General features: G+C 50.6%; 52 protein-coding genes and 3 tRNA genes. 28 read left to right on the top strand and 27 right to left on the bottom strand.

From position 1 onward, the window contains the following. Positions 1-18 precede the first annotated feature (18 nt). The 4 genes from ACMHXE_RS03355 to ACMHXE_RS03340 all read left to right on the top strand — a co-directional run bounded on the left by ACMHXE_RS03355 (position 19) and on the right by ACMHXE_RS03340 (position 2,191). A complete protein-coding gene (locus ACMHXE_RS03355) occupies positions 19-1,461 on the top strand; it encodes a glyceraldehyde-3-phosphate dehydrogenase (protein ID WP_039032918.1) in 1,443 nt (480 codons plus the stop codon). Between the two features lie 432 nt (positions 1,462-1,893). Next, a tRNA-Gly gene (locus ACMHXE_RS03350) sits at positions 1,894-1,969 on the top strand. 20 nt (positions 1,970-1,989) lie between these two features. Further along, positions 1,990-2,063: transfer RNA gene (locus tag ACMHXE_RS03345), tRNA-Cys, on the top strand. Positions 2,064-2,104: 41 nt separating this feature from the next. Then, positions 2,105-2,191 (top strand) — tRNA-Leu (locus ACMHXE_RS03340). A 408-nt stretch (positions 2,192-2,599) separates the two neighbouring features. On the opposite strand, the gene ACMHXE_RS03335 is transcribed toward ACMHXE_RS03340, so the two are convergent. The 3 genes from ACMHXE_RS03335 to ACMHXE_RS03325 form a co-directional block, all read right to left on the bottom strand. Further along, positions 2,600-3,934 (bottom strand): anti-phage deoxyguanosine triphosphatase, encoded by a 1,335-nt coding sequence (locus ACMHXE_RS03335; RefSeq protein ID WP_165565051.1) that lies wholly within the window; start codon positions 3,932-3,934, stop codon positions 2,600-2,602. Between the two features lie 11 nt (positions 3,935-3,945). Then, positions 3,946-4,533 (bottom strand): 5'-deoxynucleotidase, encoded by a 588-nt coding sequence (yfbR, locus tag ACMHXE_RS03330; protein WP_144167300.1) that lies wholly within the window; start codon positions 4,531-4,533, stop codon positions 3,946-3,948. Between the two features lie 110 nt (positions 4,534-4,643). Beyond that, positions 4,644-5,858 (bottom strand): pyridoxal phosphate-dependent aminotransferase, encoded by a 1,215-nt coding sequence (locus tag ACMHXE_RS03325; RefSeq protein ID WP_413731377.1) that lies wholly within the window; start codon positions 5,856-5,858, stop codon positions 4,644-4,646. 573 nt (positions 5,859-6,431) lie between these two features. Between ACMHXE_RS03325 and ACMHXE_RS03320 the strand changes: the two genes are divergently transcribed. After that, on the top strand, positions 6,432-7,814 hold the full coding sequence (locus ACMHXE_RS03320) for a Na+/H+ antiporter NhaC family protein (RefSeq protein ID WP_101056552.1): 1,383 nt from the start codon (positions 6,432-6,434) through the stop codon (positions 7,812-7,814). A gap of 203 nt (positions 7,815-8,017) precedes the next feature. Here ACMHXE_RS03320 and ACMHXE_RS03315 read toward each other — a convergent pair whose 3' ends face one another. Continuing rightward, positions 8,018-9,271, bottom strand: a complete 1,254-nt coding sequence (locus tag ACMHXE_RS03315) for a uracil-xanthine permease family protein (RefSeq protein WP_101056313.1) — start codon at positions 9,269-9,271, stop codon at positions 8,018-8,020. A 211-nt stretch (positions 9,272-9,482) separates the two neighbouring features. Here ACMHXE_RS03315 and ACMHXE_RS03310 point away from each other — a divergent pair, with 211 nt between their 5' ends. Beyond that, positions 9,483-10,628, top strand: a complete 1,146-nt coding sequence (locus ACMHXE_RS03310) for a DUF2066 domain-containing protein (protein WP_101056314.1) — start codon at positions 9,483-9,485, stop codon at positions 10,626-10,628. 77 nt (positions 10,629-10,705) lie between these two features. Next, positions 10,706-11,416 carry a DnaA inactivator Hda gene (gene hda, locus ACMHXE_RS03305; RefSeq protein ID WP_039032924.1) on the top strand — a complete coding sequence of 237 codons (711 nt, stop codon included), beginning with the start codon at positions 10,706-10,708 and terminating at the stop codon, positions 11,414-11,416. 79 nt (positions 11,417-11,495) lie between these two features. Here hda and ACMHXE_RS03300 read toward each other — a convergent pair whose 3' ends face one another. Further along, on the bottom strand, positions 11,496-13,445 hold the full coding sequence (locus tag ACMHXE_RS03300; protein ID WP_226563950.1) for a hypothetical protein: 1,950 nt from the start codon (positions 13,443-13,445) through the stop codon (positions 11,496-11,498). Between the two features lie 326 nt (positions 13,446-13,771). Here ACMHXE_RS03300 and ACMHXE_RS03295 point away from each other — a divergent pair, with 326 nt between their 5' ends. Continuing rightward, positions 13,772-14,050, top strand: a complete 279-nt coding sequence (locus ACMHXE_RS03295; protein ID WP_025010268.1) for a peptidylprolyl isomerase — start codon at positions 13,772-13,774, stop codon at positions 14,048-14,050. Here the strand turns inward: ACMHXE_RS03295 and ACMHXE_RS03290 are convergent. From ACMHXE_RS03290 to ACMHXE_RS03280, 3 genes are read right to left on the bottom strand one after another with little or no spacing between them, the layout of a single operon-like run. Next, entirely contained in the window at positions 14,047-14,328 is a 282-nt protein-coding gene (locus ACMHXE_RS03290; protein WP_412496124.1) for a hypothetical protein, read from the bottom strand. The genes ACMHXE_RS03295 and ACMHXE_RS03290 overlap by 4 nt on opposite strands. After that, positions 14,318-14,473 (bottom strand): hypothetical protein, encoded by a 156-nt coding sequence (locus tag ACMHXE_RS03285; protein ID WP_412496121.1) that lies wholly within the window; start codon positions 14,471-14,473, stop codon positions 14,318-14,320. Before ACMHXE_RS03285 ends, ACMHXE_RS03290 begins: the two co-directional genes overlap by 11 nt. Next, entirely contained in the window at positions 14,470-14,943 is a 474-nt protein-coding gene (locus tag ACMHXE_RS03280; RefSeq protein WP_093982769.1) for a mechanosensitive ion channel family protein, read from the bottom strand. Before ACMHXE_RS03280 ends, ACMHXE_RS03285 begins: the two co-directional genes overlap by 4 nt. Before the next feature lie 391 nt (positions 14,944-15,334). Here ACMHXE_RS03280 and ACMHXE_RS03275 point away from each other — a divergent pair, with 391 nt between their 5' ends. From ACMHXE_RS03275 to ACMHXE_RS03255, 5 genes are all read left to right on the top strand, one after another. Further along, positions 15,335-16,714, top strand: coding sequence for an EAL domain-containing protein (locus ACMHXE_RS03275; protein WP_412496120.1), 1,380 nt, complete (start codon positions 15,335-15,337; stop codon positions 16,712-16,714). Then, entirely contained in the window at positions 16,714-18,582 is a 1,869-nt protein-coding gene (locus tag ACMHXE_RS03270) for a VRR-NUC domain-containing protein (protein WP_412496119.1), read from the top strand. Before ACMHXE_RS03275 ends, ACMHXE_RS03270 begins: the two co-directional genes overlap by 1 nt. 165 nt (positions 18,583-18,747) lie before the next feature. Then, positions 18,748-19,281: a PepSY-associated TM helix domain-containing protein gene (locus tag ACMHXE_RS03265; RefSeq protein WP_373296827.1), complete on the top strand. Its 534-nt coding sequence runs from the start codon at positions 18,748-18,750 to the stop codon at positions 19,279-19,281. Between the two features lie 67 nt (positions 19,282-19,348). Continuing rightward, a complete protein-coding gene (locus tag ACMHXE_RS03260; RefSeq protein WP_413731373.1) occupies positions 19,349-19,882 on the top strand; it encodes a DUF2271 domain-containing protein in 534 nt (177 codons plus the stop codon). A gap of 3 nt (positions 19,883-19,885) precedes the next feature. Continuing rightward, on the top strand, positions 19,886-20,710 hold the full coding sequence (locus ACMHXE_RS03255; protein ID WP_412523045.1) for a DUF4198 domain-containing protein: 825 nt from the start codon (positions 19,886-19,888) through the stop codon (positions 20,708-20,710). A gap of 291 nt (positions 20,711-21,001) precedes the next feature. On the opposite strand, the gene ACMHXE_RS03250 is transcribed toward ACMHXE_RS03255, so the two are convergent. The 3 genes from ACMHXE_RS03250 to ACMHXE_RS03240 form a co-directional block, all read right to left on the bottom strand. Beyond that, positions 21,002-21,379 (bottom strand): DUF2069 domain-containing protein, encoded by a 378-nt coding sequence (locus ACMHXE_RS03250; RefSeq protein WP_101056321.1) that lies wholly within the window; start codon positions 21,377-21,379, stop codon positions 21,002-21,004. Next, positions 21,380-21,730, bottom strand: coding sequence for an arsenate reductase (glutaredoxin) (arsC, locus tag ACMHXE_RS03245; RefSeq protein WP_101056322.1), 351 nt, complete (start codon positions 21,728-21,730; stop codon positions 21,380-21,382). 122 nt (positions 21,731-21,852) lie between these two features. Continuing rightward, positions 21,853-23,322 carry a M48 family metalloprotease gene (locus tag ACMHXE_RS03240; protein WP_101056323.1) on the bottom strand — a complete coding sequence of 490 codons (1,470 nt, stop codon included), beginning with the start codon at positions 23,320-23,322 and terminating at the stop codon, positions 21,853-21,855. A gap of 84 nt (positions 23,323-23,406) precedes the next feature. Here ACMHXE_RS03240 and ACMHXE_RS03235 point away from each other — a divergent pair, with 84 nt between their 5' ends. Beyond that, positions 23,407-23,670: a sulfurtransferase TusA family protein gene (locus ACMHXE_RS03235; RefSeq protein WP_308427927.1), complete on the top strand. Its 264-nt coding sequence runs from the start codon at positions 23,407-23,409 to the stop codon at positions 23,668-23,670. Positions 23,671-23,731: 61 nt separating this feature from the next. Beyond that, on the top strand, positions 23,732-24,826 hold the full coding sequence (locus ACMHXE_RS03230) for an AI-2E family transporter (protein WP_101056324.1): 1,095 nt from the start codon (positions 23,732-23,734) through the stop codon (positions 24,824-24,826). 86 nt (positions 24,827-24,912) lie between these two features. Here the strand turns inward: ACMHXE_RS03230 and ACMHXE_RS03225 are convergent, their stop codons facing one another. Next, positions 24,913-25,806: a LysR family transcriptional regulator ArgP gene (locus tag ACMHXE_RS03225; protein WP_101056325.1), complete on the bottom strand. Its 894-nt coding sequence runs from the start codon at positions 25,804-25,806 to the stop codon at positions 24,913-24,915. Positions 25,807-25,962: 156 nt separating this feature from the next. On the opposite strand from ACMHXE_RS03225, the gene ACMHXE_RS03220 reads away from it, so the two are divergent. Beyond that, a complete protein-coding gene (locus ACMHXE_RS03220) occupies positions 25,963-26,589 on the top strand; it encodes a LysE/ArgO family amino acid transporter (RefSeq protein WP_101056326.1) in 627 nt (208 codons plus the stop codon). 130 nt (positions 26,590-26,719) lie between these two features. On the opposite strand, the gene bcp is transcribed toward ACMHXE_RS03220, so the two are convergent. Both bcp and ACMHXE_RS03210 read right to left on the bottom strand, forming a co-directional pair. Then, complete coding sequence (gene bcp, locus ACMHXE_RS03215) at positions 26,720-27,187, bottom strand: thioredoxin-dependent thiol peroxidase (protein WP_101056327.1); 468 nt, start codon at positions 27,185-27,187, stop codon at positions 26,720-26,722. A gap of 40 nt (positions 27,188-27,227) precedes the next feature. After that, a complete protein-coding gene (locus ACMHXE_RS03210; protein ID WP_101056328.1) occupies positions 27,228-27,776 on the bottom strand; it encodes a glycine cleavage system protein R in 549 nt (182 codons plus the stop codon). Between the two features lie 174 nt (positions 27,777-27,950). Here ACMHXE_RS03210 and dapA point away from each other — a divergent pair, with 174 nt between their 5' ends. The 6 genes from dapA to ACMHXE_RS03180 all read left to right on the top strand — a co-directional run bounded on the left by dapA (position 27,951) and on the right by ACMHXE_RS03180 (position 36,842). After that, positions 27,951-28,835, top strand: a complete 885-nt coding sequence (dapA, locus tag ACMHXE_RS03205; protein ID WP_165565059.1) for a 4-hydroxy-tetrahydrodipicolinate synthase — start codon at positions 27,951-27,953, stop codon at positions 28,833-28,835. 4 nt (positions 28,836-28,839) lie between these two features. Continuing rightward, positions 28,840-29,940: an outer membrane protein assembly factor BamC gene (gene bamC / locus ACMHXE_RS03200; protein ID WP_165565060.1), complete on the top strand. Its 1,101-nt coding sequence runs from the start codon at positions 28,840-28,842 to the stop codon at positions 29,938-29,940. A 414-nt stretch (positions 29,941-30,354) separates the two neighbouring features. Beyond that, positions 30,355-31,440 (top strand): efflux RND transporter periplasmic adaptor subunit, encoded by a 1,086-nt coding sequence (locus tag ACMHXE_RS03195; protein WP_248952382.1) that lies wholly within the window; start codon positions 30,355-30,357, stop codon positions 31,438-31,440. After that, on the top strand, positions 31,437-34,529 hold the full coding sequence (locus ACMHXE_RS03190; RefSeq protein ID WP_413731367.1) for an efflux RND transporter permease subunit: 3,093 nt from the start codon (positions 31,437-31,439) through the stop codon (positions 34,527-34,529). Before ACMHXE_RS03195 ends, ACMHXE_RS03190 begins: the two co-directional genes overlap by 4 nt. A 448-nt stretch (positions 34,530-34,977) precedes the next feature. Next, entirely contained in the window at positions 34,978-35,250 is a 273-nt protein-coding gene (locus ACMHXE_RS03185; protein WP_052247918.1) for a hypothetical protein, read from the top strand. 233 nt (positions 35,251-35,483) lie between these two features. Next, complete coding sequence (locus ACMHXE_RS03180; RefSeq protein ID WP_412501202.1) at positions 35,484-36,842, top strand: diguanylate cyclase domain-containing protein; 1,359 nt, start codon at positions 35,484-35,486, stop codon at positions 36,840-36,842. A 71-nt stretch (positions 36,843-36,913) separates the two neighbouring features. Here ACMHXE_RS03180 and dgt read toward each other — a convergent pair whose 3' ends face one another. Continuing rightward, the gene (gene dgt, locus ACMHXE_RS03175; RefSeq protein WP_413731365.1) at positions 36,914-38,371 is read right to left on the bottom strand and encodes a dGTPase; all 1,458 of its coding nucleotides are present in this window, start codon (positions 38,369-38,371) and stop codon (positions 36,914-36,916) included. 189 nt (positions 38,372-38,560) lie between these two features. Between dgt and ACMHXE_RS03170 the strand changes: the two genes are divergently transcribed. Then, positions 38,561-39,022, top strand: coding sequence for a hypothetical protein (locus ACMHXE_RS03170; RefSeq protein ID WP_165565064.1), 462 nt, complete (start codon positions 38,561-38,563; stop codon positions 39,020-39,022). A 175-nt stretch (positions 39,023-39,197) separates the two neighbouring features. Here the strand turns inward: ACMHXE_RS03170 and ttcA are convergent, their stop codons facing one another. The 11 genes from ttcA to ccoN form a co-directional block, all read right to left on the bottom strand. Beyond that, positions 39,198-40,160, bottom strand: coding sequence for a tRNA 2-thiocytidine(32) synthetase TtcA (gene ttcA / locus ACMHXE_RS03165; protein ID WP_101056336.1), 963 nt, complete (start codon positions 40,158-40,160; stop codon positions 39,198-39,200). Between the two features lie 77 nt (positions 40,161-40,237). Next, complete coding sequence (uspE, locus tag ACMHXE_RS03160; protein ID WP_039032955.1) at positions 40,238-41,164, bottom strand: universal stress protein UspE; 927 nt, start codon at positions 41,162-41,164, stop codon at positions 40,238-40,240. Positions 41,165-41,253: 89 nt separating this feature from the next. Beyond that, positions 41,254-42,006: an electron transport transcriptional regulator EtrA gene (gene etrA, locus ACMHXE_RS03155; protein WP_025010389.1), complete on the bottom strand. Its 753-nt coding sequence runs from the start codon at positions 42,004-42,006 to the stop codon at positions 41,254-41,256. 55 nt (positions 42,007-42,061) lie between these two features. Beyond that, a complete protein-coding gene (locus ACMHXE_RS03150; protein ID WP_101056337.1) occupies positions 42,062-42,754 on the bottom strand; it encodes a sulfite exporter TauE/SafE family protein in 693 nt (230 codons plus the stop codon). Continuing rightward, a complete protein-coding gene (gene ccoS / locus ACMHXE_RS03145) occupies positions 42,744-42,971 on the bottom strand; it encodes a cbb3-type cytochrome oxidase assembly protein CcoS (RefSeq protein ID WP_101056338.1) in 228 nt (75 codons plus the stop codon). Before ccoS ends, ACMHXE_RS03150 begins: the two co-directional genes overlap by 11 nt. Beyond that, complete coding sequence (locus ACMHXE_RS03140) at positions 42,968-45,364, bottom strand: heavy metal translocating P-type ATPase (protein WP_413731362.1); 2,397 nt, start codon at positions 45,362-45,364, stop codon at positions 42,968-42,970. Before ACMHXE_RS03140 ends, ccoS begins: the two co-directional genes overlap by 4 nt. An 8-nt stretch (positions 45,365-45,372) precedes the next feature. After that, positions 45,373-45,852: a FixH family protein gene (locus ACMHXE_RS03135; RefSeq protein ID WP_101056340.1), complete on the bottom strand. Its 480-nt coding sequence runs from the start codon at positions 45,850-45,852 to the stop codon at positions 45,373-45,375. Between the two features lie 104 nt (positions 45,853-45,956). Then, positions 45,957-46,937, bottom strand: coding sequence for a cytochrome-c oxidase, cbb3-type subunit III (ccoP, locus tag ACMHXE_RS03130; RefSeq protein WP_101056347.1), 981 nt, complete (start codon positions 46,935-46,937; stop codon positions 45,957-45,959). A gap of 5 nt (positions 46,938-46,942) precedes the next feature. Beyond that, positions 46,943-47,119 carry a CcoQ/FixQ family Cbb3-type cytochrome c oxidase assembly chaperone gene (locus tag ACMHXE_RS03125; protein WP_039032950.1) on the bottom strand — a complete coding sequence of 59 codons (177 nt, stop codon included), beginning with the start codon at positions 47,117-47,119 and terminating at the stop codon, positions 46,943-46,945. A gap of 10 nt (positions 47,120-47,129) precedes the next feature. Next, positions 47,130-47,735 carry a cytochrome-c oxidase, cbb3-type subunit II gene (gene ccoO, locus ACMHXE_RS03120; protein ID WP_025010382.1) on the bottom strand — a complete coding sequence of 202 codons (606 nt, stop codon included), beginning with the start codon at positions 47,733-47,735 and terminating at the stop codon, positions 47,130-47,132. Between the two features lie 12 nt (positions 47,736-47,747). Beyond that, entirely contained in the window at positions 47,748-49,184 is a 1,437-nt protein-coding gene (gene ccoN / locus ACMHXE_RS03115; RefSeq protein ID WP_028779894.1) for a cytochrome-c oxidase, cbb3-type subunit I, read from the bottom strand. A 439-nt stretch (positions 49,185-49,623) separates the two neighbouring features. On the opposite strand from ccoN, the gene ACMHXE_RS03110 reads away from it, so the two are divergent. Continuing rightward, positions 49,624-49,911: a hypothetical protein gene (locus ACMHXE_RS03110; protein ID WP_413731360.1), complete on the top strand. Its 288-nt coding sequence runs from the start codon at positions 49,624-49,626 to the stop codon at positions 49,909-49,911. A gap of 36 nt (positions 49,912-49,947) precedes the next feature. On the opposite strand, the gene ACMHXE_RS03105 is transcribed toward ACMHXE_RS03110, so the two are convergent. After that, complete coding sequence (locus ACMHXE_RS03105; RefSeq protein WP_165565067.1) at positions 49,948-51,525, bottom strand: DUF3369 domain-containing protein; 1,578 nt, start codon at positions 51,523-51,525, stop codon at positions 49,948-49,950. A 506-nt stretch (positions 51,526-52,031) separates the two neighbouring features. On the opposite strand from ACMHXE_RS03105, the gene ACMHXE_RS03100 reads away from it, so the two are divergent. From ACMHXE_RS03100 to ACMHXE_RS03085, 4 genes are all read left to right on the top strand, one after another. Continuing rightward, entirely contained in the window at positions 52,032-53,309 is a 1,278-nt protein-coding gene (locus tag ACMHXE_RS03100) for a tyrosine-type recombinase/integrase (RefSeq protein WP_101056343.1), read from the top strand. A 955-nt stretch (positions 53,310-54,264) separates the two neighbouring features. Beyond that, positions 54,265-54,522, top strand: a complete 258-nt coding sequence (locus ACMHXE_RS03095) for a hypothetical protein (protein ID WP_224867494.1) — start codon at positions 54,265-54,267, stop codon at positions 54,520-54,522. Then, positions 54,519-54,806, top strand: coding sequence for a hypothetical protein (locus tag ACMHXE_RS03090; protein WP_028779881.1), 288 nt, complete (start codon positions 54,519-54,521; stop codon positions 54,804-54,806). The genes ACMHXE_RS03095 and ACMHXE_RS03090 overlap by 4 nt, the downstream gene beginning before the upstream one ends. Continuing rightward, entirely contained in the window at positions 54,807-56,444 is a 1,638-nt protein-coding gene (locus tag ACMHXE_RS03085; protein WP_412486128.1) for a PepSY-associated TM helix domain-containing protein, read from the top strand. The last annotated feature ends 260 nt before the right edge of the window (positions 56,445-56,704 follow it).

Raw genomic sequence — 56,704 nt, 5'->3', positions numbered from 1 at the left:
GAGATAAAGGATCTGTAAATGAGCGCTGATAAACACCTACAAAGTTGGCAAGAACGCTTCGAACTGGCAGAGGCCATGCAGCCCCTGTTGGGCAAGTTGTATCGCAATCAGGGCGTAGAAGTGGTGGTTTATGGTAAACCCCTGCTGATCGCCTCCACCATCGATATTATCAAGGCCCATCGTCTGGTTCGTCGCCATGTGGGCGACAAGCTGCGCCTGCGTGAGAGCTTCCCCTTCGTAGAAGCCCTGAGCAAACTGGATGTCAAACAGTGCAAAGTGGATATAGGTAAACTGGCCGTTAAGTACTGGCGTAACCATACCGATGGCAGCGAAATTGAGGCTTATATGAGCCGCGAGCTGGCCAGTGCCATTGAAAGCAAAGATGAAGTTGAGCCACGCAACGTCGTTCTCTACGGTTTTGGTCGTATCGGTCGTCTGCTGGCCCGTTTGTTGATTGAAAAAACCGGCCGCAGCAACAAGCTACGCCTGCGCGCTATTGTTCTGCGCGGTGGCCGTAAGGGTGACCTGGAAAAACGTGCCAGCCTGCTGCGCCGTGATTCAGTACACGGACCTTTTAACGGCTCTGTCGAGGTGGATGAAGAGAACAATGCCATCATCGCCAACGGTACTTATATTCAGGTGATTTACGCCAACTCACCCGATGAAGTGGATTACACCAAGTACGGTATTACCGATGCCTTGGTGGTCGATAACACAGGTATCTGGAAAGATGAAGACGGTTTGGGTCTGCACCTTAAGAGCCCAGGTGCGTCAAAAGTTCTGCTCACTGCACCTGCCAAAGGCAGTATCAAGAACATAGTCTTTGGTGTTAATGACAGCGATATTCTGCCGGAAGATGTTATTGTTTCTGCCGCCAGCTGTACCACCAACGCCATTACGCCTGTACTGAAGGCCGTTAATGACAAGTACGGTATCGAAAATGGTCACGTGGAAACCATCCACTCTTATACCAATGACCAGAACCTGATTGACAACTACCACAAAGCCGATCGTCGCGGCCGCAGTGCACCGCTGAACATGGTGATCACTGAAACCGGAGCCGCCAAAGCGGTTGCCAAGGCGCTGCCGGTACTTTCCGGTAAGCTGACAGGTAACGCAATTCGGGTACCGACTCCGAATGTGTCCATGGCCATCATCAGTCTGAACCTGAATGCTGAAACCAGCAAAGAAGATATGAACGCTTATCTGCGTGATATCGCGCTGCATTCAGAGCTGCAAAACCAGGTGGACTTCACCGAGTCTACGGAAATCGTTTCTTGTGACCTGGTCGGCTCACGCTACGCTGGTGTGGTCGACTCTCAAGCCACCATCGCCGATGGCAAACGTGCCATCCTCTATGTATGGTATGACAACGAGTTTGGTTACAGCTGCCAGGTGGTGGGTGTAATGCAGAAGATGTTAGGTCTTAACTACTTGTCTCTGCCGCTGTCTGAAGATTAATTCCGACTCTTAATAGCCAAGGCCCGGTCTGAGTACCGGGCCTTGTTATATCCAGGCCTGGATATTATTGGATTCACCAGGGGCCGTTTGGGAAGTGTTTTTATAGCGGCGTTGTACAACGACTTTTAAGATGCCATTTGATAGGGAAGGGAGTCGACAAGCTACTGAATCGGATTGCATTTTAATCATTTTGATTGGAAACTGCTCCCGGTTGAGTAAATTGCCAGCATTCAAGCGGTTTTGACATAAAAATGCCTATTTGCCGATTGACTCCCGCCCTTAAATCGGTAGAATGCCATTCCGCAGTCAGGGGATAAGGCTCTGGCTTCCGCTTGAATAGCGGAACTGGTATGTGACATTAACTCAGTTGATAAAACAGAAGGTCGGTACCTTTGTTGAACGTCAGCTTGGATGATGAAGCAAACAAGTGATGCGACATTAGCTCAGTTGGTAGAGCGGTACCTTGCCAAGGTACAGGTCATCGGTTCGAACCCGATATGTCGCTCCAATCCCAGCCTTACGGCTTGGGGCGCGATGGCAGAATGGCTATGCTGCGGATTGCAAATCCGTCGATCTCGGTTCGACTCCGGGTCGCGCCTCCACTCTTCAGCGACGATGAGATATACTCCTTGTCGCACAATTTGCCCGAGTGGTGGAATCGGTAGACACAAGGGATTTAAAATCCCTCGCTGGTAACAGCGTGACGGTTCAAGTCCGTCCTCGGGTACCATATTAAAAAAGAGGCCAAGCAATTTTGCGGCCTCTTTTTTATTTTCACAGCTAGCATTCCGAATATTTTCTAAGATGGCTACCCAACAAAAGTAACCTCTTTTTTCATACATCAAGGTAAAAGGCAGCAGCGCAGCTATACAGCCATCTATAGTGGTTGGTCATGGTCAATCATGTAGTGATTCATGATGGTAAAACTATCGCCATGTTCCCCTTGGTATAAATCATCAAAAAATAACAGCTATTATATACCTGCCTTGATGAGCTCGGGTTATTGGCGCCCCTTTACAACGATATGGCAAAGCCTGTGTAAATAGCATTTCACTCATGTGAAATAAATGAATGGGGTCCCTTTAACAGTTTAACTTTTTTGGCCCCTTATTAACTGATCGGCACTTGTATGCTGAGGTCAATAATTCTGGCTCAAGTCTATGATGGCACCGCCCTTTGGGCTAAACAGTTGTTGATGTAACCTGGCGGCAAACTCATCAGTCATACCTGAGATATAATCTGCTATTACTCTGTGACTGTTTTCGCCTTTATTGTTGGCCTGTTGCCAGCGTGATTGGGTATTGTGGGGCAGGAGTCTCAGAGGATCCGAGGCAAAGGCTTCAAACAGCTCCATCACTATCTGCTGCCCCTTGTACTCCAGCATCTGGATCTCGGGCTTACGCACCACATATTTAAGGACAAACTGCTTCAGTAGCTCCAATAGCTCAGCAAACGCCGGTTCCAACTTGGCGTTAAACCTGAGCAAGGGTTCGGCAAAGTCCGGGGTCTGGTCGATTCTGATGGCGGTGACCAGCGCATTTACCAGAGTCCCAATGGCATCCTTGCGCAAGTGATGTTTGCGGGAAAACAGCTTGAGCTCAATATTTCCGAGTTGGCTTTGGATCCACTCATCTTCAATGGCTTGCAGCGGGGCATGCATATCCTCTTGCCAATTGGAGCCGGTGACAATTCCCATCACTATGGCATCTTCGAGATCGTGCACCGCATAGGCGATATCATCAGCCAGCTCCATAATAGTGCAGTCGAATGACTTGTAACGGGTACGGCGGTGCAGCCCATCGCCCGGACTATAATGGCTGAGAAAGCTTTGCTTGTCTTTACTGTCCAGCGGCTCAAGTACCCAATCGAGGATAGCTTCATCGTCATCGAAAACCCCTTTGACAGGTGGCCATTGGCTCGGCCTTAGCTGACGATAGTGACTCAATTCTGGCTGGGGTCTATCCACTTTCAGTGTGCGTACCGGCGCCGGGTATTTGAGTACACCGAGTAGGGTGCGGCGGGTCAGGTTCATGCCAAAGTGTTCGGTATAGGGTTCAAGCCGGGTAAGGATTCTGAAGGTCTGGCCATTGCCTTCAAAGCCGCCGTGCTCACGCATCATGTAGTTGAGTGCCACCTCGCCACCATGGCCGTAGGGTGGGTGGCCGATATCATGGGCCAGGCACAGGGCTTCGAGCAGACTCATGGAGTCGAGCAAAAAGGCCATTTCGGGATAGCGCTGCTTCAACTGGGCGGCTATGCCCGTACCTATTTGTGAGACTTCCAGAGAGTGGGTCAGGCGGGTGCGGTAAAAGTCGTTCATGCCCACTCCAAGCACCTGAGTCTTGGCCTGTAAGCGCCGAAAGGCGGCGGAGTGCAGAATTCTGGCTCTGTCTCTCTGATAGGGACTGCGATTATCGTCGCGGCGCTGACTGTTGTTGGGCTCGCGCCTGGCTTGCCAGTGGGCTTGGCTCATAATCTCTCCTGCTAGAGCAGTTGATTGATTTCATCCAGATCCAGGGTGAAACTGGGAATAAAATGCTCGCGAAAATACGTCACTGCCGGGTCTGGGTTGGCATCCAGCATGGTTTCGAGTCGCTTGCGGGCACTGTTGAACTCGTTGTTGCCGGCACGCTTTTCTTCGAGACACTTAAGATAAGCGCACAGAGTATCGGCGGACTTGACCAACTTGCGATGGCTGAGCTCGGCGCTATCACTGATAAACAGCGCTCGGTAGTCGTCACGAAACTCTTCAGGCACCATCTCCAGCAGTCTGGCTTCGGCTATAGCTTCAATCTTCTTGTATTCGGCCTCTATCTCGGCATTGAAGTATTTGACCGGGGTGGGCAGATCGCCGGTAAGTATTTCGCCGGCATCGTGAAAGATAGCCAGGGTGGCGGCGCGATCGGGCGAATATTGGCCATTGAACTTACGGTTACTGATGATGGCCAGCGCATGGGCCACCATGGCAACCTGCAATGAGTGTTCCTGCACATTCTCGGTGCGGACGTTATACATTAAAGGCCAACGCTGAATTAACTTCATCCTGGCCAGGTGGGCAAAAAGGTGACTCATACAACTTCCCAAAGTTTTTTGCGCGTTTCTCTTACTTTACCTCAGTGGTTAAAGGCTGTCAGTGCCGGGCGAGGATAAAAAAGCCGCCTCGACGGGCGGCTGGCATTGTGTTATTGACGGTAGTACTCGAGGAAGTCACCGAAGGCGAGCAGGGCCCGCTGTAAGTCTTCCTTATGAGGCAGGAACACCACTCGCAGGTGATCCGGCTCCGGCCAGTTAAAAGCCGTGCCCTGTACCAAGAGAATTTTCTTCTCTTTCAGTAGATCCAGCACCAGGCGCTCATCGTCCCTGAGGCCGAAACGCTTGCTGTCGAGACGGGGAAATGCATACATGGCGCCCTTGGGTTTCACCACACTCACGCCGGGAATTTGATTGAGCAGCTCATAACAGATATCCCGCTGCTGGGTCAGGCGACCATCGATGGCGGTAAGCTCATTGATACTTTGATAACCGCCCAACGCGGTTTGAATCGCATGCTGATTGGGCACATTGGCGCAAAGGCGCATAGAGGAGAGCATCTCCAGCCCCTCAATATAGCTGTGCGCTGCTTTGAGATTACCGGACAGCATCATCCAACCGACCCGGAAACCGGCGGCTCTATAGGCTTTGGAAAGGCCATTAAACGTCACGGTGAGAATATCATCCGACAGACTACAGGCCGGGATATGCACAGCGCCATCGTAAAGAATTTTGTCATAGATCTCATCGGCAAACAGTATGATGGAGTGTTGCCGGCACAGTTCAACAATCTCCAACAACAGCTCACGGCTGTATACGGCACCGGTTGGATTGTTGGGGTTGATGATCACTATACTTCGGGTTCTTGGGCCAATCTTGCTCTTGATATCCTCAAGATCGGGAAACCAGTCGGCTGATTCATCGCAGCGATAATGGCGTGCCTTGCCGCCGGCCAGGTTAACCGCCGCGGTCCACAGTGGATAGTCAGGGGAGGGAACCAACACCTCATCATCGGTATTGAGTAGCCCCTGCATGGCCATCACAATCAATTCGGAAACGCCATTACCTATATAGATATCTTCGATATCGACACCGAAGATCCCCTGGGACTGGTAATGCTGCACAATCGCCTTGCGGGCAGAGAACAAACCTTTGGACTCACAATACCCTTGGGCCGATGGCAGGTTGAGGATCACGTCACGAACTATCTCTTCCGGGGCTTCAAAGCCAAAGGGGGCCGGGTTACCTATATTGAGCTTAAGAATACGATGGCCTTCATCTTCCAATCGACGTGCTTCTTTATGTACCGGTCCTCGAATATCGTAACAAACACTGTCGAGCTTATTGGATTTGATGATTGGCCGCATTACTACCTCGAAACTGGCTGATATGAAAGAGTTTAACCTTCGGCACGATACCTAATTTAAAGCATCTTAGAAAGGGGGGGGAGTCATATTTTTTCGCTTTTAACAGAATCTTTATCTTTTAACGGCAAATAACACACCAAATAATAGATGATATAGCCATATTTTGGTTATGAATCAGCATTTAAAACTGCACAATCATCAAGAAACTGGTGATTAACACAAAACTGATTCGATATTATTTAAAATAAAAAGGCAGTTTAACTGAATGCTTATATGTCAATAACGCTAAAAGCGCTTAAAATGTGCATGTAAAAGCTATTGAATCATATAGAAATTTTTCGATAATTGCCTGTAAGGTCAAAATTTGCGCTGACTGACTCAGATTATGGTTGACTCATAAGCAGTTGAGCATTATTTTCTGCGCGATGTTTTTAGCAAGGCTCCAACAAAAGCGACCAGTTGTTACTGTCCGTCTGGCGGAAAGCCGTAAATAAAGCAGTTGTTTTGGCGGTGTCTCAACACCCCACATGACTTTATAGGGCCGTAAGGCCATCTTTTTGAGGACCTAAGTGCATGTCTGAGCCGACAGCGTTAAGTCTTGTTCCCCCCATTGTTGTATTGGTGCTGGCCATTTGGCTGCGTCGTCCCATCCTGGCATTGATCATAGGCGCTGTCAGTGGTCTGCTACTTTTGGATCCCAGCCAGGTACTGAATAACTTCGCTGATATTTCACTCAAAGTGATGGCCGATGAGACCATAGGTTGGTTAATCCTGGTGTGTGGCAGTTTCGGTGCCCTGATTGCCTTATTGGTGCGCACCGGCGGCGCCTTGGCCTTTGGCCGTAAAGCGCTCAAACTCGCCAAGGGGCCACGCTCATCTCTGCTGATGACCTTTGTACTCGGCCTGGTTATCTTCATTGATGATTACCTGAATGCACTCACGGTCGGCGAAACCATGAAGCGGGTCACCGACAGGTTCAAGATCTCCCGTGAGATGCTTGCCTATGTGGTCGACTCTACCGCTGCGCCAGTGTGCGTGTTGGTGCCGCTATCCACTTGGGCAGTATTTTTTGGCGGGCTCTTGGTCAACAACGGTGTGGCCGCCGAAGGTGAGGGGATCCAAATCTATATGCAGGCGATCCCTTATATGTTTTACGCCTGGTTGGCGGTTGCCATGGTGCTGTTGGTTATTCTCGGCATAGTTCCGGCTATAGGGCCAATGAAAAAAGCACAGCTTGCTGCGGCTGCCGGTAGTCCGGCTAAAGAGCAAACAAATTTTGATGAAGTCCAGACCTTGGATGAATATGCCGTGCGTGCGATGGAGGAGGAGTTTGAGCAGGCCGATAAACAAGGACAATTACACAATTTCCTGATACCTATTTTGCTGTTGGTTGGCTTTACCGTCTACTTCGATATCGATGTATGGAAAGGCTTGTTGGCAACCTTGGTAATTACCTTGCCATATTACGCGGTGCAGCGTTTGATGCCCTTGTCCGAGATGATGGATCAGATGATCGATGGTTTCAAGAGCATGCTACCGGCCATAGGCACTGTTATCGCCGCCTTTGTATTCAAGGATGTTTGCGACCAACTGCTGCTGCCCCAGTATGTCATTGACTCCCTGAGTCCCTTTATGACACCTAAGCTCTTGCCAGCAGTGGTGTTTGTAGCCATGGCGATTCTGGCCTTTGCCACAGGTTCCAGTTGGGGAATCTTTGCGGTAACCATTCCTATTGTAATGCCGCTGGCGCAATCTGTTGGTGCTGATATCCCCTTGGTGATAGGTGCCTTGTTGTCTGCTTCATCCTTTGGTAGTCAGGCGTGTTTCTACTCAGATTCCACCGTCCTTGCGGCGCAAGGCTCCGGCTGTAACCTGGTAAGTCACGCAGTCACTCAACTGCCTTATGCTTTAATCGCAGCGGCACTGACTTTTGTTGGTTTTATCATAGTGGCTTGAGCCTTAACTAGGGATCTAAAATCCCCGGGTATGTCCTGGGGATTTTTGTTTGCTGAACATCCCAGACGGTTTTTATTCGAGTCTGTGAGGCTCGTTAGGTGTTCTTATGCTCCCCATTGGGAAATGACAGATTAGAAGTAAAAAACCGATGACAATGGCATCGGTTTTTTACTTAATATGTTTTAACGCAGCAAGTACTCAGTTTAGGTTTCATCTGCTACAGAGTTAACGGTTTTGCTCGTGTGAGGCTTGCTGTTTGGCAGCAACAGGTTCATCAATATGGCTACGATACCACAAAGGCTGATGCCGGTGAGGCTGAATGAACCTATACCGAAAGCCATACCTCCGATACCGAATACCAGTGTCACTCCAACGATAGAAAGGTTGCGAGGCTCACTGAGATCCACCTGGTGTTTGATTAGTGAGTTGAGGCCCACTGCAGCGATAGAGCCGAACAACAGACACATGATACCTCCCATTACAGGTACCGGAATGGTCTGCATCAGAGCACCCAGCTTGCCGACGAAGGCCAGCAAAATAGCAGTAATGGCTGTCCAGGTCATAATTCTAGGATCGAAGTTGCGCGTCAGGGTTACTGCGCCAGTGACCTCAGAATAAGTGGTGTTGGGTGGGCCGCCAAAGGCGGTAGCTGCTATAGTGGCAACACCGTCACCTGCTAGAGTGCGATGTAAGCCGGGCTTTTTCAGGTAATCTTTACCGGTAACATTGGAGATAGCCAGAATATCCCCTATGTGCTCCACCGCAGGGGCGATGGCAACCGGGATCATGAAGGCTATGGCGTGCCAGTTAAATTCGGGAGCGACGAAGTTAGGCATGGCCAGCCAGGCGGCTTCGTGTACAACATTGAAGTCCACTATGCCGTAATACAGACTCAAGCTGTAACCGACGACAATGCCGGCCAGGATTGGCATCAGCCTCAGCAGTCCCTTGGCAAAGATGGCCACGGCTATGGTAGTCAGGAGTGATGCCAAAGAAACAAACAGCGCGGTATCTTGGGCAACAATTACTTGGCTGCCATCTCCGCTTTTACCAAGCGCCATATTCACCGCAACTGGTGCCAGGCCGAGACCTATGATGATAATAACCGGCCCCACCACTACAGGGGGCAGAAGCCTCATTATAATGCCGCTACCACGCAGCTTTACCACAGAGGCCAATATTAGGTAAACACAGCCGGCTGCCATCAATCCGCCCATGGTGGCTGGGATGCCCCAAGTTTGGACGCCATACATAACAGGTGGAATAAAAGCAAAAGACGACGCGAGGAAAACAGGGATTTGACGTTTGGTGATCAGTTGGAATAACAGGGTGCCGAATCCGGCGGTAAACAGGGCTACGCTGGTATCGAGGCCGGTGAGCAACGGCATCAGCACCAGGGCTCCGAAAGCGACAAACAACATTTGTGCGCCTTGCAGAGGACGGGCAAGGTATTTCATTTTTTTATCCGTATTGTGGTTAAACCGGCCAATATTACCAGATGGCCACAATGTGTGGGGGGCTATTTGCCGTTTCAGATCAAATTTTTCACAATTTCCGCAGCTGAACCCGAGATGAACCAAGAGGCAGGTTTTTCATCTCCATCGGCTCGCCAAGTGGGGCATATATGATACACTTTTGCCATTCCGACCATTTTTTACCGTCGCAAAGATGCTGAATTCATTTGTAAAGCCAGTTGTTTTTCTTTCCCTGTTCTGCGCCACAACTTTGGTTCAGGCTGTAGAGGTTAAACAGCTGGATGAAGCTACTGTAGCCGTTGGGTCTAGATCCAGTGCCGAGAAGAGCAAGGGGCTCAAGAAGGCATTGGAAGATGTTATTTTAAAAAATTCCGGCTCACGCAGCGCTCTCGAAAGTCCTGAGATCCAAGCCAAACTTGCCAATGCCAATGCCCTGGTCAGTCAATTTGGTTATCTTGATACCGATGAAGGGCTCAAGCTAAAAGCCAATTTCGATCACCGTAAGATAGTCGACATGTTGCGTAACGCAGGCTTGCCTGTATGGGGCAAACAGCGCCCTTTAACTCTGTTTTGGCTTAGTACGGATATCAACAATGAAAGGGTTATCCTAAGTGATGACTCAAGCGCTGAAGAGCGCAAGGCGTTTGCCGATGCCTCAATGGAACGTGGTGTGCCGCTGATGTTTCCTTTGATGGATCTTGATGATTTGATGCGTATCAATGTCAATGACGTGCGCGGTTTGTTTGCCGATACTGTTGCTACGGCCTCCGCTCGCTATCAGGCTGACTTCTTTGCGATGGGCGCACTTGAGGCAAATGGCAGTGAATTCAACTATCAGCTAGTACTTTATCCCAAGACAGATATCAGTCAGTCCTTTGGCCAACCTCTGCTCAATCGTCAGGGACAAGCTGCCAGTAAAGACGAGGCTGTGGCCGAGATGATGTTGTCACTGTCCGATTACTTTGTTTCCCGTTACGCCATAGCCGACTCGGGGGATGGTTTACTGAGCAAGGTACGTTTTACCGGCATCAGCCAGATGAAGCAGTTGGTGGAAATTGAGGCATTTCTCAATCAACTCAGCGCGGTGCGTGAAGCAAGCCTTAGCACTCTGCAGGGGGATAGCGCTACTTTTAAGGTGCAACTCTTTGGCTCGGAAGATGACTTGAAAAACCTGTTGCGTTTGGAGCCTCGCTTATCTGCGGCACAGAGCGGTTTTCAAGATGTCGCCGACGGCCAGGGCTACGATGGTTTTAACTCATTGCCTCAAGCAACCGAGAACACAGAATTCAACGAGAATGTGAGCCAGCCCCTAGGTCCTTACCAGTGGCACAGCCGTTGAGGTTTTAACCGCGGCGCCAGTCATGCTAGACTTGGCGCCCGCATTTTTTGATTGACCGCGATTGGGAACGACCCTGAGTGACACAAAACTCACCCTTGCAACTTTCACTGCCCGTTCACTTGCCGGACGATGAGACTTTTAACAGTTACTATCCTGCGGCAGGAAACGATGAACTTATCCAGACCCTGAGGGCCTGTGCTGAAGGCCACAGCCAGGGGGCTGTTTATTTATGGGGACCGGTAAAATCGGGAAGAACCCATTTGATGCACGCCGCCTGTGCCCACGCTAATGAATTGGAACGCAGCAGTTTTTACATTCCTCTGGGTATTCATGCTAGTATCTCCACCGCTTTACTCGAAGGGTTGGAGCAACTCGATCTGGTTTGTATCGATGATGTCGATGCCATAGCCGGTCATCCTTTATGGGAAGAGGCGATATTCGATCTTTATAACCGGGTAGCCGAACAGAAACATTGCGCTCTGGTGGTCAGTGGCAGTGCTGCGCCCATAGATGCCGGTTTTGCCTTACCGGATCTGGTCTCAAGGATGCAGTGGGGACTCAATTATCAACTCCAGCCCATGGCCGATGAAGAAAAGTTGGTGGCATTGCAGCGCCGAGCTGCAATGCGTGGCCTGCAGTTACCAGAAGATGTAGGCCGCTTTCTGCTGAATCGTTTGGCCAGAGACTTACGAACCTTGTTCGATGTGCTGGACAGGCTGGACAAGGCTTCTATGGTTCATCAACGTAAGTTGACCATTCCCTTTATCAAAGAGATGCTACGGCTTTAGTCCTTAGTTCGCTAAAGATAGTAAAAGCAGCGCTGCCCTAGAGCAGCGCTTTTTTTACAATGACAAACCAAAATAACAGTCAGGGTCTGTTTATCCCCACAGGAGTTCTGTGACGATCGCCACTCAAACGCAGCGGCACTTGAGTCTGTTCACTCTGTTGCTGATGCTGGATATTGCTCTTCGGCGCCATTGGCGTGGCTGATATGCCGAGGTTGGCGGCCCAGCTCAGGCCTGGCTGCATCTGCAGCGGCGCCGGCAAACTATCCAGCAGCAGCTGATTATTAAGCTCAGGCATCATCTCATTCAGCACCAAGCTTGTGCGGTTTCTAAGTTCAATGGCGCCGATACGTCCCCGTTGGCCCCAGTCAACAATGATGCTGTTTGCGGTCACGGTTACGGGTTTATCTGTGACTGCCACATCCCGCTGTACCCCAAGGCGATAGCTCATCATGGCTTCTTCAAACAGCATGGCGGCGTCTTCTCTAGAGGTGCTGTAGTTGTAAAAATCATTGGCTCTGTCGGCAGAGAAGAAGCTGCTGACATCCCCGGGCGAGTATGCCTTTTGGGTGGCTGTGGCGGTTTCACCCATAAAGCTTACGCTGGCCAGGGCACTCATTTCTGTGCTATTCAGCGGATAGGCGTTGCTGAGTTGATCCGATATCAAGGCTTTTTGCGTCGTGCGCCGGTAAAAGTCGTCCAACAAAGTCGGCCCCTCAAGGCTTGAATGAACACTGCGCGGGAAAAAGTCATTGGCATGGGCCAACTCGTGGTATAGAAGCGAGGAGAGATCGGTTGTCAACTCGCTGATAGGGCGGTTGCTGCGCTGGCTGCGATCACGGTAGATAGAGGCATAATCGTTGTCTTTGACATAACGCCAGGGGATCAGGAACTGCAGCTCATTACCGAAACCGGCACGATAGTCCGGCGCTTCATTGATACTATCGCGCTCGGTTGCCGTCAGCCAAAGGTCTTCCGGATCCAGGTAAATGGCGCCGGTAACCACCCAGTAAAAGGAAGGACGGATATCGTAGCTTATCACCACGGCGGTGACAGATTGCAATAAAGTGGCAAAGTCACCATGAGTGTCCATCTGTTCGATAAAGGCTTCAAAATTACGCCCCATCCAGTCGTGGGATACCAGTACCCGGTCCATTATCGCTTCTTTATCACTGATACCGCCGGCGCCTTGTCCAATCAAAGGTAAGGTGTTGAGCTGGCAAGCGCTTAACTGATTGGAATAAGTGCAGCGTTTTAGTACATCGGCATAAGGTGAGTTACGCCTGTAGGCATGAGTGCGAGCAACTGGCGCATCAAAGTACTCTGAGGTAATTTGCGCTTCATCCGTTATCAGTATGCTGACTTCATCGCTTAAGATCTCGCCATTAACATTGGCGCTGGCTCTCAAGATCACCCCCGTATCCTGGCTAACCCCGGGGGCGACAAATAAAGGACGTTCAAGGTTGGACAAGTCCAGATTAAGTTCAGGCCCGGCAGCAATACACCAGTTGATGTTGTTTGCCGCAGCGCCATTGACTCTATCCAGTCGTACGCTGACATTGTTGCCCTCTACCACCTGATGATCCTGGCGAATGTTAAGGCCATTTCCCACTGCCACTGTCAGGCTGACAGTCTCTTGCAAGCTGAGATCATTGCCGCTGACATTCAACTGAAAGCGGTAGTCACCGCTTTCTGGCGGCACAAACGCCAGCACTGGGCTGTCATTAATGGCTATATCGACACTGGGCCCTGACAATTGCTGCCATTGGAACAGCATATTTCGGCTGTTAAGCGTGCCCAGAGTGGCAATAACACTACTTTGCTGGCCGGCTAAGTAGTGGCTTTGCAACTTAAAAACCAGACCCGATGCCGTTGTTTGATTGTTGAATTCACTTTGTTGCTCACAGCGCGACAAGGCCGGAGGTGGAGTAACGACAGGAGGGATAAGGTCACCACTATCATCGTTGCCACCACCGCCACAGGCGGTGAGTAAGAGGGTACAGCTTAAAGGGAGGTAAGACAGTATCTTCATGGCACGACTCCACTTGGTTGACTGCTTGTTATTGTTTGTTGTTGTTTTATATAAAAATGGTTGTAACTATTGGGTACTATAGCACGGGCCAGTAGGGTCACCAATAGTCCGGGAGAATGGGAATTTTGTTGCAAACTATGTAGTAGGAGAGTGGTGGCAGAACCTATTTGAAGCTCTGACATAGGTTTGGTTAAAGTTTGCCCCAAGGCAAATAAGGTCAAAATTGCGCAGCTTGTTTCATGTCGAATGGGGGGGAGGATTCAAGATTATGGTAAAATCGCCTGTTATTGGTTAGCGAACGAAGATGACTCAGGAGAAACAACAACATGGCCCGAGCTTGTGCCCGACACATTTTGGTTAAAACCCGTGAAGAAGCGGAAAAACTCAAGGCCCGGATCGCCAAAGGGGAAGACTTTGGCAAGCTGGCGAAACAATATTCTCAGTGCCCCTCAAAAAAACGCGGTGGCGATCTCGGGGAGTTTGGTCCGGGGCAGATGGTCAAGGCCTTCGATCAAGTGGTGTTCAAAAAGCCGGTGCTGGAAGTACATGGTCCGGTCAAAACCCAGTTCGGTTTTCATCTGATCCAGACTATTTATCGTAATTAAGCTAAAGCCTGCGGCGGTTTTCTGGCAAAGGCTCGATAGCTCTGAGCCGTATCGTCGGCCAAAGTTCTACAGGCTGTGACTTCATCTTTCAGGTCGACAAAGTCTTCCAGCAGCTCCTGCAATTGCATGGGCGTGTGGTAACACATAGGCGTGCCCAGCCCTGAGGTGAAACATTTCGCCATGGGGGCGCAAAACTCAGTCAGGTGGAACAAACCACCCGGCTTAAGCACGCGTTTAAGCTCCAATATGGCGGCTTTTTGTGCCATTTCAGATGGCATGCAGGTCAAAACGGCGCAGCTCAACACCGCATCCAAACTCCAGTATTCTGGCATCGGGTTTCACCAAGTGGCAGAAGCGCTGCACATCGATTTCCAGATTGAGATTGACCTGGTTGGCAACCTTATCCCAAAGCTGCGCCGTCATTGCTTATCCTCATCAATAATGGAAACTTTATTGTTGAGGAACAAAGAGTTGGGAACCAGATGCGTCACGCCTTCATCCTTTACCGTGATATAACGCAGATTGAGATCCACCACAGTCCCCTTGGAGCCGGTAATATCGATTTTATTGCCAAGTTTTATCGGCTTATAAAGCACTATCATAATGCCGGCAATCAGGTTGGATATGGCATCTTTGAGAGCAAAACCCAGAGCAAAACCCGTGAGCCCGAGCCCGGCAACCAAGGCGCCAACATCAAAGCCCAACTTGGATAAGGCCAAGACGGCACCGATAAATATCAGTACCACGCGCTGGGAGTTGGAGATCAAGCGAAACGATTCGCTGGCTGCCGAGTCAAAGCGGGCGGCCACTTGTTTCAGGAAACGGTCGATAACCAGGCTGACCACCACAAATGCAGCAAACACCAGGATTGCCTGGATGACATTTTCATTCATTCTTCTGCTCCGAATAATTAAATCTTAATCGTTGAAATTTTCAGTTTTCCGCCCCAAATAACCAAAGGTTGAGATAGAAGCAAGAGTCAATCTTTAAGTTTCAGTCACTTACGAAAACTAGGCTCGACGTTTTATCGAGCAATTCCCCTGGTTCTGACTGCAAACGGTTTTATACTGCAGAATAGAGTATTTGCTACCTGCGTTATTGTATCTGGCACTCTGGCTGGGTATAAGTGGATAACATTTTGCGAGGACGATAATCATGAAGGCCGTATCCGAGAACAAACGGGTTTTGTTACTGTTGCTGTTACCTGTTGTTCTCTTGCTGCTATCAGCGGAGTTATTACTAAGGCCAGTGACCTCTATAATAGTCAAAAATCAGTTCAAGCTCATGGAAGAGTACCTTAGCCAGAGACAGCACTCTATCAATGACATTATTCTCCACCAAGTACCAGAGTTTCATTTTGATTGTGGCCCGCAAGACGCCAAACTATTGCGATCACCGGAAAATTACAATCGCTATTTTCGGGTGATGGGGATAAAAACCAAAACCGGCATGGGCTGCAGTTCGCTCGGCTCGGATTTACTATTGCCGGATCTTCCCGATGAGGCCTTCATAGGGCGGGGCTTTGGCCTTACCACTACAGGCGCCATGTTCGACACCGAGCAGGAACTCTTGATTTATTTCAGAAGCAATGGCAATACCGCTTACTGGATTTTGGACAGCAGTTGGATCCGTGAAATTATCAATCTTCCCTGCCGCGATTGTTTTTACATAGAGTTTCTACATCATGCCCCAGGTTCCGAAGGGCTGGTATTTGAGCGCGGCAATCGCTCGGTACCCAAAGAATCTCATGTGCATTTTCTCAGTGTGATGGACAAGCGGCATCAAGTGGAACAAAAACTCTGGTTTGGAAAGAAACTCGATGATTATGCCAGAGAAAAGATCTTTGTTTATGGTTTACCCTTGAGCGTGTTACTCGGAATGCTGCTCGCCGGGGCTTATTGGCTCTATCTGAGCTACCACAGTTCGCTCAAGAGTATGATCCAAAGGGGAATTGCCCGGCAGGAGTTTATCCCTTTCTATCAACCCATAGTCGATATTAATCAGGGCAAAATTGTCGGTTATGAAGTCCTGGTGCGCTGGAAGAAGGGCAAGGAGTTTATTCCCCCGGCCGCCTTTGTCGAGCATGCCGAAGCCTGTGGCCTGATCATTCCCATTACCGAATCTTTGCTGCAGCAGGTACTGCAACAACTGCCGAAGCTGGAGAGCGGTACTTGGGTCAGTATCAACCTGGTGGCAAAACATCTTGAGGAGGCTCATGTCAGTCGCGTGCTGCAACAGCATAATTGGCCGGAGCCGGACAGACTTAAATTTGAGATCACCGAACGTTTGCCTATTGCCGACATTGACGCTGCCAGGCAGGAAATCGCCAGGCTGACAGAGAGGGGGTACAGCTTTAAAATTGATGACTTCGGCACCGGATATGGCGGTTTTAAGTATATTCAAACCTTGGGGATCGACAGCATCAAGATAGATAAGATGTTTATCGATACCATAGGCACCAATGACCTCAAGCGTGGTGTGCTGGATGCCATTATCGCCTTTGGTATGGAGTCAGGGCTTGAGATGATAGTCGAAGGAGTGGAGACCGCGGAGCAGGTGGAATACCTCAAAGAGCGCGGTATATTCCTGCTGCAGGGATATTATTTCGCCCGCCCCATGCCGGTAGAGGAACTGACAACCGTGAAATCAGATGAAGCTCCTTAATGGTAGAAACCTTAGCGGCAAAAACCTTAGTGAAACCGGCCACTCTTGAACTTGCAAGCGATTATTACCTGAGCAATTTTGAACTCTTGCTGGAGGGTAGCCGCCGCTATCTGGATATTTTGCCAAGCGAGCTTGCCAGGTTACGCGCGGCATACCTTGCCTGCTCCAAGCCTTCGCGGATGTTGCTGGTGCGTCTCTTGTCCCGCAAGGGCGAGTGGTTTCGCACCGATAAGCTTAACTACCCGGAAATAGGGGCTCTGGAGCCTGCGATAAAGGGGCTTGAGCAAGCGGAGCTCATCAGCACTTCATCATTGCCAAATACTGAAACCTGGCTCAAAGGCGTCACCCTCACAGAGCTGCGCCGGGCGCTTCTCAAACTGCAACAGAGTCGAGCCTCGGAGGGCGAGAATAGTCTTGGGGGGCTGGTCGATATTGCGCAGCATCTAGGTAAAAACATAAATGGTGCCTCAAAGGAGACGCTGAAACGTACCATGCTGGCGCTCGGGCCCGAAGACTCACAGTTATTGATTGGCGAACTGAACTCGGAGCTGGGCATAGAATGGCTTGAGCTTAAATGCCAGAGGCTTCTCGATGGCCTATTGCTGCTCTATTTTGGCAACCGTTATCAGGATCTGAGCCAGTTTGTGCTCAGCGATCTGGGCTTGCAGCGCTTTGAAGTCACTGTGCTGGACAAGGCCCACCGCGCCTATGACAGCTCAGAGCAGCTTAACGTCGCGTTGGCATTTGGCCATATGAGTCAGCAGATAGAAGAGGCGATTCTTGCCAAACAGCCGCTGGATATTCCATTACTGCTTGAGCAGCTTAACGCCGTTTCAGCGATGCCCGAGGCTAACCCCTTACTCGAGCGGCGCCGGCAAAAACTACTGACGCTGATAGGCCGCGAGGCCGAAAGGCAAGGGCAAACCACTCTTGCCATCAGTGTTTATTCGCAGTGCGAACATTGGCAGGCAAGGGAACGCCTGTGCCGCTGCCTGGAAAAACAGGCTCAGTGGCAGGCTCTGACTCATGCGCTGCTGCATCTTTGCGACCTTGCCGGTAATGAGAGTCAGTGGCAAATCATTGAGCGCATTGGCAAACGCCTGCTTAAAAAATTGCCAAATGGCAAAGACAACAAGTTTGCCCCACCATCAGGCCATGGTGAAGCGCCTGATTCCTTGGCGCTTGAATCTTTGATGTTAAGGCTGCAAGCGCTGAATGAAAATGTGCCGGGTAGACTGGGTGCGCCGCCAGCGATAACTCTACAACTCACTCCCAATGGTGAACGAGTTGAAATGCGTGTCGCTGCGCACTTTGAAGCGCTCGGTTACCGGGCGTTTTTTCTCGAGAATGCCTTGCTTTGTGGCCTCTTTGGACTCGCCTTTTGGGACATTATTTTTGCCCCCGTTAAGGCGGTATTCGATAATCCATTTCAGCGCAGCCCACGGGATATGTTCACCGAGGAGTTTGTCAGTCGGCGTCAAGAGGCCATCACGGCGCGTCTTGATGAAATCGCTCGGGAGCCCGGCGCTGTTATTTGGCGCCATTTTCAGCAAAAGCAAGGACTGGCAAACGATTGGGTTTACTGGGAAAACCTGCCGAAACAGGCGCTGGAGCTAACGCTGGCGGCACTTTCCGGCGCGAGGCTCGCTCAGGTATTTGAATGTATGCTTGGCGATCTCAAGCATTACCGCAGTGGCCATCCGGATCTTGTGTTATTTGACGCCGAAGGGCGTATCAGCTGGCTTGAAGTCAAAGGCCCGGGCGATAAACTGGCCGATCATCAAATATACTGGCTCAACTTCCTCAGTGACTTGGGAGAGGCAAGGGTTTGCTATGTTGACTGGGTAACGGCTGGCGAGTGTAAATAAGGTAAATAGCATTAAGGTAAGAATGATTGTTATTTAATATTGGCCAATAACAGTCAATTAACAGGTTGCCCACCGGCGGCCTGTACCATGTGGAAACCTTAATTGAAGTTCAGAGTCAGCAAATCATCGCTCCATTTCGCCCGCATCGTTCATATCTATGTTTCCATGGCACTGCTGCTGTTGATGCTGTTCTTTGCCTTTACCGGCATCACTCTCAATCATCCTGATTGGTTTATCCGCCAGGGTGGAGAAAGCCTGGCATCGGAAGAAGTCCTGCCGGGATTTTTGTTGCCGGTGAATAGTGAAGATCCGGATTGGCGCGAAGCCACAGCGCATTGGCTCAGTAGCCACTGGGGAGTGGATGGTCACAGCGCCGAGTTCAGTGAAGATGAAGTGGCGCTGGTGCACAAGGGGCCTGGGCGCTATCAGAGTATTACCCTGGATCTGCTGGACGGGAAAGCCTATATCGAGCAGATAGATTATGGTCTTATCGCAGTACTCAATGATCTGCATAAGGGCCGTAACAGCGGCACCTTGTGGGTTTGGCTACTGGATCTCAGCTCAATTCTTATCATCCTGTTTTCCCTGACCGGCGCTTTCCTGCTGTTGCCTCAGAGCCGTAGATTGAAAAAATCCTTACTGGCCATGGCCGGTGTCAGCAGTGCCTGTGCCCTTATTTATCTGTTGTTTGTTCCTTGAGTTCAAAGTAACAAATAGCAAAGCATGAACTCGTACCCACCTTTGGTGTGTTGTGAATGGAGAATGTATGAATGGCAAACCTTTGAAAACCAGATTGTCTCTGTCTCTGGCGGTATTACTGAGTAGTAGCTTAACTCTGGCGCAGGCCAATGCCGATTCGCTGGAGATTAATCTGACACTGCCGGAAATCACCACGGGCCAATACCACAGGCCTTACACAGCCGTGTGGGTGGAAGATGCCAAAGGGCAGAGCGTGCGAACCTTGAGCCTTTGGGTCATGCAGGAAGGCGAGGGATACAAGTGGCTGAAAGACATTCGTCGCTGGTGGCGCAAGGCCGGGCGGGATGACATGAACTTTGTCGATGCCATTGCATCGGCAACAAGGCCTGCGGGCAAGTATCCAATCAGCTGGGACCTCAAAGATGACCAAGGGGCTAAGGTTGCCAACGGTAAATATACCTTGCTGGTGGAAGTGGTACGTGAGCACGGCGGCCGGGATTTGGTACGACACAAATTTCAGCTCGACGGCAAGCCCTTCAAAGCTGAAATAGCGCCCACCATAGAAACCGGCACGATTAGCCTTCAATACCTAGTGGAGTAAAAGATGATGAAAACAAGCAAACTCTTGTTGGCCCTGGGGGCCTGTCTGTTGGCACAAACGGCGCAGGCCCATGACAGATTTATACTGCCCAGCCAGTTCAATGTCTCTGCCGATCCCGGTAAAGGTGTGTGGATCACTTCAGATGTCAGCGCCAGTAATGAAGTCTTCCTGTTTGATAAACCTTTTGGCTCTGAAGATGTGCAAATCATCACGCCGTCCGGCACCAAGGAGCGGCCATCCTCAAGCTACCGCGGCAGCCGTAAGTCTGTGTTTGACTATCGCCTGACCGAAGACGGCACCTACAGATTCGAGAAAGAGACCCAGCCAAGATATATGTCGCGCTATAAGCTCAAGGGCCAGCAAGACAGCGTCCGTAGCCGTACCGACAAGCAAACCATCAAGGCGATGATGCCCAAAGGAGCGTACGATCTCGAAGGGGCGCTGTATTTCTCTCGGGTCGAGTCCTATGTCACCCTCAACAAGCCAAGTGACAAGGCTTTTGAAGTGAAAGGGGAATACCTGGAACTCAAACCCTTGACCCATCCGGCTGACATAGTCGAGCAGGAACCCACTGAGCTGCAATTCTATTTCCAGGGTAAAGTGATTGCCGGTGTGGAAGTTGCGATTGTGAAGGAAGGCACGCTTTATCGTAACCAGAAACAGGAATTGACGCTGACCTCAGACAAAGAAGGCAAAGTGAGTTTTGAACTGCCCAGCGCCGGCCGCTATATGTTGCATGCATCATTCGAGCAACCTAACGCCGACACTCGTCTTGCGGATAAGACAGTCAGTGAAATTTTCCTCACTTTCGAGGCCGGTCTGCAATAACCTTTGGTAAATAAATTGCTCTAAGCTGGCACTTTCAAGGCTTATCACCTTATGAGTGCCTGTCACACTTGTATTGCTGCGGCTTTCAGCCGCATTGATTTTTGGAGGCACTGTATCTTGTGATCTGAACCTTTAATTATCTTGGAAAGCTTTCCTGTTTTATTATCAATAATATCAGTAGTCTCCAGCACTCTTTCTGAGCTTTTGGGGTAGAGAATAGCGAGATTTTCTTTGAACCATGTCAAGGGATTAAAAATCCCCCTGGATGTCACTGTTTCAGGGGGAAGTCTTTCAGTCCTTGGTGCGTTTCTTGAGTCCAAGCCCCAACTCGCGGCCGCGCTTGCGGGCGTAGAAGGGCATGCTGATCAGTAAGCATGCGATCAATAGACTCTCAATCAGCGCAAACCACCATTCATTGCCCTGGGCTATATAGAGCAAGGTCAAGCCGTGCAAAAAATAGAGACAGAGAATGAAGCTGGCCCAAGCAAAGGTATAGGGGTTGCCTTTGAGGATCCCCGCTAGCGGCAGCAGCAAGGGCACCAGCCAAAGACTGGTAAACAGCAGTGAGTATTCGCCGTTGAGCCCCTTATCGATAAAGGCATAGGCCAACAAGGCCGTCAGTAACAGATAGCCCGTGCGTGAGACTTGTAATAGCGCATGACTGCTCATTTACAGGATCGCCAACACGTTTTCCGGTGGACGGCCAATGGCGGCTTTACCCTTGGCAAGCACGATTGGTCGTTCTATCAACTTGGGAGTAGCTACCATGGCGGCAATCAACTGGGCTTCTGTCAGCTCAGGATTATTCAACCCCTGAGCCTTGTATTCTTCTTCTTTGGTGCGCATCAGTTCACGGGCACTGATGCCCAGTTTGGCCAACAGCTCACTGATTGTGGCAGCATCGGGTACTTGTTTCAGATACTCGACAATCTGGATTTCGACGCCTTTGGACTCCAGTAGTGCCAGTGTTTCACGGCTCTTGGAGCAGCGTGGATTATGGAAAATAGTGACCTGGGTCATGGGTTTTCTCTTTACCTTGGCTGAAAAGTGCGACGATGATAGCAAAAATCTGCGCTGACGTCAGGGGAAAGTGGCCCGGCGAATGGGCCAATGAAAACCAGCATAATCAAAGTTTAAGCAAACTATTTCTTCAATTCGTCCAGCGCCCTGTCAGCGATTCGGAATTGGCGTATCTTGGCCTCGATTCTGGCAATCTGCAATGGCTGACCATCGGCGGCCTTGTAGGCAAAGTTGAGCTGATCGATAGCCCCCTTATAATTGGCCCGCAGAGCCATGGATTCCGCATTGGAAAAGTGTTCCAGCGTCTTATTACCGGTTTGTTTGTAAGCTTCGGTGAGTAATTGATAGGGCAAGGGATTTTGCTTATCCAGAAACGCCATGTCCTCGAGGATCGGGATTGCCCGCTCTGGCTGTTTACTTTCGAGATAAACGCTGGCCAGGTTGGCGTTGATCACTTGGGAGGTAGGTTTGAGCCGTCGCTGGGCTTCCAACATCTTTATCGCGCCCTGATAATCTTTACGCTCCACCAGCAGGTCGGTTTTGGTATCGAGATAGAAGAGGTTGTCCTGATCTTTTTCCAGCAATTGATCTATGAGTTGCTCGGATTGTTTGAAGTCCTTGAGGCGAAACAATGCCAATGCCTTACCATAGAGGGCCGCATCTTTAAAAGCATAGTTATGCTTGGCTAATTGGGTTTCAAAAAGTGACAGAGCCGCATCGTCGCTGTAGCTGGAAAAGCGCACCTGGATCCTGGCCTTGGCCAGGTGGAAGTTAAGGTTGTCTGCCACATATCTGTGTGGATACTGAGCCGCGCGGTTACGGGCATCGGTGATCCGCGACTCGGGCAGGGGGTGAGTCAGCAGCATTTGCGGCGGCTTGGAGGTAAAACGGTAACGGGCCGCCAGTTTGCCGAAGAAGTTGGCCGAGGCGTTGGGATCAAAACCTGATTCCACCAGAATTTGCATGCCTATCCTGTCGGCTTCTTTTTCATGCAAGCGGGTATAGTTTATTTTGGACTGGGTCGACAGCGCCTGAGTGGTGGCCAGTGCCGCCATCCCGGCCTGAGGCGCCGCTATGGTCAGCAATATTGCGCCGAGCAGCCCGGCAATGGTGGCCGGACTGGCTTTCTCCTGGGCTTCGAGTGAGCGCGCCAGGTGCCTCTGGGTTACGTGAGTAATTTCGTGCGCCAGTACCGAGGCCAATTCACTTTCATTGTCGGCGTTGAGAAATAGGCCTGTATGGATTGCCACATGGCCGCCGAAAAAGGCAAAGGCGTTGATTTCATCGTTTCGCAGCAGGAAAAAGTAGAAGGGTGTCTTGACTCCGGTGGCATGCGCCACCAATTTGTTACCCAGTTCTGTGGCATATTGGCTCAAAACAGGATCGGATAACACAGGCGCCTGGGAACGAATGACCCGCATATAGGCGTCACCATAGACCATCTCTTTTTCGAGACTGAAGGTGTTGACGGCGGCGGTACCGAGATCCGGCAGGTCGTTATTGGCGAAACTATGGCTGGCGGTGGCAAGTAAAAGGGTAGTGGCACCGGCCAGAATGGATTGTCGGAACTTGGAAAAAGTCAAAGTACTCAAGCTGATTAAATTTCCTGTATGCCACTAATGCATAACTGCCTGGCTTGTGGTTTCAGTTGCAACTTAGGATAATAGCCGAGGTTTATGTTTAGCAAGCTCATCATGGTTTTAATTGATTTAACTCAGAGTCGATGTCCCGAAGCCCTGGTCAAGGCCAAGATGGCGATGAAACGTTTGCTGCCCGGTGAAACTCTGTGTCTCTTGCTTTCAGACCCAGGATCGCGGCAGGATGTTCCCCGTTTCGCCAAAAAACAGGGTTATGATTGTCGGATAGCGTCCGATGAGTCGGCCGTTTTGCGTTTACATGTCTCAGTTACCCAACAGGGTAGAAGCGCAGAATCTAACTAGACAGCTTCTTGACGAAGCGATAATCAAGATGGCGTAGCCATCATCAGCACAGGAATCCCGGATGTTTAGCTATTTGAGTCGTTGGTACCAGGCCCGCTTCAGTGATCCTCAGGCTCTGACACTATTGTTTATTCTGCTTGGCATCGCCTTGACCATTTACTTTGCCGGTGGTTTGTTGATGCCGCTGCTGGTCGCTCTGGTATTGGCCTTTTTGCTGGAATGGCCGGTGGCACAGATGGCGAGGATAGGGGTAAGCCGCACTGCAGCAGCCTCTTTGGTGCTGATCCTCTTTATCGGCTTGATGATCTTGTTGTCATTCGGCTTGATCCCCAGCATCTGGCGCCAAGGGGCTGCACTGCTTAGCGACCTGCCCAATATGCTCGACAAAGGAATAATCCTTTTGCAGGAGCAGGCGCAACAATATCCGCAGTTTATCTCAACAGATCAGCTAGATACCATGGTGTCCGAACTCAAAAAATTGCTCGATACCCAGCATCTCTTGGATATTGCCACTCAGCTCCTTGGCTATTCGGCATCCTTGCTGGTATTGATGGTTTACGCCATCCTGGTGCCTTTGCTGGTGTTCTTCTTCCTCAAGGATAAAGATGAACTGATCCGCGGCAGTAAGCGTTTTTTCCCCAGCAATCGTGAGCTGGCCCGTAAGGTTTGGTTCGAGATGAATCAGCAGATCTTCAATTACATTCGTGGCAAGGTGATTGAAATTGTAATAGTCGGGGTCGTGAGCTACGTGTTCTTCGCCTTGATGGATCTGCGTTATGCAGCGTTGCTTGGGGTGTTGACCGGACTTTCAGTGCTGATCCCATACGTTGGTGCCACCTTGGTGACCTTACCGATTGCCCTGGTTGCCTTCTTCCAGTGGGGTGTCAGCCCCGAGTTCGGTTATTTGATGCTGGGTTACGGCATCATTCAGGCGCTGGATGGCAACCTGCTGGTGCCTTTACTCTTCTCCGATGCGGTGGACTTGCACCCGGTGATCATCATAGCCGCTGTGTTGGTTTTCGGCGGTCTTTGGGGCGTTTGGGGGGTTTTCTTTGCGATCCCGCTGGCCTCTCTGGTCAAGGCTGTACTGAACGCCTGGCCCAATGCCGAAGCTGATACGGCCAAAAACGCAGCCTTAGAGGCGCAAGCCGAATAGGGCGGTAAATTTCAAGTTAACCGACACAGGCGGCCTATGGTCGCCTGTGTTTTAAGCAATGCCTGTTTCTGTTTATAAGCCGGTATTTATTCCGGTAACAGGTGATTTCTGGCACTCGCCGCCAATGCCCTGAATACCAACGTGGTCTGCTTAGCCTTGAGGTTCCAGTGCTGCCAATAGAGTGGTACCCGCATCCGCATCATGGGTGTCAGCTCTATCAGGCGCCCGGATGCCAGCAACGGCCGGGCTTGCAGATGGCCCACCAGTCCATAACCCAACCCCTGCAAAATAGCTTCCAGAAAGCCTTCCGATGACGGCACTGTGTGTTGCCACCATTGTCCCGGCAGCATCTCGAAGTAGCGCTTCAAGTACTTTTCATGCAGCTTGTCGCGGGTGGAGAATACCACTGCCGGTGCCGAGGCCAGTGAATCATTATTCGGCAGGCCGTCGAAAAAGCGTTCGGCAAACTCAGGCGTGGCCACACAGGCATACTCCATTACCCCGAGAAACTCGCTGGAGCAGCCGTTCATCGCTTGTCCCAAAGTGGTCACGCAGCCAACCGCTTCACCGTTTTTCAACAGGTGATGAGTGTAAGACTCGTCATCCACTATCAGCTCCAACAGCCAACCGCGGCGGGCGAACATAGAACTGATAGCCGGCAAAAACCAGGTTGCCAGACTGTCCGCATTCACCGCGATTCTCACCACAGTGGGCATGGCCGGATCGTCGGCATCCATTTCGGCTCTAAGCTCAGTCTCTAACAATTCGACCTGAGCATAGTGGCGTAAAAGCCGCTTGCCTGTTGGTGTCGGCACTACAGGGTTACTTCTGATGAGCAGCGCCTGTCCCACTCTTTCTTCCAGCTGCTTTATCCGTTGTGATACCGCCGATTGGGTCACATGCAACCGTTTGGCTGCCCGCTCAAAGCCGCCTTCGGCTACCACCACCGACAGTGCCTTGAGATGACTGTAGTCCAGCATAACGACTCCTTGGGTTAATTCTTGCTCGGTTATAAGTTTTGCTAATGACCAATAAAAAACATTAGTTATATTAATTTTCTTGCCGGGAGTAAACTGCCGCCATTGAAAACCTTTATTGGTCGCCGATTATTGCGACGACCTGCTGTTGGAGAGATTATGCAAACCGCTTTCATTCAGGGCATGGGGATAGGTGCCAGTTTGATCATTGCCGTGGGAGCTCAGAACGCCTTTGTATTGAAGCAGGGCATCAAACGTGCCTATCCGTTTCCTATCGCCTTGACCTGTTCTTTGATAGACGCCCTGATGATTACTGCAGGGGTCGCCGGGCTTGGTCAGTTGATCTTGGCCGTGCCGGCCATTAAACATCTGGCGAGCTTTGGCGGCGCCGCCTTTTTGTTGTGGTACGGCTTTAATGCGCTGCGTTCCTCGTTCAAGAGTCAGGGGTTGCAGACAGGGGATACCGAAGCGGCGGATTCGTTTCGCAAGGCGATGATCACCACCTTGGCGATCAGCTTTTTGAACCCACATCTGTATCTGGATACCGTAGTTTTACTGGGCAGCATAAGCACAAAGTTTGATACCGAGGTCAGGGGCTGGTTTGGTGCCGGGGCCGTACTGGCTTCCTTTATCTGGTTCTTTAGTTTGAGCTTTGGTGCGCGCCTGTTGGCTCCCGTGTTTAGCCGTCCCGCGGCCTGGCGTTATCTGGACAGGTTTATCTGGTTGACCATGTGGTCAATCGCTCTGGCTATCCTGTGGCCCTATTTTCAGGGAAGGGGTTTCTGAGGGAATTAGCTATTTTGCAGAAAAACCAAAGCCCGCATCGCGGGCTTTTTAGTGTCTCTGGCTTGGGCTATAGAAGCTTAGCTATTGTAATGAATGCCAGCAATAGAAGTTAGCAAACCAGCCGCGGGATTTATCCCTTGAGATAGTCCAGCACCACCTGATGGTGATCTTTGGTCTTGAACTTGTCGAACCTGTGGCTGATGGTGCCATCTTGGTCAATCAGAAAACTCAGGCGGTGAAGACCATCATAAACTTTGCCCATAAACTTTTTCTCGCCCCAGACACCGAAGGCATCGGCTACTGCGTGGTCTTCATCGCTGAGCAGGGTGAAGTTAAGCTCATGCTTATCGATAAACTTACCCAGTCTCGCCACGGGATCAATGCTTATTCCAAGCACGGTCACATTAAGTTCGTCCAGTTCCGCCTTGCTGTCTCTCAGGCCACAGGCTTGCACTGTGCAGCCTGGTGTCATCGCCTTGGGGTAGAAGTACACCAGTACCCGGCCTTTTTTCAGGCAATCTTGCAGTGAAACATTTTCATCGTTTTGGTTTTTAAGGGTGAAGAGTGGCGCTTTATCGCCTGCTTTTAAGGTGTTCATGCGTTCAATCCTTTTGATCTTTATCTGGGACAAGTGGGATTCAATCGGCCTTGGGAACCGCAATTCCTTGCATACGTTTGATGTTGCAGGTCAGGGACATCTCTTCGGCCAAGGCTTGGATGCTGGTTTCCAGCTTATCCAATTCGACTTTTTCCGGGATATTGATGGCCAGGAAAACGTGCTGGGTCTGGTTGCCGTCCGGCAGCTCTTCCGAGTAGGAGCGCACCGCACCGAGATCCAAAGACCTGTCAGCCAGAAACTGGGATATACGCTTCATTGTGCCGCGTTGATCTTGGCCATTGAAAGTTACTTCAATACGCGAGATATAATTTTGCGGCGTGTGCTTGGAAGTGCGCTTCATCACTGTCATCAGCTCAAGCTCGACACTGAGACTGGGAAGGCTGGTTTCTATCTTGGTAATGGATGCCCAGGAGCCGGACAACATCATAATCAGAGTAAACTCGTTGCCGAACAGCGCCATGCGGCTGTCGACTATGTCACAGTCGCAATCACTGGCCAATCTTGCCAGTTTGCTGACCAGGCCGGGACGGTCGGCCCCCATAGCGGTAACGACCAGGTAGTTGGTCATGAATTTTCCTCATATTTCCGGTATCATAGAGCGAAAACTCAGCCCCTTTGAGCTGAGTTTTTTGTGCAGTCAACCATGCTACCACAACTTATTCGATTTGTTAGCCCTGACAGTGCTTGTCATTGGCTGGCTGCACCAGTACCATAGCGAATCCTGAAATCTTGGGGACATAAGATGATAAACGGAAGCATCGTAGCCTTAATTACGCCCATGCAAGGCGATGGCTCAGTGGATTTTGCAAGTCTCGAACGTTTGGTGGAATTTCATATCGAACAGGGGACTGATGCCATAGTTGCAGTTGGTACCACAGGCGAATCAGCCACTCTGCCCATTCACGAACACCTTGAAGTGGTGTCGCAAACCCTTTCTTTTGCCGCAGGTCGTATTCCCGTTATCGGGGGGAATGGCGCTAATGCCACCGCCGAAGCCATAGAACTGACCCGGGGATTGTCGAAACTCGACGTGGCCGCCATGTTGGGGGTTACTCCTTACTATAACAAGCCGACGCCCAAAGGCTTGGTTGCCCATTATAAGGCGGTTGCAGCCAGCACGGATGTTCCCCAAATTCTGTATAACGTTCCCGGTCGTACTTCGGTTGACATGAAGCCGGAAACCGTTGCCCAGCTTTGTGATGTGCCTAATATCATTGGGGTTAAGGAAGCCACAGGCGACCTCTCCCGGGTGAAACAACTGCGTGAGCTTTGCGGTGATGATTTTCTACTGTTCAGTGGCGATGACGCCACAGCGCGTGAATTTTTGACCCTTGGCGGCAATGGGGTGATATCGGTTGCCAATAATATCGTCCCTAAAGCCTTCAAGGCCATGTGTGACGCGGCATTGCAAGGACGAGCCGTAGAGGCAAAAGCCGTTGATGAATCCCTGAGCGGCTTGTACAGCGCACTCTTTTGTGAGGCTAACCCAATACCGGTTAAGTGGGCAGTTCACCGTATGGGACTCATCAGCGAAGGCACAATTCGTTTGCCTCTGACTGAACTTTCTGAAGAGTTTCATGGTCTGTTGCTTAACGCAATGCAAAAAGCCGGGATAGAGGTTGAATAATTTAATGCTAAAGCAAGTTACCCCCTTAGTGATGGTTGTCGCTGTTGCAGCCTGCAGTACGCCGATTGATCGTCGCCAGGCCAACGGCGACTTCGAATACGTAGATGCCGGCACTTCAGCACCTTTGGTGATCCCGGAAGGTTTGGACACTCCAAGATTCAGTAAAGAGTTTGAGATCCCACAGCTTGGTGCCAAGAGCAATCCCGAGTTTGTCGGTGAAAAACTCGATATCCGCCCGCCTCTACAAGTACTGCCCATGGCGGAAGGCACTCATGTGGAAGAGGGCAGTGATAATATTAAAGTCGTGGTTGAGTCCATCGACAACAGCGTTGATCTTAAGCAGGAGATCTTCAGCACAGTTAAGGGTTACCTGCAAAAGCAAGGCTACGGCATAGTCTCTGAAGATTATGATAAAGGTTCTATCGAAACAGATTGGATTGAAACTGAGCAGGTACTCGATTCTTCCTGGTTTGGCAGCGATAAAGTATACCAGCTGCGCCAGCGTTTCCGTTTCGATGTCGAAGTTCGTCCTCATGGCCGTACCGGTAATTTGCTGATCACACTTATCGACCACGAAGAACATTATGACGGCTCAGAGCTGCCGGTATTGCTCAGCGGTGAAGATAAGCGCCGTTATACCATAGACATGCTCAACAGTGCCGTGGCCTATATGAGCCTCAAGCGTGAGCAGATGATCAAGGCCAACCGCATCAAGCAAAGTCTCGGCATTGATATGTCACTGCATCAGGGCGGTGACAGTGAAAGCTACTGGGTGGCCGATGCGCCGTTCAAGCGTACCTGGGATCGTCTACGGCTAGTACTGCCTGAGCTTGGCTTGGAAGTGGTAGACATGGACTCAAGTAAAGGCTTGTTCTACGTTAATCTGAATGACAACTCCGGCTTCTGGAGTTCCTTGTGGGGCGATAACAAGTTGGCGCTCAAAGAAGGCAGTTATCGTTTGTTGCTGAAAGAAGACGCCGCCAACAAAGAGCAGACTGAAATTCGTCTGCACGATGTGGCCGATCAGCCACTCGCCAATGAAACCATTGAAGCCGTTTATCAGAACCTAGCTGAGTTGATGCGCGAAGATCGTAAGGTGCGTTAAGCGCTTCTGGTTTATCACTGCGGGTTTGATTGGAAAGGCGCCGAATTCGGCGCCTTTTTTATTCAGTTGCCAAGCAATTGCGCCAGAGCCCTTTGGTAGTATCAACTGGTCCTTCCTGTAGCCACTTAACTTGTAATGTTTTTGTATGATTTTTGTGCTGCACATTCAGTTATACAGAACGCTAGATGAAATAGTTCAGTCACTGCGCAAATGGCCTTATATAGAATACTCTTTGGCTTTTGGGGTATTAGGCAGCTTTTATCTCCGCGAGCTAGTGGTTGATACAGATTCTTTAACCATGTTTCCATCTGTGTCAAATAAATGTAATTTGTAAGTAAAAGTAAAACGTATTGAAGCCGATAAGTCGCAGGGTAAACTGTTTTACCCATAAAATTCTGTACCTTCGGACAATCAATGAAAAAAATAATACTCCTAGTGGTACTACTGGCGGCAGCAGCCATTGGTTATCAACAATGGCATCAGCAGCCAGCCCCGATGGAGAAAAAAGCCCGCCCGGTACCCAATGTTGTGGTGTATAAGGCCGCTATACAGGCTGTGCGGGATGAAGTGGAGGCGCTTGGTACCTCCAAGGCTTATGAATCAGTGACCATCACCCCCAAGGTCAGCGATGTGCTGACCTCGATTCGTTTCGATGATGGTCAGATAGTCAAGCAAGGACAACTGCTTGCCAAACTGCAGGACGCCGAACAGCAAGCCAGGGTGGAATTGGCCAGGATCAAGGTGCGGGAGAATACCCGTGAGTTTGACCGTATCAGCTCGCTGGTCACCAGCAAAACAGTTGCTGAAACCGAACGCGACCGATTGCAAACCCTGATAGAAAGTGCGAGGGCCGAAGTCGAGCAAGCACAGGCGGCACTGCGGGATAGGCAGATTACCGCCCCCTTCAACGGTCGCCTGGGTTTACGCCAGGTCTCGGTCGGTAGCCTGGTGACCCCGGGAGTGGTGATCACCACCTTGGATGATATCTCGGTTATCAAGTTGGACTTCTCGGTTCCCGAGCGGTTTATTCAAGACTTGTTGCCGGGCAAAACCGTGGAAGCCCGGGCGGTTGCCTATCCGGATAAGCTGTTTCGAGGCAAGGTTGTTTCCATCGACAGCCGGGTTAACCCTACCACACGGGCAGTTGTGGTGCGCGCCGAGATCCCCAACCCGGATGGTCAACTGCTGCCTGGCATGTTGATGAAGGTGAAGCTCATCAAGCAAAACCGTGAGGCTTTGCTGCTGCCCGAGTCAGCGATTATTCCTATCCAAAACCGCCACTATCTTTATCTGGCCAACAGCGAAGGTGTGGTGGAACAGCGACAGGTTACCATTGGGCTGCGTAGCCGTGGCTGGGTAGAAGTTCTCGAAGGCGTCGAGCTGGGTGAACAGGTGATCATTCGCGGGATCCTCAAGGTTCGCCCCGGTGACAAGGTCAAGGTGGAGTTCAAGGAACATTTCAGCTTCCTGACGGCTGAAGAGGCGAAGACCACAGTATGATACTGACAGACATTTCCGTTAAACGGCCGGTTTTCGCCTCGGTCATCAGTCTTTTGTTGATTGCTTTTGGTCTGGTGTCTTTCGGTAAGTTGCCGCTGCGCGAATACCCGGATATTGACCCGCCGATAGTTTCGATAGATACCAGCTACCGTGGTGCCAGTGCCTCTGTGGTGGAAAGCCGGATCACTCAACTGATTGAAGACAGGATCAGCGGCGTTGAAGGCATACGCCATATCAATTCATCCAGTACAGACGGCCGATCTTCCGTGGTGCTGGAATTTGATATTGACCGGGATATTGAAGCGGCGGCCAACGATGTCCGCGATCGCATTTCAGGTTTGCTTGATAACCTGCCGGAAGAGGCCGATCCGCCTGAAGTGCAAAAGGCCAATGGCGGCGATGAAGTGATCATGTGGCTCAATCTGGTGTCGGATCAGATGACCACTTTACAACTCACTGACTATGCTCGCCGTTATCTTACCGACAGATTTTCCGTCATCGACGGGGTGGCCAATATGCGTGTCGGTGGCGGCAAGGTCTACGCCATGCGGGTCTGGATTGACCGCCAGGCGCTGGCGGCCCGTAACCTGACGGTGGCCGATGTCGAATCGGCGCTGCGATCGGAAAACGTCGAACTGCCGGCCGGCTCCATCGAATCCAAGGAACGTCACTTTACCGTGCGGCTTGAGCGTAGCTTTCGCACCGCCGAAGACTTTGCTAACCTGGCGCTAACCCAAGGGGGCGACGGTTACCTGGTTAAACTCGGAGATGTGGCCAAGGTCGAAATCGGCTCCGAAGAAGAGCGGATCATGTTCCGCGGTAACGGCGAAGCCATGATAGGCCTTGGGGTTTCCAAACAGTCTACCGCCAATACTTTGGAAGTGGCGCGGGCGGTGAATAAACTGGTAGATGAGATCAACCCGACTCTGCCCCAGGGTATGGAGATCAAACGCTCCTACGACAGCTCAGTGTTTATCGAAGCCTCTATCGACGAGGTGTATCAGACGCTGTTTATCGCCATTATTTTGGTGATCATCGTCATTTACCTGTTCCTTGGCAGCGTGCGCGCCATGTTGATCCCGGCACTAACTGTGCCCGTATCCCTACTAGCCACTTTTATCGTGCTCTACGCCTTGGGATACACAATTAACCTCTTGACCCTGCTGGCGATGATCCTGGCTATCGGTATGGTGGTGGATGATGCCATCGTGATGCTGGAAAACATTCACCGCCGCATCGAAGAGGGCGACAGTCCATTGAAAGCTGCTTTCCTCGGCGCCCGTGAGGTGGCCTTTGCGGTTATTGCCACTACGGCGGTGTTGGTGGCGGTATTTATGCCAATCACCTTCCTCGATGGCGATCTCGGTAAGTTGTTTAAAGAGTTTGCCGTCACCATGAGTGCCGCCGTGTTGTTTTCCTCGATAGTGGCGCTGACACTCAGTCCCATGATGTGTTCCAAACTGCTTAAGCCCGCGAGCCAGGATACTTGGCTGATGCGCAAGGTCGATAAGGGAATGAACGCTCTGGCAGGCTTTTACAGCCGCAGCCTTACCGGCGCCATGAAGCACCCCTTGCTGGTTTCCCTGTTGGTGGTGGCGGCTCTTGGAGCCAGTGCCTACATGGTTAAACTGATCCCGCAGGAGTTTGCGCCTCAGGAAGACAGGGGCTCTATGTTTCTGATGGTCAACGGCCCGGAGGGCGCCAGCTATGAATATATCGAAGCCTATATGAACGAGGTGGAACAGCGTTTGATGCCTCTGGTCGACAGCGGCGAAGTCAAACGTTTGTTGATCCGTGCGCCTCGCGGTTGGGGCGGCTCGGCCAACTTCTCCAACGGTATGGCGATCATAGTACTCAATGATTGGGGCCAGCGCCGTCCCGCCAAGGAGATCATCAATGATGTCCGTGCCAGGCTCGCCGATCTCGCCGGCGTCAGGGCGTTTCCCGTGATGCGCCAGGCCTTTGGCCGCGGTGTCGGTAAACCCGTACAGTTTGTCATTGGCGGCCCCAGTTATGAGGAGCTCGCCAGATGGCGCGACATTATGTTGGAAAAAGCGGCGGAAAATCCCAATCTCGTCGGTTTGGATCATGACTACAAGGAAACCAAACCCCAGCTCAGAGTCGTTATCGACAAAGACAGGGCGGCGGATCTCGGGGTTTCCATAGCTCATATCGGGCGCACGCTTGAGTCCATGTTGGGTTCACGCCTGGTGACCACCTTTATGCGCGACGGTGAAGAGTATGACGTGATCATCGAAGGCAACCGCGACAGCCAAAACACCGCCTCGGATATGCAGAATATCTATGTGCGCTCAGATCGCAGCAAGCAGCTGATCCCGCTCTCGAACCTGGTGAGCATAGAAGAGTTTGCCGACGCCAGTCAGCTCCATCGCTACAACCGGATGCGGGCGATAACCCTGGAGGCCAATCTGGCGGAAGGTTACAGCCTGGGGGAGGCGCTCGATTATCTCAATGATTTGGCCCACACCTATTTACCGGCAGAAGCCTTGATAAGCTACAAAGGCCAGTCACTCGACTATCAGGAGTCCGGCAGCTCCATGTACTTCGTGTTCCTGCTGGCGTTGGGAATAGTGTTCCTGGTATTGGCGGCGCAGTTTGAGAGCTATATCCACCCCATGGTGATCATGTTGACTGTGCCGCTGGCAACAGTGGGCGCTCTGGTGGGCTTACTGCTGACCGGCCAAAGTCTAAATATCTACAGCCAGATAGGCATCATCATGTTGGTAGGGCTGGCGGCCAAAAACGGTATTCTTATCGTCGAGTTTGCCAACCAGCTCAGGGATAAGGGACTTGAGTTCGACGCCGCTATATTGCAAGCGGCCAACCAAAGGCTCAGACCGATACTGATGACAGGTATAACCACGGCCGCCGGCGCCGTGCCTCTGGTGCTCGCCGAGGGGGCAGGCGCCGAGACCCGTTTTGTTATTGGCGTGGTGGTGCTCTCCGGCATATTGCTGGCTACAGTGTTTACCCTGTTGGTGATCCCTGTGGCTTATTCACTGTTTGCTCGCCGTTCCAGCTCACCGGAAGCAGTGGCCCAACAGTTGGAAAAGGAACTGGCAGAATGACGCTATAGAGCCCAAGTACCAACTTGGGCTCTATAGTCCATGGGTATTAGTCTTTTAGAATGATATCTATCATTAGGGGTCAGCTTGAGCTGAAAATTTGGTTTTAACAAAATATCAGTCTCTTTTTTCACCAAGATCTTTCTGTGCAAATTTGCTACAATGTTTGCTCACCTTGTATTGACCTTTCCTCGGAGACTATATGTCCGGGGGGATTCTGTTTGCCCAGACCCGACTGAAAAGCTACCGCCAACTTGCCGCGGCAGGAGTACTTTTCCCTGCAGCTATCGCCACTAAAAGCGGAAGCGACTTTACAGCCAGGTCTCTCGCATTTGCTTTAAAAGGAATGGAAGCAAAAGGTGAAGCTACTGCCCGAGCTGGACGGGCAAGGTCGGGCCCGTCAGGACCTTGGATACATAGTCAGAAGCGACCTATCGGAGGTAAATGCATTATGACAATAGCTGACGTATTGACAGAGAAACACTCACCACTTTATCACACCGAAGATAAGACGGTTGTCTCCCATACCCAAAGGGATGAAGGCGACTGGATCCAACACACACTGATGTTGGAAAATTGCGATGCACCATTTCGTTTTAAACGCCCCAAAAAATATCGTTCGCTCAAAGGTGCCAGAGTATCGGTCGATTATTATCCCCAAACCACCATAGTAGCCGGATTTGAGATGGAAACCATGAAGGTGGTACGGATCCGCCGTTGCTGAAAGTTGATGCCGGAATGCCTGTTTCAATGTTAGTATTTTGTGTTCCTGGTGGCCGTTTTTGAACTTGGGTGTACAACCTGGGTATGACCCGCCAATGTCGAGCCTTGAAAGGATATTCCGGCCTGATGAAACTTGCTGTTATTGTCTCACTTACTCCTTGGCTTCAGCTGTTGTCGGTTCCTTTGTCTCGACTATGTCAAAGTCAAACAAGGCTTATTTTTCTGCCTCTGTTATTGGTAGTTGGCGAAAGCCTGGCTGCAGAGCAAGCGGATAACGGTCAGAGTGAAGTTCCCATCAGAGAGCTTGTTGTCACCAACTCAGGTTCCTGGAAACCATTTTCTTACCGGAATGATGCCGGTGAACCCAGCGGCATGTTAGTGGATATTTGGCGAGAATATGCCAAAGCCAATCGAGTCAAAATCCGCTTCATATTGACCGATTGGCAACATTCGCTGGATTTGGTTCGCAACGGCCAAGCCGATATTCATGCCGGATTGCTTTGGTCTCAGGAAAGAGAGCATTATCTTGATTATGCCCAGGGACTACTTGGCATTGAGAGCCAACTGTTCTTCAACCAGGCACTGCTTGGTACAGAACCTGATCGTTATCTGGATAGCGGCGGTAAAGTGGGAGTTGTCAGCGGCGGCTATGAAGAGGCTTTCGTTCGTCGAGAGTTTCCAAATACCAGCTTAATTGTCTATGCCAGTAACGAGCAGATGCTCAAAAGTGCAGTAGCGGGGAGTTTGAAGGCCTTTGTTGCTGATCTGCAGGTTGCGAATTTCTACCTGTATACCTCGCAAGAGCCCACACTTTTTGTTCCGGTTCGTCATCTCTACAGTGCTCAAATTCGCTCAGCCGTCAAAGAGGGGAATGTCACTTTACAGGAAGAAATTCGGCAAGGATTAGCGCGCATTCCTGATGCCGAGTACCAAAGGATCCTTAATCGTTGGATGTATGTGGAAACGGTTTATCCACGCTATCTATTGCATGTTGTTTTGGCTTTGCTTTTTCTGGCAGTCATAAGCTACGTATTTATGCTTCGTCGCACTGTGGCTATCCGCACTGCAGAACTGGAAGCGGTTAACGCAGAGTTGGTTCATTTGGCGTCAACCGATAGTCTGACAGGAATAACCAACCGGCGGGCATTTATGGAGGCATTGGAACAAGCTTGCGACAGCCGCAGTTACGATAGTTTAACCCTATTGTTGTTTGATATTGATGATTTCAAAAGGATCAATGACAGTTATGGCCATCTGGTGGGGGATGAACTCATCTGCCAACTGGTACAGAGGGTGGCAACGCTCTTGCCGGAAGGTGCCGTATTTGCCCGGGTAGGCGGCGAGGAGTTCTGTATCCTGCAGTTGGGAATGGCAGAGAGCGCGACCCAAAAGCTAGCCAGGAGTTTATTGTTGTCCGTGGGCCGAGCCCCATTTCCGACTAAAGTGGGCGAACTGCCACTCAGTATCAGCATAGGAGCCGTATACGCCGGTCCGGGACAGCGTGATCCGCTTTCGGTACTTGCCGATGCCGATCGCTTGATGTATCAGGTTAAGGCGTCAGGGCGTAACGATCTGCTGTTCCGACGTTTCTGATAATAGCTGTTGGCCCCCTGGGGCCTGGTTCTTATGCAACTAAATTTTAATAGCCATTATCAAGATCAGACTCAGTCAAGTACCATAAGCAGCTTGTACTCATCCAGAGCATATTGATCTGTCATCCCGCTGATATAATCCTGCAGCAAACGGCACCTGTGATAAAACTCAGGATACTGATTAGCTTCAATGGCTCTTTTATAGGTGGCCAAGTGTTTACCCGGCAGCTTATGGAATAGCCGGGTTTCGATAAGCGCAGTCTTGGGCAGGCCTTGTACCAGTTTGCTAAACTCATCTTCGCTCAATGCCAGCAGGGAGCGATAGTTGTCCAGTAACCCTGTGATTATCCTGTATCCCTGCAGTTCAAGTTTTTCCACTTCCCGGTGACAAAATACCTGTTTGATAGCGACTTGCTTGAGGGTTTCTGTAATGGCGTGCTCATAGCCGCCATCCTCGAGCAGCGACTCGTTCAGGTTGCCGTGGTACACGGCATCAATATTGTCGATAAAGCGCTTGGCAGCATGGTTGACCAAAGGGTGGATCAGCCGAACCCTGAGGAAAGTAAAGAACTGGCTTTGTTGGTTGATTGCCAGATGGCGGGCGCTGCTGTCTGCCGCTTCAATCGATTTGCTCATGAAGTCCTGGTGCCCGAGAGCGTCTTGCTTGACCGCAATTTGCCGCTGGTATTCGGCTATCAAACTCTGTTTTAGGGTATCCAACTCTATGATGCCTTTTTCCACCGCATCTTCAATGTCAGCAAGGCAGTATGAAATATCATCGGCAGCCTCCATGATATAACTCACTGGGTGACGACAACCGGGCGCCATTTCCATGGCTTGTGTCAGTTCGGCAATAAACATGGATTCACTGGCATAATAACCAACTTTTTTCATCAGATAGCTATGCTCAGGGCTGGCTTTATCTTTCACGAGCGTGCCCGGGCGGGTGTATTTCAAAATACCAGCCAATTGACTGTAGGTGAGGTTGAGCCCTAGCAAGGTGTGGATCAAGCGTATGCCTTGGGCATTACCTTCAAAGTGAGATAAATCTTGAATTAATTCAGGATATTCGGAATCGAAACCCGAAGGGGCAAGAGAGGTAAGATTCTGACTGAACCAATGACTGATAGCGGCCTCACCGAAGTGACCAAAGGGGGGATTACCGACGTCATGCATCAGACAACTCATTTCCACCAGGGTTTCCAGTTGCCGCTCCAACTCCTGCAGACCGTATAGCTCAGCATCCGGCCCCAGGTACCTAAATATCCTTTGTGCGATAAAGCGCCCAACTTGTTGTACTTCCAACGAATGTGTCAAGCGGCTTCGTACCGCGGCATTGCGCTCCAGCGGGAATACCTGAGTCTTTTGCTGTAGGCGGCGAATGGCGGCCGAGTTGATGATACGGCCGCGGTCACTCTCCAGTGCCAGCTGCAATTTTTCTGGATTCTCGACCCGAGCGTCCGCTTTGCCAAACGGGCGTTGTGCAGTCATTTTACGGCGAAAATCTATCTCAGAAAATGTGGATGACACCGAGAAAACCTCCAAATAAGTGGTTGGCTGAAAAAGAAAAGATCCGCAATTATTGCATTACGTCAATGTGCCACAGTTTATCCCATGGAGCCAATTTGTGACACTCAATGTAAATTTGCGATGAGTTCGGTAGCGTCGTTGACTATCGCAGAGTACTATCCTGACAAATCCTTTGTCAGAGAAGTGTTGATGCTCAAGTCTTTAAGTGTGATGTTGCTGCTTATTTTAGCGGCGACGCTTGGTTTCCTGGTGTTCCATGGCGATGATACCATGCCGGACAGACTCAAAGGGGAGTGGACAACCGGTTGTCTCAGTGACGAAAAACTGGGTAAGGAGTTTGTCATGCGTTTTGAGGAAAACCGCTACTATAGTGTGGCTAACCTCTATGATAATAACCAATGTACAGGCGTGCCGCTGAGTCAGATAAAGGGCAGTGCTTATGTTGAATCCATTGGAGACAAAATCACGACTTGCGAAGGCCTTGAAGCAGATGAAGCCATGCTGTATTGGGATGAGCTGGGTGATGCCAAAGCTTTTGTCTATTACATCAATGAACAGGGAGAGCTGTTAACCGGACGCCCCAATGAAGACAAGAGTTCTTCGGCTCAGTGGTGTCTCGATCAGGACGCCAAGTTCCACCGTAGTCAATAATCCAGCCAAGTTGCAGGGGATGGGGCAGATTTGTTCCAGCCCCATTGCTGCTGAAATTCGCTATTCGGCGCAAAGCCATTCAGCTGCTGGCGGTATTTCGTATTTTTAATGACCGTCGTAAGATGCAGTAATGGCTCCGAACAAGCAAAGGCGGCTTGTTCGGATAATTGCTTGATCAGGGCTGATAGACACCCACTACTTCTATACGCTGACTCGAGTCTGCATGTTTGGCTGCATTATCGAGATCGATATGGCCGCTGTTGCTGACATCCATAAAGTCAAAGGCAGGCAAATCGGCTTCGGCAACTTCCCCGCTGGCAGGAGCATCCGGATTACGCTCCAGTGCCATAAAGTCAAACACGTTTCTATCAACGCCTTGGGATGGCGCAGTATTTTGCATCGCAGTAAAGATGGTTTCAATGCGGCCGGGGAACTGTTTGTCCCACAGCTTGAGCATATTCTTAACCTCGGCGCGCTTGAGGTTTTCCTGGGAGCCGCAAAGGTTGCAAGGAATGATAGGGAAGGCTTTCAGCTTGGCGTATTCGGCAATGTCTTTTTCGCGGCAATAGGCGAGGGGGCGGATCACCATATTGGCACCGTCATCCGATAACAGCTTGGGTGGCATGGCCTTCATCTTGCCACCATAGAACATGTTGAGGAACAAGGTTTCTATGATGTCATCTCTGTGATGGCCAAGCGCTATCTTGGTGGCACCTATTCGCTGGGCAAACCCATAAAGGGTACCGCGGCGCAGCCTGGAACAAAGCGAGCAGGTGGTCTTGCCTTCGGGGATCTTATCTTTGACTATCGAATAAGTATCTTTTTCTAGAATATGGTAAGCCACACCTAAACTATCCAGATAGGCCGGCAACACTTCTTCCGGGAAGCCGGGCTGTTTCTGATCCAGGTTGACGGCGACAATTTCAAACTGCACAGGCGCCCGCTGCTGCAGGTTCAACAAAATGTCCAGCATGGCATAGCTGTCCTTGCCGCCGGAGAGGCAGCACATCACGCGATCGCCTTCTTCAATCATATTGTAATCGGCAATGGCGCTGCCGACTTCGCGGCGTAAACGCTTTTGCAGTTTGTTGAGACGAGTGATTTGTTTCTTATCCAGCTCTTGCATAACTTCAGACATAAAAAATAAGCGCCCAGTAACACTATGGTTCAGGGCGCGTATTATTCCAGCTAAAGCCGGTCGGGTAAAGGGGCGACTCAGGCCAGAGGCGACTTATAACCGTCGGGTTTTACCGCCAGCAGATCGCAGTTGACCGAATCTATCACGTGTTCTGCTGTGTTGCCGATAAGCGCGGCAGAGAATCCGGTACGACCCACAGTGCCGAGAACGACCAATTCGGCGTCCAATTGTTCTGCCAGCTCAGGGATAACATCCTCAGGCAGACCTTCTTTCACGTGGCAGTGGGCGGTATCGACCCCGTAGCTATTGGCCAAATAATTGACCCGTTGCTCGTGCTGCATGCGAATGGTTTCGTTGTAGGTATGAGCATCAAAGTCCGGCAGTTCAATCGCCAGGTTGACCGGAGTTCCAGGATAACCGTTAACCAGGTGCACCTCGGCATCGAACTTGGCTGCAAGTTCCTGAGCATGCTCAATGATCTTGCCGTTCAGGGATTGATGTTCTTCATCTTCAGAGGCAACGTTGACGGCGCAGAGAATTTTACCTTTTACCGGCCAGTCATGCTGTTTTACCAGCAACACAGGCACGGGAGCCTTACGCAACAAGTGCCAGTCGGTGGGGGTGAAAATAACCGCTTTGAGTTTGTCGTGCTCATGGGTGCCTTTGACTATCAGGTCATATTCTCCCTGAATGGCAAAGTTGATGATGCTCTCAAACGGGCGGTTGTGCCACAGTACTTCACTGTCTATCTCGAGTCCGGCTTGCTGGTGTGGTTTTAGCAGATCGGCAATCCAGGCTTTACGTTGGTTAATCACCCCTTGACGCATGGCCTCACGTTCCTGATTGGAAAGAATTGAGGTCATTTCATAGGAGAAATCAAAGATAGACAGAAACACAGTGATCTTCGCCTTGCTGCGGGTGGCGAGTTCCACCGCTCGGGCAAGAGCAGGCTGCTGTTCTGATGTGGGGTCGACTACGACCAATAGCTTTTGATAGTCCCTCATGGCTTTTTCCTTATTCCGCAGGATATACCTATATCATGCGATATTGGCTGTGATTTGTATTGCTTGAGATCAATATATTGAATCGCTTGCTATCTTGCTATCCGGGCAGCTCCAGCCAACCTGTCGAGCTCTTCCAGATCCAGTATAGTGATATATTTGCCTTTCACTTCAATTAGTCCGGCCTTTTGGAACCGTCCCAACAAACGACTGATGGTTTCCACTGTGAGACCGAGATAGTTGCCTATATCACCGCGGGTCATGGTGAGGCGAAATTCTCTGGGAGAGAAGCCGCGGCTACCGAATCGGGCCGCAAGGTTACTGATGAAAGCGGCCAGGCGTTCCTCGGCATTCTTTTTGCTTAGCAGCAGGATCATCCCTTGGTCACTCATGATTTCATTACTCATCAGGCGCATGATCTGCTGCCTGAGTTTGGGCATGGTGCCTGAGAGTTCGTCCAAAGTATTGAAGGGGATTTCACAGACCATAGAGGTTTCCAGGGCCTGGGCAAAACTCTGGTGTGATTGGGCATGGATACCGTCAAAGCCTATGACATCACCGGCCAGATGGAAGCCGGTGATCTGCTCATCACCCTGTTCTGTGATGGTATAGCTTTTAATCGTTCCGGATCGAATAGCATATAGAGACTTTAGTGGATCTCCGGACTTGAACAGCTGTTCACCCTTCTGAATGGGTTTCTTGCGTTCGATAATATTGTCAAGCTGATCCAACTCATTGGTGTTGAGCGTAAAGGGAATACACAAGGTCCCCATGCTGCAATCATGACAATGAATGGTACAGCCCCCGGCAGCAGGGCGACGATGCTTGTTGTTGTCTATTGTCATAGTCTTTCTCAAGTAAAGCGACTCTTCCCATGTTAAACCAATTCACTGACCCCGGCTAGTCGAGCTGAGCCAGAGCAATATAGAGTGTTTGGATCCCGAATCCAACCAAGAGTAAACCGGCAATCAAGCGTACGGCGCGCTTTTGAGCCCAGTCGGCCAGCGCCTTGGCGGCAACACCGGCGCTGAGCAGGGCAGGTAATGTTCCCAAACCGAAACAAAGCATAATAAGCGCGCCCTGGCTGGCGCTGCCACTGGCTACGGCCCAAGTAAGAGTACTGTATACCAGGCCACAAGGTAGCCAGCCCCATACCATACCAGCCAATAAAGCCTGCCCGGGGTGAGTCACGGGTAACACTTTTTGGGACAATGGTTTAAGTAAACGCCACAATCCCTGACCCAGGCGCTCAATCTGCACCAGCCCTACCCAAATGCGGGCAATATAAAGACCCATGGCGATCATCATCACACCGGCAATGAGCCTGAGCACCAAGAGATAAATATCAATATCAAACAGCATGCCAAGCCCGGCGGCAGAACCGCCCACCAAAGCACCGGCCAGGCTGTAACTGAGAATACGGCCAAGATTATAGGGAAGCAGAAACGAGAGTTGTTGCGCCAGCGGATTCTGGCCTCGACGGGCGGCGGGAAGCTGGCTGGAAAAGGCGCCCACCAAACCACCGCACATACCAAAGCAGTGCCCGGCTCCCATCAGGCCCACCAAAAAGGCGCCGGTGAGGTTATATTCCATTGCCTCTATCCTGAGGAGCTTGAGTGACTTGAGCTTCAGCCGTTTGAGTCTGTTCCTGTTGAGTCTTGCTGTTCGTTGGTTCCTCATCAAACAGAATCGACACACTGTGGCGCTCGAGATCGTCAAATTGATCCGATTTTACCGCCCAGAAGAACACACCAACAGCAATCAGCACAAACAACATGGCAATGGGGATTAGTACGTAGATAATACTCATAAGCGGACCCTGAGAAGTCTGAGGCTGTTGCTGACAACGATCAGCGAACTGGCCGACATGCCGATGGCGGCGATATATGGTGCAACATGACCAGTTACGGCCAGAGGCAGTATAAGAAGGTTATATCCCAAAGCCCAGGCAAGATTTTGGCGAATGATACGATTGGCTTTGCGAGCAACCGCTATGGCTTGGGTAAAACGCCATAGATGGTCGCCAAGCAGAATCAGATCGGCACTGTTTTTCGCCAGCGCCGTGCCACTGCCCATGGCGATAGAGAGATCGGCGCCGGCAAGCACAGGGGCATCATTGATGCCATCGCCGAACATGGCCACCTTATGTTGTTGTTGCAAACGGCGTACATAGTCGAGTTTGGCTGCCGGGCTCATGTCTGCGTGCACTTCAGCTATGCCCACTTGCCGAGCAAGGGACTCGACATGGGGCCGGGTATCACCACTGGCAATCGCCAGACGGATATTGTTTGCCTTGAGCGCATCCACAGTATCTTTGGCGTCTTCTCTGAGCCTATCTTGCAAAATAAAACTGGCCACCAAGCCTTGCTCATCGGCGAGGAACACCTGTTGCTGCTCGCTCGGGGCAAGCTCAATTCCGACAAACTCGGCGTTTCCTATCTTAAAATCACGGCCATTGAGCTTACCACTAATGCCGCGAGCCACCTGATGATGCACGTCTTCCGCTGCAAGTGCGCCGCCATAAGGGCTAAAAGCCAGGGCTATTGGATGCAATGAACCTGCTTCGAGCGCTGCCGCCAATTGTTGTACCTGCAACTCGCTATACTCAGCCTCACGGCCTTTGGTGATGCGGGTCTCCAACAAGGTCAGATTGCCACAGGTCAGGGTGCCTGTCTTGTCAAAGACGACAGCATCAATTTGCGGCAACTTTTCAAACACTCCCGCTTTACGGGTAATCACCCCCAGGCGAGTAAACAGCGCAGTGGCGCAGGTCACTGCCGTCGGGGTTGCCAAGGCCAGCGCGCATGGGCAGGTAGCTACCAATACAGACAGGGTGACCCAGAAAGCATCTTCGGGGGAGAACTGGTGCCACACCAGATAAGTGATAGCCGCTATGCTGAGTATGGTGCCGGTGAAATAACGCGACAGCTTATCGGCCGTCATAGCGACAGCGGGTTTGTTATTGGAGGCCAGCTCCTGCAAGCGGATGATTTCTGCCACCAGTTGATCCTGGCCTATGGCGTTCACCCGTACTTTCAGTGGTTGATCCTGGTTGATGGTACCGGCATAAACCTGGTCTCCAGGCTGTTTGCTCTGCGGCATCTGCTCGCCGGTAAGCATGGCCTCGTTGACCGCAGAATGGCCGTGCTCAACCGAGCCGTCGGCGGGGATCACTTCCCCCGGCCTTACCAGCACCAAGTCGTCTATTTGCAGGCGTTTGGCGGGGATCTCTTCGTTGCTGCCATCATCCACAATACGTTGGGCGGTCAAGGGCACCAACTTATGCAGGTTACTCGAACTGACCGAGGCTTTCTGTCGTGCCGCCTGTTCAAAATAGCGCCCAAGCAACAGGAAGAAGGTGAACATGGACACAGACTCGAAATAGACTTCGCCTGTGCCTTGTATTGTCGCAATACAGCTGGCGATATAAGCGCCGCAGATGGCGATGGAGACAGACACATCCATATTGAGCCTGCCTGCGAGCAAGGCCCGCAGGGCACTGAAATAGAAAGGCTGCGCCGAATAGAACACCACAGGTGCGGCAAACATCATGCTCACCCAGCGGAAATAGTCGCGATATTCCACCTCAAGCCCGGTAAAGTAACCGGCGTACAGCGCCAGGGCGAACATCATCACCTGCATGGTAGCAAAGCCCGCCAAGCCAAGCCTCAGCAGAAACTTACGGCTGTTCTTTTTACTCTGAACTTCCTGATCATCTAACTGATACGGCGCCGCCTGATAACCGATACGGCCGATTTGATTAAGTATTTCAGACAGTTTGATGTCGGCTGGACGCCAACTTATCAAGGCCCTTTGGGTGGTGGAGTTAACCTGCACCGAATCTATGCCGGGCAACTGTTTGACTTTATGCTCGATGAGCCAGGCGCAGGCGGCACAGGTAATGCCGTCAATCGATAGCGAGACTGAGGTTTGATTGCCCTGATCGTGCACAAAATCCTGTTGCACTTCGGGAAGATCGTAGGCACTGAAGGTCTTGAGCTCGTCCGGCACCAGAGCGTTTTGCCTGCTGCCGGGTTCGGAGCGAAATTTATAGTAATTGGTCAGTCCGGCATCCATGATGGCCTGAGCCACTGCCTGACAGCCAAGACAACACATGGGCTGAGCCTGACCATCAATCACTGTACTGAACTGCATACCCGTGGTCACGGGCTCCCCACAATGAAAACAGACTGTATGTGTCATGACAGCACTCAATTGAGCCAGTAGGTTTTATCCGCTTCTATCTGCAGTCTTTGCTGCAAACGCCATTTACGGTCAAATCCTTCGATTCGCACAACCCAGGCGCCATCAAGCGACTCACTGGGGATATAGCGATAGACCTTGGAGGCATCAGCCGTCAGCATTTGGGTAAAATCCTTTTCTGCCAGAGTAGGGTGGTAAAACTCCAGATTCATTGCCGCCAGATATTCCGGGCCGCCGTGTTGGGTTATCAGGAGTTCACCATTATGCCATTCAAGAGAAAACTGCATTCCCAGTTGACGGGCATATTGAATTTTGTGGATGTCCTGGTTAATTGCCTTGCCGTTTTTATAGTAGTCGTCGGCAACCAGGGAATCGGAGTTGGTGAGGGCAATACGCAAAGTGGCAAAACTGGCTATAACGGCGCACATGGGCAAAACGATAAGAAACCAAGGCCAGAACTGCTTATACCAGGCTTGTGGAGCGCTCATACTGTTTACCTACTATTCTATTTGGGCGGCTATTCTATCGCGAAAGCGGTTTTTTAAAAACAAAGGCCCCGAAATTATCGAGGCCTTTGAAAAGTCAAGCGAACTTACTTCTCTGCCTGATGTGACAAGCTGTATACGTAAGCGGCGATAACGTGAACTTTCTCTTCACCGAGAACGTCTTTCCAAGGTGGCATAACGCCACTGCGGCCGTTCTTGATGGATTCCATTATCACGCCACGGCTGCCGCCGTAGAGCCAGACATTGTCGGTCAGGTTAGGGGCACCCATCAGCTTGTTGCCTTTGGCGTCCATACCGTGACAGGCAAAACAGCCCTTCATGAATGAACCCTGGCCTTTGGCAGCCAAAGCCGCGTCGTGTTCACGACCGGACAGGCTGATCACATATTCGGCCAAACCTTCAATCTCGCTGTCATCGATAGGCAAACCACCTTTAGGTGGCATCATACCGTGACGACCGTTCATTATGGTGGTCTTGATGGTTTCCAACTCGCCGCCGTACAACCAGTCACCGTCGGTCAGGTTGGGGAAGCCTTTGCCACCGCGACCAGCCGAGCCGTGACACTGGGCACAGTTCTGCAGGAACAGACGGCCACCTACTTTGAGAGCTTCTTCGTTCTTAACCAGCTCGGCCAATGGCGTTGCTTTATAGGCTTCAAAGATAGGGCCGTACTTCTCATCGGCAAGCTTCACTTCCTGATCGTACTGTACCCAACGGCCTTCTTCTGTTGCGTCGGCAATCGCCTTGGCAGAGTCGGCCTTGATGCCTTGCTCTGTACCTATGCTCTGGTTGGAACTACTCCAGCCGAGCAGGCCTTTGTAGTTACCCAGGCCAGGGTAGAGTACCAGGTAGAGCAGACCAAAGACGATGGTGATATAAAAGAGATAGCTCCACCACTTAGGCAGTGGGTTGTTGATCTCCTGAATACCATCATAGCTGTGGTCCATCAGGTCGCCTTCTTTAATCTCCGGCGTGGTGTTTTTGGAGCAGAGCCGTAGCAGAATAAAACATCCTGCGATCACCAGTAAGCTGAGTACGGTGATCCAGATACTCCAGAAGTTACTCATTAACATTATTTGTGTTCTCCTGAGTCCTTCGCATTCTGGTGTTGTTCCTCATCGGAAAACACCAGATTAGCTGCTTCGTCGAATTGCTTTTGACGACGCGAGCTATATGCCCAAGCAAATATCCCGACAAAAACCAGGATCAAAACCAGCGTTATAATCCCTTGTATAGTGCCGTAGTCCATATTTGCCTCCTTATTTCAGTGCGTGTCCCAGCGACTGCAGATAAGCGATCAGCGCCTGCAGTTCTGTCTTGCCTTCAACGGCTTTTTGGGCGCCTTCGATATCTTTATCTTCGTATGGCACACCAAAACCACGCATCACTTCCATTTTCTTGGCTGTGTATTCACCTGTAAGGGTGTTTTCAGCAAGCCAAGGGAAGGCAGGCATGTTGGACTGAGGAACAACGGCACGGGGATCGATCAGGTGAACTTCATGCCATTTGTCACTGTAACGACCACCCACACGGGCCAAGTCGGGACCTGTACGCTTGGAACCCCACAGGAAGGGGTGATCCCAAACAGATTCACCGGCAACCGAATAGTGACCGTAACGTTCGGTTTCAGCGCGCAGCGGACGGATCATCTGACTGTGACAGTTGTTACATCCTTCACGGATATAGATATCACGGCCTTCCAGCTGCAGGGCGGTGTAAGGCTTGAGACCGGCTACCGGCTCAGTGGTATCTTTTTGGAAGATAAGCGGCGTGATCTGCACCAGGCCACCAATACTGATGGCTATCACAGTGAAGATACCCAGCAGGCCGACGTTCTTCTCAACTATTTCATGATTGAATTTCATCGTTACTGCTCCTTATGCGGCTTTGGCTTCTGCGATGGCAGGCAGAGAGTCTTTAGGGGCATAAACAGTGCGCAGCACGTTGTAAGCCATGATCAGCATACCCGTTACGAAGAAACAACCACCCAGGAAGCGGACGAAGTAGAACGGATAAGAGGCTTCCAGACTTTCAACAAAGCTGTAAGTCAGGGTGCCGTCTGCGTTCACTGCGCGCCACATCAGACCTTGCATTACACCGGAGATCCACATGGCAACGATATAAAGTACGGTACCGATAGTCGCCAGCCAGAAGTGCAGGTTCACCAGCTTGGTTGAGTACATGCGGCCATGACCAAACAACACAGGGATCAGGTGGTACAGAGAACCGATAGACACCATGGCAACCCAGCCAAGTGCACCAGAGTGAACGTGACCAATGGTCCAGTCGGTGTAGTGAGACAGAGCATTTACTGTCTTGATGGCCATCATAGGACCTTCGAAGGTAGACATACCGTAGAAGGACAGAGATACCACCAGGAAGCGCAGAACCGGATCGGTACGCAGTTTATGCCAGGCACCGGACAGAGTCATGATACCGTTGATCATTCCGCCCCAAGAAGGTGCGAACAGGATCAATGACATCACCATACCCAGAGACTGAGTCCAGTCGGGCAGGGCGGTGTAATGCAGATGGTGAGGACCGGCCCAGATATACAGGGCGATCAGTGCCCAGAAGTGGACAATCGACAGACGATAAGAGTAAACGGGACGCCCGGCCTGTTTGGGAACGAAGTAATACATCATTCCGAGGAAACCGGCTGTCAGCAGGAAGCCTACCGCGTTATGACCGTACCACCATTGCACCATGGCATCGACGGCACCGCTATACAGTGAGTAAGACTTCCACAGGCTGACAGGAACAGCCATGGAGTTCACTATGTGCAGTACGGCTACTGTGATAATAAAGGCGCCAAAGAACCAGTTAGCCACATAGATGTGGGAAGTGGTTCGTTTGATAATGGTACCGAAGAACACGGTCGCATAAGCGATCCAGACCACGGCGATGGCGATATCAATAGGCCATTCCAGTTCGGCATATTCTTTACTGCTGGTAATACCCAGCGGCAGAGTGATTACGGCCGAGAGAATGATGGCTTGCCATCCCCAGAAAGTGAATGCAGCCAATTTGGGTGCAAACAGACGGGTCTGACAGGTGCGTTGAACGACATAATAGGATGTGGCGAAAAGGGCTGATGTGCCGAACGCAAAGATCACAGCATTGGTATGTAACGGTCTTAAACGACTGAAAGTTAACCAAGGAGTCTCAAAGTTCAGCTGTGGCCAGATTAACTGAGCCGCGATAAGTACACCTAATGACATACCAATAATGCCCCACAAAACTGTGGTTAAGGCAAATTGGCGGACAACGGTGTAATTGTAATCAGCGCCTGTTGGCTGGGAATGGTTCATCATATTGCTTCCACTGCTTATTACTTTTACTTGTTGTTCAGTAAAGGACTGGCCTTTACCTGTTATAAAATGACTCGAGTGAAGGCGTCCCCTATGAGAGTCACACTCTTGTGTCAATGGCTTGACCTGCATATTTGGAATAAAACGTCAGGCGATGCAATGATACTTGAGCTACATCAAAAAAGATACCAATCTGCCGGACACATTGTTGATCCAGATCAAACTTGACCATAGAATGTTAACACCTTGCAGCATAAGGTGAAATTTTATGCACAGTGCGACTCTTTCCAAGTTATTTTGCGCCGTTTTCAGCTTGTTTGCGCTTCTTGGGTGTGACCAGGCTCAAGTTCCAAGCACAACCCAATCTGCCAGCGATCCCAGTTTGTGTGATTTTTCCGTGTCTGCTTGTGTTAAGAAATTGGGCGAGCAGCAGATCTCTCTGATGTTAAACCCAGAATATGCCCCCAGCGAAAAGCCTATTCACTGGCAGCTTGGCTTTGATCGCCCGGTGTCCAATCTCAAACTTCGTGTAGAAGGCAGAGATATGTTTATGGGGGTCATTCCCATGACGCCATCTGCCACCGAAGGGGAAACATTTGAGGGCCAATTGATTTTCGGCTCCTGCAGCAGTGGTTATATGGTATGGCGGGTGTATGTCAGTTGGCAGCAAGGCACAGAACAGTACTCCACTTGGTTCGACTTTCTTGCTGACCGTCACAAGCAAGAGTAATAAGAATCACCTTATTGACGCGCCATTGGCAATAACTCAAGATCCCGCGTCATCACGCCAGCTGTTTTTGATTTTGATGAAAACATCTATGTTATCGATAAACAGCTTTAAAAAGTCCGGATCAAAATGGTTGCCGCTGCAGGATTGCATCTCACTCAGCACCTCATCGAGCGGCCAGGCCGGCTTATAACATCTGGCATGGGATAGGGCATCGAACACATCGGCAATGGCAACGATTCTGGCAAAAGGGTGGATCTCTTCACCCGATAGGCCTCTGGGATAGCCACTACCATCGTATTTCTCATGGTGTTGCAGGGCGATGGTGCCGGCGGCCTTTAAAATGGGCCGCTCAGAATTGGCCAGGATCTGATGGCCGATTATCGGGTGCTGGCGCATCACATCCCACTCAATATTGTCCAGTTTTCCCGGTTTGAGCAGCACATTATCGGGAATGGCAATTTTTCCTATGTCATGCATAGGTGCAGCGCGCTTGAGCAAATCGGCTTCAGTCTCCGGCAAACCGGCAAGTAGTGCCAGTGCGTGGCAATATTCTGCCATACGTTTTACATGATTGGCCGCTTCCTTGGAGCGGCTTTCCACCACATCGCCAAGACGTAGAATCAGCTCCGACTGAGTATCTTCCACCTCCTGGTTAAGCAACAGGTTTTCAAACGCCACCCCGACGTTGATGGCAAAAATATCGATAAGCTGTTTATCCAGATCGGTCAACTGGCTGACAGAATCCATATAAAGCAGGTTGACCCAGTTATTCTTGGCCGGAAAGTAGCCCACAAAGCAGTCATCACGATAGAGACAGCGCTGCTCTTTCAGAGCTTCTTCCATCAGTGAGCGGATCTCTGCAGGCAAGGGCTTTTCGTGGTGGTTGGTAAACTCGCCCGTGGCGGCAATGATTTGAATTTTTTTGTTTTCACCGGGCTCAGTCACTGCATCCATAGCGTTACAACCGAGTATGGTTGTGGTGTCTTTTAACTCCAACAAGTTGGCGACCTGAGTCAGCAAGCCATCAGCAAACTTGTGCAGAGTGCGGAGTTCAAACAGACCGGAGGTGGCTTCCAATACTCGTTCCAAACCACGACGATGACTAAGCTGCATCTGCCGCGCTTGCTCAATTTCGGTAATGTCCCTGAAAGAGCGCAGGGCAGAGTAAACACTGGTTGTCAGTTTGCGGGAGTCCAGTTCGGCCTTGGCTTTATAGTCATTGATATCATAGTTGACTATCACATCGTCTTCAGGTGCCTGTCCTGGTTGGCCGGTCCGCAAAATCAGCCTGATGGCTTTGTTGTTTTGCCTTTCACGGATCCAACGTACCAACTCAAGCCCGGCATGATCGCTTTCCATCACCACATCAATAAAGGCGACGGCGACATCCTCTTCGCCTTGCAGTATCTCTTTGGCTTGTTCGCCACTATAGGCGTTGATAAAGCTCAAACCTCGGCCATCCAGCTTAAAGCGGGAGAGGGCAAGTTTAGTCACTGTGTGCACATCAGGCTCATCATCCACCACAAGTATTTTCCAAGGGGGCAGATTATCTGTGGGGGCTGAAGCTGTCTTAGAGGCAAATAACGGGCCTTTCTTGGCCGTGTCAATCCGCATCGGTCTGACTCCAATCATTTGAATAGTTTTGATTTACCAATCAAAAGTGTAGTCCAAGCATCGAGAAGGGCTAGCAATAGTTCACAAAATTAGCTGATGGTGGGATAGGGGGATTTTCAGTAGAGTCAGGATCCACTATATTGAGAATTATTCTCATTATCAGAGGTAAAAGAATGAAAGCCAACAGCAGAACAATACCGTATAAAACTGATCAGGAGGTCTGCATGGCGATACCCGTCGGCAAACTGGCTGAGTTGATCCACAAGGGTGAGTTATGTGCGGCGGATTTTCGTTGCCTCGACAGTCAATCCAAAAAGCAGGTTTGGCAATTGTGCCTTTGGTGCTGTAAGCAAAGAGTCCATTGCGATCGCCAGTGCAGTCAATGTGAAACAGAGGTTAGTGCCGATAAATAACATTATCGGCATCAGTCAAAAAAGGGTAAAATCTATAATAATCATTGCTATAGAATAGGCTTTACCTTGGAAGACAATCAGCCATTAAGAGCCATGCCACTGTTTGACCGCGCAGACTTGCTTTTGCAGGGTAACCCTGTGGTCAACAGCTATATTACCCAATTAAGCCTAGGTAAAGTGGCCGATGCGGGTCTCTTGCTTGAGCATGCAACCGATTGGCTCTATGAACAAAGAGACTGTGAGAACAACTACAAGGCTTATCGCAGCGAGTTGACGACCTTTTTTCACTGGTGTTTCGATGTTGCAGGTATATCTGCCGCCAATATGGGCCGACGGGAAATGGGTCGTTACGTGGCTTATTGCCAGGCGCCACCGACAGAATTAGTGGGTTATTTCAATGTAGCGCAATTTAAGACGGATAAGCTCAGTCAAAGCCGGGAGCCCAATCCCAACTGGCGGCCGTTTATTGGTCGCAAGGCGCTCGGCAAACCTTTGCCTTACAGCCTGAGTGATAATGCCTTAAAGACAAAAATTGCAATACTTTCATCATTTTATACTTATCTTATGAGCGAAGAATATTGTGAGCGCAATCCGGCGCAACTCTGGCTCAATCACAGTCGCTTTGCCAATAAGAGTAAGTTCAGGGTGGATCCTGCCGAAGAGCAACTCAAGGTGTTCAGTGAGCTGCAATGGTCTTATCTTGTGACTTGTGTACAGCGCCTGGCAGAAGCCGAGCCGGCACAACATCAACGCAGTCTGTTCTTGATTAACCTGATGTACGGCTGTTATCTGCGGATCTCGGAAATTGCCGCTCGTGCCGGTTATGCGCCAACCATGAGTCAATTCAAGCGCCATAATCACAGCGGTATCTGGTATTTTCATATTCCCAGGAGTAAAGGCGGCAAGGCCAGAAACGTAGCCGTATCCAAGGCGTTATTGCAATCACTGCAAAGTTATCGGCGCCATTTGGGGCTGAGCGATTATCCCGAAACCAATGAAACTACGCCGCTGTTTATACGGCATCGAGCCGCCGGCCGTGGTCGGGAAAGTGGCGAGCTCAATGCCAACCTCGGCATACGTCAATTGCGGGATGAAATTCAGTTTTTGATCAACTGCGCCGCCGACGATGCCGAGAAAGATGGCTTTATCCGTGAAGCCAATGAAATGCGGCAGCTCACTGCGCACAGCATCCGCCACACAGGGATCACCCATGACATCAATCTCAATGGCCGACCTTTATCCCATGTGCAGGCCGACGCCGGTCATGAAAGCATAGACACAACATCACAGTACCTGCACACCAGCCAAGAGGAAAGACACCAGAGTGCATCCGCCAAGCCACTGGATAGACTTCAGGGAATTGAGAGTTAATCCAAGAATATTGCTTAGAGGTTTAAGGTGGCTCAGGGAGGAAATCGCCTTAAACCCAAGGATTACCGGTAATAACCCTCAGATTTCAAACAGCTGCACATATTAGTGCGCACAATGTATATTATGTTAAATTCGTTCCGAGTGAATCTATCTACATACCCTTTCTGCTTTCCCTGTTTGCCCCACAAATCCATGCACCCGCATCATGGAGCTGTTTCATGTAAAACATGCTCGGCAAGAATGTCCTGAATTGAGTTAAGTCCACTCTCGTTGTGTTGACTCGGGTTTTGCTTCAACTTTTGAGACTAATTTTTCGCATTGCTTTGATTGTAACTACACTCGGTTGTTACTGACAGTCATCAAGACTAGTTGATTGCCCAGCGGGTTGGCTAATGGTTTCCCGCCTAGCTTATGGGTTTTCCGATAATCTTGCTGCACCGCAATTGTCTCTACATCTTTTAGATGGCTGATCTGAAACAACCAGAAACTCGGACGCTTTACTCTATTTAACATAGTCATCCAGAGGTTAAGTTTCCATTTGCCGGTCAAATAGATCCGGTAATCGCAGTGACTTCAACAATGTCTTGAACAGTGAACGACATTCCTGAGATCTTGTGCTTTCCATACTAGGTTTTCCTTTGGCTATGTTCCCAGAAAAGGCTTACAGCATCTTTTAAAAAACAGCCGTCAATCAAAAATGAAGTGCCTTCTCCACATAGCTGTTTAACTTTCTTGCCGAGATCATAAGGGCTGCATCCCCGGTTTTATTTCCTCAGGGTTTATGTGGAGTAACACATAAACTCCTCATCGATTTGAATAGGGTTAATCTATGATATCAGTAACTTGTATTTAAGCTGACCCTAATTGTAAATGGGAATAAATATCATTTGATAGGTTTGGTACTTGTGCTATGTTGCGATTCTTTATCAAACCAATTCTTCGGACATCGCAACTCATGTGGTACCTCCTGTTGATCCTGACGATGACCCTGGGTTCGCTGCTTATCTATTTGGGCAGTAAACATCAGGTATTGCTTGCCAAATCTTTGCCCTGGCAGGCCAAACTGCTGGGCACTTTATTACTGCTGCTGACTCTGCTCGGTTGGGGGTTACTGTTGACGGCCTCGGCCGCGCTGTTTTTTTGGCTAATGCTGCTTTCCATGCTGCTGGGCTCCCTGCCCTTCATTTCCCTGCTCAAGGGAGACAACGAATGACAACCATTAAAAAAGATAAAATCCGTCCTGACTGGCTGGGAAAAACCCTTGCCGGCGCCTTGCTGGGCTTTGCCCTGGCAGTGGCACTCAGTGGTATCTTTGCCTGGGTGGGACCTGGTGGAATAGATGCCAAAGATAAGGTGCAATTCAATATGTGGCTGATAGCGCCACTCTGGCTTTCATTCTTCAGTTTCAGCTATTTGTTCTACAGTGCCCGCCGCGCCATTTTCTGGCTAATGGCGGCCAACGTGCTTGCATGGCTGCTGCTATGGTGGGTTAAGTAAATGCAGATCCGCAGCGATATTCTCAGAATTTATCAAACACTTCATACCTGGGTGGGCATACTCGCCGGGATTTTACTGTTTATCGGTTTTTATGCCGGCGCCCTGACCATGTTCAAGGAAGAGATTGCAGCCTGGTCATCACCGCCGCAAACCATTTTGCCACAGGTGAAACTGGAACAGATGGACAAACTACTCAGTGAAGCCAGAGCGCAGCATCCTGAGTTAAGTAAGGGCTTCAGCCTTCATCTTGCCAGCGACAAGCATTCGCCTTTGAGTTGGTACGCCTCCGGCAGTGAGCGGCAATGGGGTCTGGGCGATGAGCTTTGGCATGCCAGTTTAAACAATCAAGGTGAGCTCATCTCCCATAAGGAACCCAAGAGTCAACTGGCCCGCTTGATAGATGAGCTGCACCGTACCGGCGGTATTCCCGGTGATATGGGACATGAGCAGCTCGGTGCTTATTTTATGGGGGTTGCCGGCATTCTCTATTTTCTGGCGTTGGTTTCCGGGGTGATCTTCCTGCTGCCAACTCTGGTGAAAACGCTGTTTGCCTTAAGGCGCAAGAAAGGCCCCAATCGTTTTTGGCTCGACAGCCACAATTTGCTTGGCATCACAGCACTGCCATTTCATATCATTATCAGTTTGACCGTGGTGGTGTTTGTCTTTCACGATCAATTGTACGGCGCCTTGGGGCAGTTTGTTTATGGCGATAAGCCGATGTTCAACCGCGAAGCGCCCAAGGGCGAAGTGCGCTCACTGAGCACCCTGCCCCCGGTAACAGAACTGGTTGCTCGGGCCGAAAGCTTCGCGCCCGGTTATCAGGCACTCAGTTTGACCTATGTGGGCATGGATACTCCGGCTCCCATGGTCCGGATGGCCATGTATAACGAAGAAGCGTTGATGCGCGGCCCGATAGGAGACTTCCTTTATATCAACCCCTACACCCTTGAGGTGGGCAACAGCACCTTTACTCCGGGGGAAGAAGGCGTTTGGGGCCGGATGGTTTCGGTATTCTTTGGACTTCACTTTGGCTCCTACGGCGGCTATCCCGGTCGCTGGCTTTATTTTTTCCTCGGAATGAGTGGTGCCATGCTGTTTTACAGCGGTAATCTGCTCTGGCTGGAAAAGCGCCGCAGTAAACAGCGCAAGGGGGAGCCCATTCCAGAGCAACCGAGAAGAGTCAGGCTCCTTGGTGCCGCTACTGTAGGAATTTGCTTGGGTTCAATGTTAGGTGTTGCGCTGGCCATGTTGCTGGGTAAATGGGGATATGCTCATGTAGAAAATATCAATCATCTGTATCTGTGGAGCTACTACGCCAGTTTCCTTATCGCCCTGGCTTATGCTTTCTGGCGTGGTGCTGCCAGAGCCGCGGTAACACTGCAAGCGCTATCGGCGCTGGTCTGTCTGGCAATGCCGCTGACATCCATCCTGGCGTTGTTGGCCCCCGGTCTTGAAATTTGGGCACCGGAGACCCCAGGCACCTGGGCGGTGGATCTTACCGCATTCGGTTTTGCCGCCATCTTTGCCTTTGGCGCGCTCAAAACCTTTAAACGAGCGACCCAGGGTCCGGCTGACAGTATCTGGGCCATACCACAAAAACAGCCTATTGCTGCGCTGCAAACCAGTATTCAGTCTTAAGCTGTTAGTTTGAATCATTCCATAACCAAGCCCCGCGAGCGGGGCTCTTTGAATTTGGCAAAGGAGCAGGGATTTGAACCCTGCATGACGGCGCTATAAACCCGGCAATCCGCTAACCGCCTATACCAGGCTAATCGCTATCATCAAAACCGAGATACGAAAAAGCCCGCCTGTTTGCACAAGCGGGCCTCTCTGAATATGGCAAAGGAGCAGGGATTTGAACCCTGCATAACGGCGCTATAAACCCAGCAATCCGCTAA

Source organism: Shewanella sp. BJSY2023SW007 (genome assembly GCF_047314525.1).
Classification (GTDB): Bacteria; Pseudomonadota; Gammaproteobacteria; order Enterobacterales; family Shewanellaceae; genus Shewanella; species Shewanella chilikensis.
The sequence above is the reverse complement of the archived record's forward strand: the minus strand, read 5'-3'. Positions and strand labels throughout refer to the sequence as shown.

Excerpts from the sequence above, each read along its gene's own strand:
- ACMHXE_RS03095 (WP_224867494.1), top strand. The coding sequence starts at position 54,265 with ATGTGGTACCTCCTGTTGATCCTGACGATGACCCTGGGTTCGCTGCTT.
- ACMHXE_RS03310 (WP_101056314.1), top strand. The coding sequence starts at position 9,483 with ATGCTGAATTCATTTGTAAAGCCAGTTGTTTTTCTTTCCCTGTTCTGC.
- ACMHXE_RS03235 (WP_308427927.1), top strand. The coding sequence starts at position 23,407 with ATGTTTAGCAAGCTCATCATGGTTTTAATTGATTTAACTCAGAGTCGA.
- ACMHXE_RS03185 (WP_052247918.1), top strand. The coding sequence starts at position 34,978 with ATGACAATAGCTGACGTATTGACAGAGAAACACTCACCACTTTATCAC.
- yfbR (WP_144167300.1), bottom strand. The coding sequence starts at position 4,533 with ATGAGTCACCTTTTTGCCCACCTGGCCAGGATGAAGTTAATTCAGCGT.
- ACMHXE_RS03110 (WP_413731360.1), top strand. The coding sequence starts at position 49,624 with ATGTTAAACCCAGAATATGCCCCCAGCGAAAAGCCTATTCACTGGCAG.
- ACMHXE_RS03355 (WP_039032918.1), top strand. The coding sequence starts at position 19 with ATGAGCGCTGATAAACACCTACAAAGTTGGCAAGAACGCTTCGAACTG.
- ACMHXE_RS03290 (WP_412496124.1), bottom strand. The coding sequence starts at position 14,328 with ATGCCATCTGAAATGGCACAAAAAGCCGCCATATTGGAGCTTAAACGC.
- ACMHXE_RS03195 (WP_248952382.1), top strand. The coding sequence starts at position 30,355 with ATGAAAAAAATAATACTCCTAGTGGTACTACTGGCGGCAGCAGCCATT.
- ACMHXE_RS03265 (WP_373296827.1), top strand. The coding sequence starts at position 18,748 with ATGGCACTGCTGCTGTTGATGCTGTTCTTTGCCTTTACCGGCATCACT.
- ACMHXE_RS03100 (WP_101056343.1), top strand. The coding sequence starts at position 52,032 with ATGCCACTGTTTGACCGCGCAGACTTGCTTTTGCAGGGTAACCCTGTG.
- dapA (WP_165565059.1), top strand. The coding sequence starts at position 27,951 with ATGATAAACGGAAGCATCGTAGCCTTAATTACGCCCATGCAAGGCGAT.
- ccoP (WP_101056347.1), bottom strand. The coding sequence starts at position 46,937 with ATGAGTAACTTCTGGAGTATCTGGATCACCGTACTCAGCTTACTGGTG.
- ttcA (WP_101056336.1), bottom strand. The coding sequence starts at position 40,160 with ATGTCTGAAGTTATGCAAGAGCTGGATAAGAAACAAATCACTCGTCTC.
- ACMHXE_RS03320 (WP_101056552.1), top strand. The coding sequence starts at position 6,432 with ATGTCTGAGCCGACAGCGTTAAGTCTTGTTCCCCCCATTGTTGTATTG.
- ACMHXE_RS03250 (WP_101056321.1), bottom strand. The coding sequence starts at position 21,379 with ATGAGCAGTCATGCGCTATTACAAGTCTCACGCACGGGCTATCTGTTA.
- ACMHXE_RS03140 (WP_413731362.1), bottom strand. The coding sequence starts at position 45,364 with ATGACACATACAGTCTGTTTTCATTGTGGGGAGCCCGTGACCACGGGT.
- ACMHXE_RS03275 (WP_412496120.1), top strand. The coding sequence starts at position 15,335 with ATGGAAGAGTACCTTAGCCAGAGACAGCACTCTATCAATGACATTATT.
- ccoS (WP_101056338.1), bottom strand. The coding sequence starts at position 42,971 with ATGAGTATTATCTACGTACTAATCCCCATTGCCATGTTGTTTGTGCTG.
- ACMHXE_RS03135 (WP_101056340.1), bottom strand. The coding sequence starts at position 45,852 with ATGAGCGCTCCACAAGCCTGGTATAAGCAGTTCTGGCCTTGGTTTCTT.
- ACMHXE_RS03255 (WP_412523045.1), top strand. The coding sequence starts at position 19,886 with ATGATGAAAACAAGCAAACTCTTGTTGGCCCTGGGGGCCTGTCTGTTG.
- etrA (WP_025010389.1), bottom strand. The coding sequence starts at position 42,006 with ATGACAATAGACAACAACAAGCATCGTCGCCCTGCTGCCGGGGGCTGT.
- ACMHXE_RS03300 (WP_226563950.1), bottom strand. The coding sequence starts at position 13,445 with ATGAAGATACTGTCTTACCTCCCTTTAAGCTGTACCCTCTTACTCACC.
- ACMHXE_RS03105 (WP_165565067.1), bottom strand. The coding sequence starts at position 51,525 with ATGCGGATTGACACGGCCAAGAAAGGCCCGTTATTTGCCTCTAAGACA.
- ACMHXE_RS03315 (WP_101056313.1), bottom strand. The coding sequence starts at position 9,271 with ATGAAATACCTTGCCCGTCCTCTGCAAGGCGCACAAATGTTGTTTGTC.
- ACMHXE_RS03230 (WP_101056324.1), top strand. The coding sequence starts at position 23,732 with ATGTTTAGCTATTTGAGTCGTTGGTACCAGGCCCGCTTCAGTGATCCT.
- ACMHXE_RS03325 (WP_413731377.1), bottom strand. The coding sequence starts at position 5,858 with ATGCGGCCAATCATCAAATCCAATAAGCTCGACAGTGTTTGTTACGAT.
- ACMHXE_RS03220 (WP_101056326.1), top strand. The coding sequence starts at position 25,963 with ATGCAAACCGCTTTCATTCAGGGCATGGGGATAGGTGCCAGTTTGATC.
- ACMHXE_RS03260 (WP_413731373.1), top strand. The coding sequence starts at position 19,349 with ATGAATGGCAAACCTTTGAAAACCAGATTGTCTCTGTCTCTGGCGGTA.
- bcp (WP_101056327.1), bottom strand. The coding sequence starts at position 27,187 with ATGAACACCTTAAAAGCAGGCGATAAAGCGCCACTCTTCACCCTTAAA.
- ACMHXE_RS03335 (WP_165565051.1), bottom strand. The coding sequence starts at position 3,934 with ATGAGCCAAGCCCACTGGCAAGCCAGGCGCGAGCCCAACAACAGTCAG.
- ACMHXE_RS03150 (WP_101056337.1), bottom strand. The coding sequence starts at position 42,754 with ATGGAATATAACCTCACCGGCGCCTTTTTGGTGGGCCTGATGGGAGCC.
- ACMHXE_RS03210 (WP_101056328.1), bottom strand. The coding sequence starts at position 27,776 with ATGACCAACTACCTGGTCGTTACCGCTATGGGGGCCGACCGTCCCGGC.
- ACMHXE_RS03285 (WP_412496121.1), bottom strand. The coding sequence starts at position 14,473 with ATGACGGCGCAGCTTTGGGATAAGGTTGCCAACCAGGTCAATCTCAAT.
- ACMHXE_RS03225 (WP_101056325.1), bottom strand. The coding sequence starts at position 25,806 with ATGCTGGACTACAGTCATCTCAAGGCACTGTCGGTGGTGGTAGCCGAA.
- ccoO (WP_025010382.1), bottom strand. The coding sequence starts at position 47,735 with ATGAAATTCAATCATGAAATAGTTGAGAAGAACGTCGGCCTGCTGGGT.
- ACMHXE_RS03295 (WP_025010268.1), top strand. The coding sequence starts at position 13,772 with ATGGCCCGAGCTTGTGCCCGACACATTTTGGTTAAAACCCGTGAAGAA.
- ccoN (WP_028779894.1), bottom strand. The coding sequence starts at position 49,184 with ATGATGAACCATTCCCAGCCAACAGGCGCTGATTACAATTACACCGTT.
- uspE (WP_039032955.1), bottom strand. The coding sequence starts at position 41,164 with ATGAGGGACTATCAAAAGCTATTGGTCGTAGTCGACCCCACATCAGAA.
- ACMHXE_RS03170 (WP_165565064.1), top strand. The coding sequence starts at position 38,561 with ATGCTCAAGTCTTTAAGTGTGATGTTGCTGCTTATTTTAGCGGCGACG.
- ACMHXE_RS03090 (WP_028779881.1), top strand. The coding sequence starts at position 54,519 with ATGACAACCATTAAAAAAGATAAAATCCGTCCTGACTGGCTGGGAAAA.
- ACMHXE_RS03280 (WP_093982769.1), bottom strand. The coding sequence starts at position 14,943 with ATGAATGAAAATGTCATCCAGGCAATCCTGGTGTTTGCTGCATTTGTG.
- ACMHXE_RS03190 (WP_413731367.1), top strand. The coding sequence starts at position 31,437 with ATGATACTGACAGACATTTCCGTTAAACGGCCGGTTTTCGCCTCGGTC.
- ACMHXE_RS03270 (WP_412496119.1), top strand. The coding sequence starts at position 16,714 with ATGGTAGAAACCTTAGCGGCAAAAACCTTAGTGAAACCGGCCACTCTT.
- arsC (WP_101056322.1), bottom strand. The coding sequence starts at position 21,730 with ATGACCCAGGTCACTATTTTCCATAATCCACGCTGCTCCAAGAGCCGT.
- ACMHXE_RS03085 (WP_412486128.1), top strand. The coding sequence starts at position 54,807 with ATGCAGATCCGCAGCGATATTCTCAGAATTTATCAAACACTTCATACC.
- bamC (WP_165565060.1), top strand. The coding sequence starts at position 28,840 with ATGCTAAAGCAAGTTACCCCCTTAGTGATGGTTGTCGCTGTTGCAGCC.
- ACMHXE_RS03125 (WP_039032950.1), bottom strand. The coding sequence starts at position 47,119 with ATGGACTACGGCACTATACAAGGGATTATAACGCTGGTTTTGATCCTG.